Origin of the sequence: Streptomyces venezuelae, assembly GCF_008642375.1 — a bacterium.
Classification (GTDB): Bacteria; Actinomycetota; Actinomycetes; order Streptomycetales; family Streptomycetaceae; genus Streptomyces; species Streptomyces venezuelae_G.
Genome location: NZ_CP029194.1, coordinates 5,273,163 through 5,322,500, shown reverse-complemented (window position 1 = coordinate 5,322,500; position 49,338 = coordinate 5,273,163). Strand labels below are relative to the sequence as shown.

39 protein-coding genes (2 of these 39 running past the window's edge) are annotated in these 49,338 nt (G+C 71.8%); 15 read left to right on the top strand and 24 right to left on the bottom strand.

Annotated elements, in window-relative coordinates; translation table 11 throughout:
- On the bottom strand, positions 1 to 962 hold the 5' portion of the coding sequence (locus DEJ46_RS24515) for a stage II sporulation protein M (protein WP_150269687.1). 46 nt of this gene lie to the left of the window's left edge; the window shows 962 of its 1,008 coding nt (coding positions 1-962); its start codon is at positions 960 to 962; its stop codon lies beyond the left edge, outside the window.
- Positions 963 to 1,071: 109 nt separating this feature from the next.
- Between DEJ46_RS24515 and DEJ46_RS24510 the strand changes: the two genes are divergently transcribed.
- The gene (locus tag DEJ46_RS24510) at positions 1,072 to 1,962 is read left to right on the top strand and encodes an RDD family protein (protein WP_190622868.1); all 891 of its coding nucleotides are present in this window, start codon (positions 1,072 to 1,074) and stop codon (positions 1,960 to 1,962) included.
- A 3-nt stretch (positions 1,963 to 1,965) separates the two neighbouring features.
- Here DEJ46_RS24510 and DEJ46_RS24505 read toward each other — a convergent pair whose 3' ends face one another.
- The 8 genes from DEJ46_RS24505 to DEJ46_RS24470 all read right to left on the bottom strand — a co-directional run bounded on the left by DEJ46_RS24505 (position 1,966) and on the right by DEJ46_RS24470 (position 11,266).
- Positions 1,966 to 2,580 carry a hypothetical protein gene (locus DEJ46_RS24505; RefSeq protein ID WP_150269686.1) on the bottom strand — a complete coding sequence of 205 codons (615 nt, stop codon included), beginning with the start codon at positions 2,578 to 2,580 and terminating at the stop codon, positions 1,966 to 1,968.
- Positions 2,581 to 2,737: 157 nt separating this feature from the next.
- Complete coding sequence (ahcY, locus tag DEJ46_RS24500; RefSeq protein WP_150269684.1) at positions 2,738 to 4,192, bottom strand: adenosylhomocysteinase; 1,455 nt, start codon at positions 4,190 to 4,192, stop codon at positions 2,738 to 2,740.
- Between the two features lie 362 nt (positions 4,193 to 4,554).
- Positions 4,555 to 5,520, bottom strand: a complete 966-nt coding sequence (locus tag DEJ46_RS24495) for a cation diffusion facilitator family transporter (RefSeq protein WP_150269682.1) — start codon at positions 5,518 to 5,520, stop codon at positions 4,555 to 4,557.
- A 66-nt stretch (positions 5,521 to 5,586) separates the two neighbouring features.
- Positions 5,587 to 6,738 (bottom strand): mannose-6-phosphate isomerase, class I, encoded by a 1,152-nt coding sequence (gene manA / locus DEJ46_RS24490; RefSeq protein ID WP_150269680.1) that lies wholly within the window; start codon positions 6,736 to 6,738, stop codon positions 5,587 to 5,589.
- A 206-nt stretch (positions 6,739 to 6,944) separates the two neighbouring features.
- The gene (locus tag DEJ46_RS24485) at positions 6,945 to 8,099 is read right to left on the bottom strand and encodes an SIS domain-containing protein (RefSeq protein WP_150269679.1); all 1,155 of its coding nucleotides are present in this window, start codon (positions 8,097 to 8,099) and stop codon (positions 6,945 to 6,947) included.
- Positions 8,100 to 9,059: 960 nt separating this feature from the next.
- Positions 9,060 to 9,242, bottom strand: coding sequence for a Trm112 family protein (locus DEJ46_RS24480; protein ID WP_030221689.1), 183 nt, complete (start codon positions 9,240 to 9,242; stop codon positions 9,060 to 9,062).
- A 118-nt stretch (positions 9,243 to 9,360) separates the two neighbouring features.
- Positions 9,361 to 10,728 (bottom strand): phosphomannomutase/phosphoglucomutase, encoded by a 1,368-nt coding sequence (locus tag DEJ46_RS24475; RefSeq protein WP_150269677.1) that lies wholly within the window; start codon positions 10,726 to 10,728, stop codon positions 9,361 to 9,363.
- A gap of 103 nt (positions 10,729 to 10,831) precedes the next feature.
- Entirely contained in the window at positions 10,832 to 11,266 is a 435-nt protein-coding gene (locus tag DEJ46_RS24470) for a DUF3499 domain-containing protein (protein ID WP_079037939.1), read from the bottom strand.
- A 288-nt stretch (positions 11,267 to 11,554) separates the two neighbouring features.
- Here DEJ46_RS24470 and DEJ46_RS24465 point away from each other — a divergent pair, with 288 nt between their 5' ends.
- Positions 11,555 to 12,010: a metallopeptidase family protein gene (locus DEJ46_RS24465; RefSeq protein WP_150269675.1), complete on the top strand. Its 456-nt coding sequence runs from the start codon at positions 11,555 to 11,557 to the stop codon at positions 12,008 to 12,010.
- A gap of 75 nt (positions 12,011 to 12,085) precedes the next feature.
- Here the strand turns inward: DEJ46_RS24465 and DEJ46_RS24460 are convergent, their stop codons facing one another.
- The 3 genes from DEJ46_RS24460 to DEJ46_RS24450 all read right to left on the bottom strand — a co-directional run bounded on the left by DEJ46_RS24460 (position 12,086) and on the right by DEJ46_RS24450 (position 17,876).
- On the bottom strand, positions 12,086 to 13,618 hold the full coding sequence (locus tag DEJ46_RS24460) for a DUF5719 family protein (RefSeq protein ID WP_150269673.1): 1,533 nt from the start codon (positions 13,616 to 13,618) through the stop codon (positions 12,086 to 12,088).
- Positions 13,615 to 17,355: a glycosyltransferase family 2 protein gene (locus DEJ46_RS24455; protein ID WP_150269671.1), complete on the bottom strand. Its 3,741-nt coding sequence runs from the start codon at positions 17,353 to 17,355 to the stop codon at positions 13,615 to 13,617. The genes DEJ46_RS24460 and DEJ46_RS24455 overlap by 4 nt, the downstream gene beginning before the upstream one ends.
- A 257-nt stretch (positions 17,356 to 17,612) precedes the next feature.
- Entirely contained in the window at positions 17,613 to 17,876 is a 264-nt protein-coding gene (locus DEJ46_RS24450; RefSeq protein ID WP_015033978.1) for a WhiB family transcriptional regulator, read from the bottom strand.
- 701 nt (positions 17,877 to 18,577) lie between these two features.
- Between DEJ46_RS24450 and DEJ46_RS24440 the strand changes: the two genes are divergently transcribed.
- The 3 genes from DEJ46_RS24440 to DEJ46_RS24430 are packed head-to-tail and all read left to right on the top strand — an operon-like array spanning position 18,578 to position 21,400.
- Entirely contained in the window at positions 18,578 to 19,087 is a 510-nt protein-coding gene (locus tag DEJ46_RS24440) for a cysteine dioxygenase (protein ID WP_150269669.1), read from the top strand.
- A 13-nt stretch (positions 19,088 to 19,100) separates the two neighbouring features.
- Positions 19,101 to 20,063: a 2-phospho-L-lactate transferase gene (cofD, locus tag DEJ46_RS24435; RefSeq protein ID WP_150269668.1), complete on the top strand. Its 963-nt coding sequence runs from the start codon at positions 19,101 to 19,103 to the stop codon at positions 20,061 to 20,063.
- The gene (locus DEJ46_RS24430) at positions 20,060 to 21,400 is read left to right on the top strand and encodes a coenzyme F420-0:L-glutamate ligase (RefSeq protein WP_150269666.1); all 1,341 of its coding nucleotides are present in this window, start codon (positions 20,060 to 20,062) and stop codon (positions 21,398 to 21,400) included. The genes cofD and DEJ46_RS24430 overlap by 4 nt, the downstream gene beginning before the upstream one ends.
- A gap of 50 nt (positions 21,401 to 21,450) precedes the next feature.
- Here DEJ46_RS24430 and DEJ46_RS24425 read toward each other — a convergent pair whose 3' ends face one another.
- The 3 genes from DEJ46_RS24425 to DEJ46_RS24415 all read right to left on the bottom strand — a co-directional run bounded on the left by DEJ46_RS24425 (position 21,451) and on the right by DEJ46_RS24415 (position 25,378).
- Positions 21,451 to 22,422 (bottom strand): DNA-3-methyladenine glycosylase family protein, encoded by a 972-nt coding sequence (locus DEJ46_RS24425; protein ID WP_150269664.1) that lies wholly within the window; start codon positions 22,420 to 22,422, stop codon positions 21,451 to 21,453.
- 380 nt (positions 22,423 to 22,802) lie between these two features.
- Complete coding sequence (locus DEJ46_RS24420) at positions 22,803 to 23,885, bottom strand: sugar phosphate nucleotidyltransferase (RefSeq protein ID WP_150269662.1); 1,083 nt, start codon at positions 23,883 to 23,885, stop codon at positions 22,803 to 22,805.
- A 104-nt stretch (positions 23,886 to 23,989) separates the two neighbouring features.
- Entirely contained in the window at positions 23,990 to 25,378 is a 1,389-nt protein-coding gene (locus DEJ46_RS24415; RefSeq protein WP_150269660.1) for a peptidoglycan recognition protein, read from the bottom strand.
- Positions 25,379 to 25,514: 136 nt separating this feature from the next.
- On the opposite strand from DEJ46_RS24415, the gene DEJ46_RS24410 reads away from it, so the two are divergent.
- From DEJ46_RS24410 to DEJ46_RS24395, 4 genes are all read left to right on the top strand, one after another.
- Complete coding sequence (locus DEJ46_RS24410; protein WP_150269659.1) at positions 25,515 to 26,267, top strand: TIGR03089 family protein; 753 nt, start codon at positions 25,515 to 25,517, stop codon at positions 26,265 to 26,267.
- A gap of 326 nt (positions 26,268 to 26,593) precedes the next feature.
- Entirely contained in the window at positions 26,594 to 27,838 is a 1,245-nt protein-coding gene (locus tag DEJ46_RS24405; RefSeq protein ID WP_150269657.1) for an LCP family protein, read from the top strand.
- A 254-nt stretch (positions 27,839 to 28,092) separates the two neighbouring features.
- The gene (locus DEJ46_RS24400; protein ID WP_150269655.1) at positions 28,093 to 29,856 is read left to right on the top strand and encodes an LCP family protein; all 1,764 of its coding nucleotides are present in this window, start codon (positions 28,093 to 28,095) and stop codon (positions 29,854 to 29,856) included.
- Between the two features lie 50 nt (positions 29,857 to 29,906).
- Positions 29,907 to 31,718, top strand: coding sequence for an LCP family protein (locus DEJ46_RS24395; protein ID WP_223835054.1), 1,812 nt, complete (start codon positions 29,907 to 29,909; stop codon positions 31,716 to 31,718).
- A gap of 79 nt (positions 31,719 to 31,797) precedes the next feature.
- Here DEJ46_RS24395 and DEJ46_RS24390 read toward each other — a convergent pair whose 3' ends face one another.
- Positions 31,798 to 32,823 (bottom strand): glycosyltransferase family 2 protein, encoded by a 1,026-nt coding sequence (locus DEJ46_RS24390; protein WP_150269654.1) that lies wholly within the window; start codon positions 32,821 to 32,823, stop codon positions 31,798 to 31,800.
- A 219-nt stretch (positions 32,824 to 33,042) separates the two neighbouring features.
- Here DEJ46_RS24390 and DEJ46_RS24385 point away from each other — a divergent pair, with 219 nt between their 5' ends.
- Positions 33,043 to 34,434, top strand: a complete 1,392-nt coding sequence (locus DEJ46_RS24385) for an LCP family protein (protein ID WP_150269652.1) — start codon at positions 33,043 to 33,045, stop codon at positions 34,432 to 34,434.
- An 85-nt stretch (positions 34,435 to 34,519) separates the two neighbouring features.
- Here the strand turns inward: DEJ46_RS24385 and DEJ46_RS24380 are convergent, their stop codons facing one another.
- The gene (locus tag DEJ46_RS24380; protein ID WP_055643142.1) at positions 34,520 to 35,053 is read right to left on the bottom strand and encodes an acyl-CoA thioesterase; all 534 of its coding nucleotides are present in this window, start codon (positions 35,051 to 35,053) and stop codon (positions 34,520 to 34,522) included.
- 119 nt (positions 35,054 to 35,172) lie between these two features.
- Here DEJ46_RS24380 and DEJ46_RS24375 point away from each other — a divergent pair, with 119 nt between their 5' ends.
- Positions 35,173 to 36,465: an LCP family protein gene (locus DEJ46_RS24375; protein WP_190622866.1), complete on the top strand. Its 1,293-nt coding sequence runs from the start codon at positions 35,173 to 35,175 to the stop codon at positions 36,463 to 36,465.
- A gap of 225 nt (positions 36,466 to 36,690) precedes the next feature.
- Positions 36,691 to 38,295, top strand: a complete 1,605-nt coding sequence (locus tag DEJ46_RS24370; RefSeq protein ID WP_150269650.1) for a collagen binding domain-containing protein — start codon at positions 36,691 to 36,693, stop codon at positions 38,293 to 38,295.
- Between the two features lie 64 nt (positions 38,296 to 38,359).
- Here the strand turns inward: DEJ46_RS24370 and DEJ46_RS24365 are convergent, their stop codons facing one another.
- On the bottom strand, positions 38,360 to 39,535 hold the full coding sequence (locus DEJ46_RS24365; protein ID WP_150269648.1) for an acyl-CoA dehydrogenase family protein: 1,176 nt from the start codon (positions 39,533 to 39,535) through the stop codon (positions 38,360 to 38,362).
- A 126-nt stretch (positions 39,536 to 39,661) separates the two neighbouring features.
- Here DEJ46_RS24365 and DEJ46_RS24360 point away from each other — a divergent pair, with 126 nt between their 5' ends.
- Positions 39,662 to 40,987, top strand: a complete 1,326-nt coding sequence (locus DEJ46_RS24360) for a UDP-glucose dehydrogenase family protein (RefSeq protein ID WP_150269646.1) — start codon at positions 39,662 to 39,664, stop codon at positions 40,985 to 40,987.
- 68 nt (positions 40,988 to 41,055) lie between these two features.
- On the opposite strand, the gene DEJ46_RS24355 is transcribed toward DEJ46_RS24360, so the two are convergent.
- The 4 genes from DEJ46_RS24355 to DEJ46_RS24340 form a co-directional block, all read right to left on the bottom strand.
- Complete coding sequence (locus DEJ46_RS24355) at positions 41,056 to 41,976, bottom strand: membrane dipeptidase (RefSeq protein WP_150269644.1); 921 nt, start codon at positions 41,974 to 41,976, stop codon at positions 41,056 to 41,058.
- Between the two features lie 123 nt (positions 41,977 to 42,099).
- Entirely contained in the window at positions 42,100 to 43,317 is a 1,218-nt protein-coding gene (locus tag DEJ46_RS24350) for a dipeptidase (protein ID WP_150269641.1), read from the bottom strand.
- On the bottom strand, positions 43,314 to 43,841 hold the full coding sequence (purE, locus tag DEJ46_RS24345; RefSeq protein WP_150269639.1) for a 5-(carboxyamino)imidazole ribonucleotide mutase: 528 nt from the start codon (positions 43,839 to 43,841) through the stop codon (positions 43,314 to 43,316). The genes DEJ46_RS24350 and purE overlap by 4 nt, the downstream gene beginning before the upstream one ends.
- A 5-nt stretch (positions 43,842 to 43,846) precedes the next feature.
- Complete coding sequence (locus DEJ46_RS24340) at positions 43,847 to 44,986, bottom strand: 5-(carboxyamino)imidazole ribonucleotide synthase (RefSeq protein ID WP_150269637.1); 1,140 nt, start codon at positions 44,984 to 44,986, stop codon at positions 43,847 to 43,849.
- A 188-nt stretch (positions 44,987 to 45,174) separates the two neighbouring features.
- On the opposite strand from DEJ46_RS24340, the gene DEJ46_RS24335 reads away from it, so the two are divergent.
- Positions 45,175 to 45,690, top strand: coding sequence for a GtrA family protein (locus DEJ46_RS24335; RefSeq protein WP_150269635.1), 516 nt, complete (start codon positions 45,175 to 45,177; stop codon positions 45,688 to 45,690).
- A 28-nt stretch (positions 45,691 to 45,718) separates the two neighbouring features.
- Here the strand turns inward: DEJ46_RS24335 and DEJ46_RS24330 are convergent, their stop codons facing one another.
- Positions 45,719 to 46,990 (bottom strand): ATP-binding protein, encoded by a 1,272-nt coding sequence (locus tag DEJ46_RS24330; protein ID WP_150269633.1) that lies wholly within the window; start codon positions 46,988 to 46,990, stop codon positions 45,719 to 45,721.
- 9 nt (positions 46,991 to 46,999) lie between these two features.
- Positions 47,000 to 47,677 carry a response regulator transcription factor gene (locus DEJ46_RS24325; RefSeq protein WP_055643128.1) on the bottom strand — a complete coding sequence of 226 codons (678 nt, stop codon included), beginning with the start codon at positions 47,675 to 47,677 and terminating at the stop codon, positions 47,000 to 47,002.
- Between the two features lie 423 nt (positions 47,678 to 48,100).
- Here DEJ46_RS24325 and DEJ46_RS24320 point away from each other — a divergent pair, with 423 nt between their 5' ends.
- On the top strand, positions 48,101 to 49,338 hold the 5' portion of the coding sequence (locus tag DEJ46_RS24320; protein ID WP_150269631.1) for a peptide MFS transporter. It continues 283 nt past the right edge of the window; 1,238 of the gene's 1,521 nt are visible here — the first part of the coding sequence; its start codon is at positions 48,101 to 48,103; its stop codon lies beyond the right edge, outside the window.

The following is a 49,338-nucleotide window of genomic DNA, read 5'->3' as shown; positions in this document are numbered from 1 at the left end:
TCGCCGGTGGCGCCGGCTCGGGCGGCGCGGCCGCCCAGGATGTAGACGTAGGCGAGAAAGGCCAGCTCAGCGCCGATGCCGATGGCGATCCGGGCCCAGGTCGGCAGGCCCGAGGGGGTGACGAAGCCTTCGATCAGGCCCGAGACGAAGAGGACGAGGGCCAGGCCGATGGCCATTCCGACAGCCGCGCGTCCTTGCTCCGCCAGAGCGACGCGGCGGGTGGTGGGGCCCGGGTCGATGAGGGTCCAGCCGAGGCGGAGGCCCGTGCCGGCGGCGACGAAGACCGCCGTCAGTTCGAGCAGGCCGTGGGGAAGGATCAGGCCCAGGAAGACGTCGAGGCGGCCCGCGGAGGACATCAGGCCGATGCCGACGCCGAGGTTCACCATGTTGAGGAAGAGGATCCCCAGCACCGGGATGCCTAGGAACGCTCCCAGGACCAGGCACATGGCCGCGGCCTGGGCGTTGTTCGTCCAGACCTGGGCCGCGAAGGACGCCGCCGGGTGGCTGGAGTAGTACGTCTCGTACTGGCCGCCGGGGCGGGTCATCTCGCGGAGTTCCGTGGGGGCGCCTATAGAGGCCTGGACCTCCGGGTGCGTACCGATCCACCAGCCGATGAGGACGGCGAGGAGGGTCGAGAGGACCGCGGTGGGGATCCACCAGTGGCGGGAGCGGTACACGGCCGCGGGGAAGCCGGCGGTGAGGAAGCGGGCCGCGTCGCGCCAGGAGGAGCGGCGGGTGCCGGTGACGGTCGCGCGGGCTCGGGCGACGAGCTGGGTCAGGCGGGCGGTGAGCTGGGGGTCCGGGGCCGTGGACTGGACGATGGAGAGGTGCGTGGCCGTGCGCTGGTAGAGGGAGACGAGTTCGTCCGCTTCGGCGCCGGTCAGCCTGCGGCCCCTGCGCAGGAGGTGGTCGAGGCGTTCCCACTCGGCGCGGTGGGCTGTGACGTAGACGTCGAGGTCCATGATCGGCTGCTGCTCCCGGCACTTGCTGCGGTCAGGTCCGTACTACTGCGGCGCGCTGCGGGTCAGCTTGGCAGACTGGCGTTCGGAGAGTCGTGGAGAGGTGGGCGCCGTGAGTGGGGTGGTGACGGGGGATGCCGTCGTCCTGGGGTTGCAGCCGGCACGGCTGCCGAGCCGGGCTTTGGCGGTGCTCATCGATCTCGCCGTCGTGTGGGCCGTCTATCTGCTGGTCGTGATCGGGCTCGCCCTGGCGACGGCGTCCTTGGACGAGGCCGCCACGACGGCCGTGTCGATCGCCAGTTTTCTGCTGGTGCTCGTGGGGGCGCCGATCGCGGTGGAGACGCTGTCGCACGGGCGGTCGCTGGGGAAGCTGGCCTGTGGGCTGCGGGTCGTGCGGGACGACGGGGGGCCGATCCGGTTCCGGCACGCGCTGGTGCGGGGGGCCATGGGGGTCGTGGAGATCCTGATGACCTTCGGGGTCGTCGCCTGTATCGCCTCGCTCGTGTCCGAGCGGGGGCGGCGGCTCGGCGACGTGTTCGCCGGGACCCTCGTCGTGCGGGAGCGCATACCCGCGGCGCGGGCCCTTGCTGTGCCCCCGCCGCCGCCGTGGCTCGTCGGTCGGTTCGCCGGGCTCGATCTGTCCGCTGTGCCGGAGAGGCTGTGGCTGGAGATACGTCAGTACCTGACGCGAGCGCGTGAGCTGGACCCCTTCGTCGGGCGGCGGCTCGCCGAGCGGCTCGCCGATGAGCTCGTGGCGCTGACCGGGGCGCCTCCGCCGCCGGGGGTGCCTGCCGACGCCTATCTCGCGGGGGTCGTCGCCGAGCGGCGGGCGCGGGACTCCCGGCGGGCTTTCGCCCCGTCGGGGGAGGGTGTGTCTGTTCCTCCCACCAATCCTGCCGTTCCTGTTGTTCCTGCTGTCGGCTCTCCGGTCGTCGTGCCGCCGGTTGGTCCGGTGGGTGGGGAGAGCGGGCCTCGGGCCACCGGGTTCGCGCCGCCCGCCTGACGGTCAGGGGAAGACCGAGGGTGGTGTCTCCAGGGCCTCGAGCTCGATGCCGGGGGCCGCGAGGACCACGTCGCCGGCGATGTGGACGGTGTGCCGCTCCCCCGTGTCCAGGGCGCTGACCTGGTACTCGTCGACGACCAGGGGGCCGTTGTCAGTGGCGTGCGCTTCACTCTTCAGCAGGGCCCAGGACTGGTCGACCGTGAGGGGGGCGAGCACCGGATCCGTGAAGGCGACGAGCCTGAGGCGGGTCTCGGGGGAATCGGGGGTGAGACGCAGGAGTCGCGTGATCGCGACGAGGAACGCCGGGGACGTGCCGGTGAAGGCGTGGGCGCGCACATTGCCTTCGGTGGCGTGGGTTCCGGTGGGGTCCGTGCGGACCCAGGTGACGCCGTCGAGGGCCGCGCCGCGGACCTGCCAGCTCGCGGCGTTCACTTCGAGGCGGATGGGGCGGCCCAGTTCGTCGATGGCCAGGTCGACGGAGCCGAGGTGGTCGCCCGAGGGGGTGACGGTCTGGGAGACGTAGCGCCAGCCGGAGGGGCCGGGGGCGCAGTGGAAGTGCTCTTCACCGAGGGGGGTGTGGTCGTGCGGGTCATGGAGCGAATATCGGCCGCGGGGCATGGGTCGGTCCTCGGGAGGCGGTGCTTCCAGGTGCGGTAGCGGGGGCGGAGTCGGAACGGGGCAGGCCCCCGGCACGGGGGTGCGGGGGCCTGCCTTAATCCTCTACGGGTGTCCGGGACGGTGTCGCGTCAGTGCGCGGGTGCCGTCGGCCGGGGCATCAGTAGCGGTAGTGGTCCGGCTTGAAGGGACCGTCGACCTCGACGCCGATGTAGGCGGCCTGCTCGGGGCGGAGGGTCGTCAGCTTGACGCCGAGGGCGTCGAGGTGGAGGCGGGCGACCTTCTCGTCCAGGTGCTTCGGCAGCGTGTAGACGTCGGTCGGGTACTCCTCCGGCTTCGTGAAGAGCTCGATCTGGGCCAGCGTCTGGTCCGCGAAGGAGTTCGACATGACGAAGGAGGGGTGACCGGTCGCGTTGCCGAGGTTCAGCAGGCGGCCCTCGGAGAGGACGATCAGGACCTTGCCGTCGGGGTAGGTCCAGGTGTGGACCTGCGGCTTGACCTCGTCCTTGACGACGCCCGCGGTGTTGGCGAGGCCGGCCATGTCGATCTCGTTGTCGAAGTGGCCGATGTTGCCGACGATGGCCTGGTGCTTCATCTTGGCCATGTCGGCGGCCATGATGATGTCCTTGTTGCCGGTCGTGGTGATGAAGATGTCGGCGGTCTCGACGACCTCGTCCAGGGTCGTGACCTGGTAGCCGTCCATGGCCGCCTGGAGCGCGCAGATCGGGTCGATCTCGGTGACGATGACGCGCGCGCCCTGGCCGCGGAGCGACTCGGCGCAGCCCTTGCCGACGTCGCCGTAGCCGCAGACGACGGCGGTCTTGCCGCCGATGAGGACGTCGGTGGCGCGGTTGATGCCGTCGATGAGGGAGTGGCGGCAGCCGTACTTGTTGTCGAACTTCGACTTCGTCACGGCGTCGTTCACGTTGATCGCCGGGAAGAGCAGCGCGCCCTCGCGGTGCATCTCGTACAGGCGGTGGACGCCCGTCGTCGTCTCCTCGGTCACGCCGCGGATCTCGGACGCCAGCTGGGTCCACTTCTGCGGGTTCTCGGTGAGGGTGCGGTTGAGGAGACGGAGGATGTGGCCGTACTCCTCGCTGTCCGCGGTGGACGGGTCCGGGGCGGAGCCGACCTTCTCGAACTCGACGCCCTTGTGGACGAGGAGGGTGGCGTCACCGCCGTCGTCGAGGATCATGTTCGGGCCGCCGGTGGGCGTGTTCGGCCAGGTGAGGGCCTGCTCGGTGCACCACCAGTACTCCTCCAGGGTCTCGCCCTTCCAGGCGAAGACCGGGACGCCCTGGGGGTTCTCCGGGGTGCCGTTCGGGCCGACGGCGATGGCCGCGGCGGCGTGGTCCTGGGTGGAGAAGATGTTGCAGGAGGCCCAGCGGACCTCGGCGCCGAGCGCGACGAGCGTCTCGATGAGGACCGCGGTCTGCACGGTCATGTGCAGGGAGCCGGTGACGCGGGCGCCGGCGAGGGGCTGCTGCTCCGCGTATTCGCGGCGGATCGACATCAGGCCGGGCATCTCGTGCTCGGCGAGGGTGATCTCCTTGCGGCCGAAGGCGGCCAGGGAGAGGTCGGCGACCTTGAAGTCCTGCTGGGCGGCAGTCGTCATGACTGTGCTGCTCCTCGAGTGATTCGGGTGCGAGGGTCGATTGAAGGCGCAGGGCACCACGGCAGGGCCCTGGACACACGAATGCCCGGGGGTTTCCACGGTGCCGTCGTCGGAGGCCCTCTCTCCCTCGGCCGGTCCGCTGGACCGCCCGACCGCCATCAGCAGCGACGTCTGGCTGATCTCGAATCTACACCGGACGGTGCTGCGGCCACAGTCCGCATCGGAGGTAGGCCGGGTGGGATCCGGTCAGTACCGGCCGGTTCTGGCTTGATCACCTCGGTACGCACGAGGCCCCCGGGACCTGGGGTCACGGGGGCCTCGTGGCTGGGGGCGGCGGGCGTCGGTGGCCTCGCCGCGGTGGGTCAGTGGGCGGAGCCGCCCGGTGCCTTGGCCGGGTTCTCGCCCGCCGAGGCCGCGGACTCGCTGTAGATGTCCGGCTCCAGGTAGATCACCCGGGCGATCGGGACGGCCGCGCGGATGCGCTCCTCCGCGGCGTTGATCGCGTTGGCCACCTCGGTCGCCGTGTCGTCGTGGCTGACCGCGATCTTGGCCGCGACGAGCAGCTCCTCGGGGCCCAGGTGGAGGGTGCGCATGTGGATGAGGCGGGTGACGGTGTCGCCGTCGACGACCGCCGCCTCGATCTTCTTGACCTCGTCGACGCCGGCGGACTCACCGAGGAGCAGCGACTTGGTCTCGGCCGCGAGCACGATCGCGATCAGGATCAGCAGGACGCCGATGCAGAGGGTGCCGATGCCGTCCCAGACGCCGTCGCCGGTGGCGAGGGCGAGGCCGACGCCGCCGAGGGCGAGCACGAGGCCGACGAGGGCGCCGAGGTCCTCCAGCAGGACGACGGGGAGCTCGGGAGCCTTCGCGCGGCGGACGAACTCCGTCCAGGAGAGGCCGCCGCGGACCTCGTTCGACTCCTTGATGGCCGTACGGAAGGAGAAGGACTCGGCGATGATCGCGAAGACGAGGACGCCGACCGGCCAGTACCAGGCCTCGATCTCGTGCGGGTCCTTGATCTTCTCGTAGCCCTCGTAGATGGCGAACATGCCACCGACGGAGAAGAGCACGATCGAGACGAGGAAGGCGTAGATGTAGCGCTCGCGGCCGTAGCCGAACGGGTGCTGCGGGGTCGCCTCGCGCTGGGCCTTCTTGCCGCCGAGGAGCAGCAGGCCCTGGTTGCCGGAGTCGGCGAGCGAGTGCACGCTCTCCGCGAGCATCGAGGACGACCCACTGAAGAGGTACGCGACGAACTTGGCTACGGCGATCGCGAGGTTGGCGGCGAGTGCCGCCACGATCGCCTTGGTTCCGCCTGACGCGCTCATGGGTGTACGAGGTCCCTTCGTCGATGCTCCGGCTCTTTCGCCGCGGTTCGGCCGGTCATTCTCGCATCAGGCCACGACGGTGGCGCGAAAGACCGTACCCGCACCGGACAGTTCGGTCTTCTCGCCCGCCGGAACGAAGACGGACTCGCCCGGAGCGAGGGTGACCTCGCCCGCCTTCGGGCGGCCCGCGACGGAGAGCAAGATCTGTGGAGTCGGGGCGGTGACGTCGGTCGGCGCGGCCCCCTCGGCCCGTACGAAACGGGAGAGACGGAACTCGTCGATCGGGGTGTCGTAGACCTCCTCCCCGGAGGGGGAGGCCTCGGGGCGCAGGACGGCGGGGTCGTTCGACTCGAAGCGGACGACCCGCAGGAGTTCGGGGACGTCGACGTGCTTGGGGGTGAGGCCGCAGCGCAGCACGTTGTCGGAGTTGGCCATGATCTCGACGCCCATGCCGTCGAAGTAGGCGTGCGGCACGCCCGCGCCCAGGTAGAGCGCCTCGCCCGGCTGGAGCCGGACGTGGTTGAGGAGCATGGCGGCGATGACTCCGGGGTCGCCCGGGAAGTGGTGGGCGAGGTTCGCGAAGGGGGCGTGGTCGCCGCCCAGGCGTTCCGCAGCGGCCGCGGCTTCGGTGACCGTGTGCGCCATCTCGTCGGGGTCGGCCGTCAGCAGGGCCGTCAGGACCTCGCGGAGCGCCGCCTCTTCGGGGTGGGCGTGGAGGAGGTCCACGTACGGCTTGAGCGAGTCGACGCCCAGCTCCGCGATGAGGTCGGCGGCCGCGGCGGGGGCACGGAATCCGCACAGCCCCTCGAAGGGGGTGAGGGCGCAGATCAGTTCGGGCTTGTGGTTGGCGTCCTTGTAGGTGCGGTGCGGGGCGTCGATGGGGATGCCCGCGGCCTCCTCGGCGGCGAAGCCCGCGCGGGCCCGGTCGAGGTCGGGGTGGACCTGGAGGGAGAGCGGGGCGCCCGCGGCGAGCACCTTGAGCAGGAAGGGGAGGCGCGCACCGAACTTCTCGACGGCGGGCTTCCCCAGCTCGCGTACGGGATCGGCGGCGACGACCTCGTTGAGCGGGCCGCGCTCGGTGCGGGAGGGGGCGCCGGGGTGGGCGCCCATCCACATCTCGGCCTGCGGTTCGCCGGTGGGGGCGACGCCGAGGAGTTCGGGGATGGCCGTCGGGGATCCCCAGGCGTAGGGGCGGACGGTGTTGACGAGGCGGTCCATGGTGCCTGCCAGCTCCTCGGAGTCGTGACGGGTGGTGAGGGGTGTCGGATGACAGGTGACAGGGGGCGGGTGACGGGTGGGTGACGGGGCGGGGGGTCTGGTGGTGACGGGGTGATGGACGCGGTGGGTGTGGGAGGGGTTGCGAGTGGGTCGTGTGATGTGGGTGGGAGGTCGAGTGGGTGGGTGCGGGGGGAATGGGTGGGTGGTCAGTGGGTGCTGTGGTCCGGGCGGCCCGGGGTCGCCAGGGCCAGGTAGACGGCGGCGAAGTCGGTCACCGCGAGCAGTTCGGCCAGGGTTTCAAGGTCGCCGCCCTCCTCCGGTTCGAGTTCGCTGATGGCCGTCTCGTGACCGAGGGCCAGCTCCCTGGCCGCCGGGGCCGCGGTCAGGCCGCCCGGCCTGTCGCGCAGCAGGACGACCCTGGCCCGCAGCGCCTGCGGCTCCTCCACCCGGTCCCGGAAGAAGTCGTCGGGGTCCGCGCCCGCCGCGTAGTCGCCCGCGAGGAGCACTCCGTGCGCCGGCAGGGCCTCCGGGAGTTCCGCCGCGAGCGCAGGCAGGCCCGCGAGCTCGGCCAGGACGCTCGCGAAGCGACGTCCTGCGGGGCCCGCCGCGTAGCCCTCGGTCCAGATCAGCGGGAGCGAGTCGGCCAGTTCGGCCGCGAGCGTCTTGGCCGGGTTGCTGTACGTGGCGATGGCCGGGCCGCAGCGTTCGGCCGTCCGGTCGAGACGGTCGGCGACCTTCTCCAGGGCCTCCGGTGGCGCGTCGACCAGACCGACCCTGTCGAGGAGGGCGAGCAGTGGGGTGAACAGGGCCCACAGGGCGCCCGGGCTCGCCGCGAGGCTTTCCGCGTACTCGTCGGGCGACTCGTTCGGCGCGGTGGCCATCGGGACGAACAGGCCGTGCGAGCCGCCGACCGCCTCGGCGAGCGGGGAGGCCTTGGGAGCGACGGCGACGACCGTGATGCCGCGGCGGTACGCCTGCTCGGCGAGGAGGGCGAGGCCGGGTTCCGAGCCGTCCGTGGTGGGCAGCAGGAGCAGGTCGACCGAGCCCGCCCAGCCGGGCAGGGCCCAGCGCAGGGCGCCCGCCGCGGGGGCGACGCCGGTCGGCTGGAGCCGTACGACGGGGGCCGAGGCTCCCGCGAGGGCGCCGATCAGGTCCGCGACGCCCGCGGCCGCGGTGCCGGGGCCCGCCACCAGGACCGCGCGGGGGCGGCCCTCGGGGTGCAGATCGGCGATGCCGGCCTCGCTCGCGTGGCGGGCGGCCGTCCGTACCCGGGCTCCTGCTTCGGCGGCGCCGCGCAGGAGACCGCGGCGGTCGGCCAGGGCGAGGGCGTCCGGTGCGTCGAGGAGCGTCTCGTCGAGCATGTGGCGGTGCCTCCCGGGTGGGTGCGGGGTGTCTGTGGGCGGGTTCCTGGTGGTGCGGAGCCGGTGCCGGGGGTGTTGTTCGTGATGGTGTGCCGCCCTGCCTTCGGCAGGGCTTCTTGTGTTCCCGTACGCACGGGTGGTGCGGGTGGGGAGGGAGATGTGCGGGCCTTCCCGGGGGTGGTGTTCGCCGTCGGCGGCGGGCCCTCCGGGGGTGTCGGGTGGGGTGCCTGCCCGTGGGCCGGTGTGGGGCCTGTGGGTCCGACTGCCCGACGCCGAAGCCGCCGTCGACGTCGGCTTCGGTCGCGGCGCGGCGCGGCGAGGGGGCTTGGCAGCCGTCGCCGGCTGCGGCGCATCGCGCCGCCAGGCGGTCGCGGGGCGGTCCGGGGCGGTGGCCCGGCGGGGGCGGCTGCGTGGGGGTGCCGGACGGCTCGACAGGCCGGTGTCGTGGTGCGGCGCTCGCCCGGTGAGAGCGCGCCGTGCCTCGCCCTCGGCGGGAATGACCGTGTGGTTGCCCGTGCCGACCGTGCCGACCGGGTCGGCCTGGGGGTCCGGGTCAGCCAAGGGATCCAGACCTACGCAGAGGCCCCGGCCGGCCCGACGGTCGAGATCAGCCCGAGGGCCCACGCCAGCCCAGGGGTCCAGGTCCGACCGGGGATCCAGGTCATCCCGAAGGCCCACGCCAGCCCAAGGGTCCGGGTCAACCCGAAGCCCCACGCCGGCCCGGCGGCCCGGATCAGCCCGGGGATTCACGCCCGCGAGGCGATCCAGGCCTGCCCTGTGACCCACGCCCGCCCGGCGGTCCACGTCCGGCCGAGGAGGCAGGTCGGGCGGTGTGGGGTGGGGCGCAGTTGGGCCGGGGCTTCCCGTGGGCGTGGTTCTGTGACCCGGGCCCTGGGGTGCGGGTGTGCGGTCTGTACCGGGGCCGGGTGTCAGGGGGCTCGGGGCGGGGCGCACCGTGGGTCAGGCCGGGCGGCGGGCCTCGTCGGTGAGGAGGACCGGGATGCCGTCGCGGACCGGGTACGCGAGGCCGCAGTCCGTGCCGGTGCAGACCAGTTCGGGGGTCTCGTCCGCCGTGCGGTCGTTCAGCGGAGCGTGGCACGCGGGGCAGGCCAGGATCTCCAGGAGGCCGGCTTCGAGCGGCATGGGGTGTCCCTTCGAACAAACGGTGGTGGTGCTGCCCTTCGGGCCAGGTCAGCCTACCGCCGGGGAACGGGGGACGCGGCTCGGTGGCCGGGCCCCTCCGTCCTCCGGTGGGGTGATGTCAGCCGGCCTGCCGGACCAGGGCCAGGACCTCGTCGCGGATCTTGGTCATGGTGGCCTCGTCGCGGGCCTCGACGTTGAGGCGGAGCAGCGGCTCGGTGTTCGAGGCGCGGAGGTTGAACCACCAGTCGGCGGAGGTGACCGTGAGGCCGTCGAGGTCGTCGAAGGTGACCCCGTCCACGGCGGCGTACGTCGCCTTGACCTTCGCCGTGCTGGCCGTCTGGTCGGCGACCGTGGAGTTGATCTCGCCCGAGGAGGCGTAGCGGTCGTAGACGGAGACCAGGTCGGACAGGGTGCCCTCCTGCCCGCCCAGGGCCGCCAGGACGTGGAGCGCGGCGAGCATGCCCGTGTCCGCGTTCCAGAAGTCCTTGAAGTAGTAGTGCGCCGAGTGCTCACCGCCGAAGATGGCGCCGGTCTTCGCCATCTCCTCCTTGATGAAGGAGTGGCCGACGCGGGTGCGGACGGGGGCGCCGCCGTTCTCGCGGACGACCTCGGGCACGGACCAGGAGGTGATCAGGTTGTGGATGATCGTTCCGCCGGGGTTCTTGGCGAGTTCGCGGGCGGCGACGAGGGCCGTGATCGCGGACGGGGAGACCGGCTCGCCGCGCTCGTCGACGACGAAGCAGCGGTCGGCGTCGCCGTCGAAGGCGAGGCCGAGGTCGGCGCCCTCGGCGAGGACGCGGGCCTGGAGGTCGACGATGTTCTTCGGGTCGAGGGGGTTGGCCTCGTGGTTCGGGAAGGTGCCGTCGAGCTCGAAGTACATGGGGACGGTGTCGAGCGGGAGGCCGTCGAAGACCGTGGGGACGGTGTGGCCGCCCATGCCGTTGCCCGCGTCGACGACGACCTTCAGCGGACGGATGGCGGTGAGGTCGACCAGGCCCTTGAGGTGGGCGGCGTAGTCGTCGAGGGTCTCGCGCTCGGTGATCGTGCCGGGGGTCGCGGCGGCTTCCGGGGCGCCGGTCTCCGTCCACTCCTCGGCGAGGGCGCGGATGTCGGCGAGGCCGGTGTCCTGGCCCACGGGAGCGGCGCCGGCGCGGCACATCTTGATGCCGTTGTACTGGGCCGGGTTGTGGGAGGCCGTGAACATCGCGCCCGGCAGGCCGAGGCTGCCCGAGGCGAAGTACAGCTGGTCGGTGGAGCAGAGCCCGATGAGGGTGACGTCGGCACCGAGGCGGGCCGCGCCACGCGCGAAGGCGGCCGAGAGACCGGGCGACGAGGGGCGCATGTCGTGGCCGACGACGATCGCGTCCGCGTCCGTCACCCGTACGAAGGCGGCGCCGAAGAGCTCGGCGAGCTTCTCGTCCCACTGGTCCGGTACCACTCCGCGGACGTCGTACGCCTTCACGATCTGCGACAGATCGACAGTCACGGATCCACCCTCCTGAGTTTCTCGGCACGCGTGTGCGGCGCGCGTAGGAACGCCAAAGCTACCCGGAGCGGATCAGGGGTACGCGGACAGTGGCCGGTTGGTGTCAGTTGTCGGGCGAACGGAGCACCCTGAGGTGCCCGCGGCGGCCGACCTCCATCGGGTCTCCGCCTCGGCCTCCGCCGCCCTTGCCGCCGGCCTCGGCCGCGCGCTCGTGGGGGCGGGCCGCTTCCCGTACCGCGTTGGCCAGGGCTTCGAGGTCGTCGCCGCTGGGGCGGGCGGGGGCGGAACCGTCGGTGAGCCGCACCACCTCCCAGCCGCGTGGCGCGGTGAGGCGCTCGCTGTGCTCGGCGCACAGGTCGTAGCAGTGGGGCTCGGCGTAGGTGGCGAGCGGGCCGAGGACCGCAGTCGAGTCGGCATAGACGTACGTCAGTGTCGCGACGGCAGGGCGGCCGCACGCGGTGCGCGAACAGCGACGTACAGGGCTCACGACGTTGGACGGTACCGCACTCTTGACCGGGCCGCGACGACTCTCCCTCAGGTCACTCCCCCGTGTCGCGCTGTGACCTCTGCCACCCCCATTCGCGCCATGGCTGCACTGACCTGCACGGGAGGGGGCGTACGGCCTTGGGGGCAGGAGGCGATCCGGACAGTCGGGGATACAAATCCGGTCAACCACGGCCAGATGGCCGATCGCGACACGCTGTCGATTCAGGCGCGTGAACGGTCGGAATGTTCAGGTTTCGACAGCCGGGGCCGTCGCGCCGGAAAACCTGGCGAGGATCCGCCACGGTGCGGAAACACCGAGGAGGGTTACGCTGCGTCAGTGATGGACAGTCCTGTGCCGCCGAACTCCTCGCACCCCTCCACGGAGCCCCCGGCGGAGCCTCGGGTCCGCCGCCGCGACCGTCACGGGCGCGGGATGCGGGGGCCCGTCGCCCCGCCCCAGGTGCCGCTCTCGACGAGCCGGGCCGACACCTTCCGCGATCTGGTGCTGGACTCGGTCGAGCGCCTCGAACGGCACTGGCCGCAGCTGGCCGACATCGAGTTCCTCGTGATGGAGGTGCCGCCTTCCGTCTCGGAGGAGACGGTGCCGCTCGGCGGTTCGGCGCCCGCCGAGAAGGGCGAGCCCGCCCGGGTCGTCGTCTACCGGCGGCCTGTCGAGATCCGCTCGAAGAGCCGCGACGAGCGCGCGCTGCTCGTCCACGAGGTGGTCGTGGAGCAGGTCGCCGAGCTCCTCGGGCTCTCGCCCGAGTCGGTCGACCCCCGGTACGGGCAGGACTGAGCCCCCGCACGGGCAGGGGCTCGATTTCCTCCCTCAAGGGTGGTTCTTCACCCTTGAGGGTCTCCCCCGCCCGGTTCAGTCTCCGAGGACCTTGAGGTCCTGGCGCGCCGACGGGACCTCGACCGTGCCCCGGTCGTCGGCGAGCGGCTGGACCGTGAACATCTGGACGCCGTCCTCCGGCAGCGCGAGCATCCGTGACGCGTACACCTTGCCGCCCGAGACCGGTTCCACGGTCAGCGCGTAGCCGCCCTTGACGCCACCGGGGACCAGGTCGGTCAGGGCCGTCGTCGTGCCCGCCTTGACGGTGACCGTCTTCGACGCCGGCGTCCCGCCCTGCGAGCCCGCCGAGGCCGTGACCTTGACCTGGGCGTCGGAGCCGGTCGCCGTGAGGGCGATCGTCGAGGCCTTGGCCCGGTTGTCGGCGACCGTCGCGCGGGCGGAGATCGCCGCGGTCGCCGGGACGAACGCGATCTCGGTGCTCTCGCCCTTGCCGCGGACCACCTGGAGGGCGGCCACCACCGGGGTCGGCTTCTTCGGGTCGCTCGGGGTGAGCAGCAGGGAGCCCGCCTGGCCCCGGGTGAGGCCCGGCAGGTCGAGGGCGGCCGTCATCCCGGACTTCACGTGCAGGGTGCCGCTGCCCGCGCCCGCGGGGACGATCGTGCCCGTCGGGGTGGCCAGCTGGATCTTGAGGTCGGCGTCGTCGTCGCCCGGGACGAAGGCCACGAGCCGTACGGAGGTCGCGTCGGCCGGGATGCCGGGCAGCACCGCGCTGCTCGCCGGGTCCGCCGCGGCGGCGAGCCAGTCGCTGCCGAGCTTGTCGTCGGCCGCGCCGATCGCCGCGCCGACGCGTCCGCTGCGGGTGGTGACGTGGACGGTGACGTCCCGCTGGGCGGCCTCGCCGGTGAGGGTGGAGAGCAGGACCGGGACCGTGGAGCGGGGCGGCACCGGGATGCCCTCGGTGAACTGGGACTTGAGGACGCCCTCGGGGCCGTACAGCTCGATGTCGGCGACGGCGGCCGTGTCGTCCGGGTTGGTGAGGTGGACGTAGTCCTGGCGCTCCTTGGCGGTGGAGGCCGCCGGGAACCAGAAGTCCGTGTCGGGGGCGCCGCAGGTGAGGCCGAGGAGGCCGCGGGCGCCGCCCGCCGTGACGACGGTGGTCTGCTGGACGGTCCAGCCGGGGGCCAGGGTGCCGGTCGCCGAGCCGGTGAGGGCGGGTACCGCGGCGCCGTTCGCCTCGGCCGTCACGGGCTTGCCGGGGGCGGTGACGGTCGCGGGGGCCTTCGGGGCCTTGGACTTCTTTCCGCCGCCCGAGCCGCCGCCGGGGGTCGCCCCGCTCGCCGCCGGCAGCAGCCGGGCCGTGGGCTGCTCCGCCTTGGTGGCGCCGCCGGCCGAGGCCGTGCCCGCCGGGGTGTACGAGGTGTAGACGGTCTCGGCCACCTCGGAGGTGCTCGGGACCGGGCAGACCAGGCCCGCGCGCTCCACCGGCAGGCGGGTGGGGGCCTTGGCCACGGGGGCCGCCGGGGCGTCCTGGGTGGTCAGGGTGGCGAAGCCGGTGACCGCCGCGAGGGCCGTCGCGACCGCGATCAGGGAGAGGGTCGTGCGCTTCACTGGTTGCTGCTCCCGTCGGGACGCTGCTCGGTCTCGTGACCCTGGGGGTACTCGTACCCGTAGGCGTACGGGTCGTACTGCTGCTGCGGCTGCTGCTGCTCGTACGGGGCCTGCGGGTCGTACTGCTGCTCGTAGCCCTGCTCCGCGTACTGCTGGGGCTGCTGCTGCTCATAGCCCTGCTGGGGGTACGCGTACTGCTGGGGCTGCTGCTGGTACGGGTCCGCCGCGTACTCCTGGTAGTAGCCCTGGTCCGCGTACGGCTGGGCGTGCGTGGCGTCCTGCTGCCCGCCCTGGTCCTGCGTCCGGTCGGCGTGGGCGTAGGCCGGGTCGTACCCGGAGCCGTCCCAGGCCTGTTCCTGGGCCTGTTCCTGGGCCTGTTCGTGCGCCTGGTCCTGGGGGTCGTACGTCTGCTGTTCCGGGATCGGGACGGGGGCCGGTGCGTAGTCCTGGTCGTCCGCACCGGTCTCGGTGGCCTCCGCCTCCGCCGCGGCGCGCAGCCGGCGCGCGCGTCGGCCGTCGCCGTCGGTCGCCTGCGCGGGGATCGCCGGCTCCTCCTCGGGCAGGTCGTCGTCGATCTCGCGGCGGCGGCCCGGCAGGGCGAGGATGAGCAGGACGACGGCGAGGCCGACCTGCGTCCAGGTCCACGCGGAGTGGGTGAGCGGCTGGTTGTACGTGAGGTCGAGGCGGCCGCCCTGGGCGGGGAGCTCGAAGCCCTGGGCCCAGTCGTCGACGGTGGTCCTCGTCAGCTCCTTGCCGTCGAGGGTCGCGGTCCAGCCCTCGTCCGCCCGGTCGGCGATCCGCAGGACGCGGCCCGAGGGGCCGGCGGGAATCTCGGTGTGCGCCTCGACGGGGCCCGCCGCGACGGCGACCGGCTCGGCCGCCGCCTCCTCCTTCGCCGTGTCCCCGTTCTTCGCGGCCGGCGGGACGATCATGATCCGGGCGATCTCGCGGTCCACGCGCCAGAGCGCACTGCCGTCGAGCTGGCTGAGGCGGCTGAGGCCGGGGGTCGCGTCGAGGACGCGGCTCATCTGGCGCGGCGCCCCGTCCCGTACGAGGACGTAGCGGATCGCGTAGCCGCGCAGTTCCCGGGTCTGGTCGGCGCCGGAGCCGGCGACGAGGTGGGCGACGACCTCGTCGAGGCGGGGGGCGGTCTCGGCCGCCGCCGACAGTTCGGCGTCGCCGAGCCGGGCGCCGGAGCCGCGGACCAGGGTGTACGTGACCTCGCCGGGCGAGGTGCTGCCGAGGACGAGGGTGCGGGGCTGGTCGCGGGTGCCGCTCTCCTCGGCGACGAAGGCCGGGACCTGGACCGGGTCGCGCCGGGTCAGCGGGGTGTCCGCGCCGCCGATCATCCAGCCGGCGGCGGCGACGGCCGGGCCGACCGCGCAGGCGAGGGCGATGAGGGCGGCGACGGGCTGGCGCCAGCCGAAGCCGTGGGCCGCGACGCGGGTGCGTCCGCCCTCGGCGCCGATCATGCCCGCCGCGATGAGGGCCGCGCCGTAGACGAGCGTGGCCGGGCCGGCCCAGCCGGTGCCGTCCGCGCCGTTGGAGAGGACCGCGAAGAGCAGTCCCGCGAGGGCTGCCGCCCAGGCGGCGAGGACAGCGAACCTGCGCTCCTCGCGCAGGAGGCCGGCCAGCGCCGCGAGGACGAGGCCGATCAGGAGGAGGCCGCCTGTCGTGCCGGGTCCGCCGGGGCTCGTCGCGAGCAGGTCGAGCGCCGAGGCCGTGCCCGTACGGACGTCGAGGCCTGCCTCGCGCAGGAAGGCCGCGGGGTCGGTGAGCAGGGAGAGCGACCAGGGCGCGAGGGCGAGGATCGGGGTGCCGACGGCCGCGAGGAAGCGGAGCCCGTACGCGGTGATGTCGGAGCGGTGGACGACGAGGACGCCGAGGCCGAGGAGGACCGCGAGCGGCCACACGACCGGGGTGAACGCCGTCGCGAACGTCAGCAGGAAGGCATAGGCCCAGGTCGCGCGCCAGCTGCCGCGGTCGGGCCGGTCGAAGCCGTGGGCCGAGACCGCCGCACGGGCGATCAGCGGGAGCAGGATCGCCAGGACCGCTGTGCCGAGCCGGCCTGTCGCGAGGGCGCCGGTCGCCGCGGGCAGGAACGCGTACGCGACGGCGCCCCAGGCGAGCAGGAGCCTGGACTCGACGATCGGCCGGGCCGCGAAGTACGCGGTGAAGCCGGCCAGCGGGACCGAGCAGACGAGCAGCACCGTCAGCGCCGTCGAGGTGGAGCCGAGGAACAGCGCGGAGAGCGCGGCCAGGACGCCGAGGTACGGCGGTGCCGTCTGGGTGCCGCCCGTACCGATCGCGTGCCAGGCGTCGGCGTACCGCGACCAGAGGTCGGAGACCGTGTCGGGGGTCGGCAGCAGGGCGCCGCCCGCCAGCGAGCCGCCCGCGAAGAGGTTGCGGCAGGCGACGAGGGAGATGAGGAGCAGGAGGCCGAAGAGGACCGGGCCGGGCTTGCGGGCGATCTTCTTGAGCCGGGCGAACTGCTCGATCTCCAGGTAGTCGGCGTCGTCACCGCCCGGTCCCGACTCGACGACGCCGTGGCGGGAGCCGCCCGCGTCCGCCTCCGCGCCGCCGATGTTCGCCGCGAGCTGTTCGACGGCCGCGCGGACCGTCGCGCCCGGCGGCGGGAAGAGCGGGCGGAGTTCGCTCGGCGCGACCGCCGCGTTCTTGCGCCGCTTGCGGGCGGCGAGGATCTTCTCGGGCCGCAGGAGGGTCGCGAGGAGGCCGGTGACCTCGTCGACCGCCTGGCCGGGCACCTTGCCGACGATCGAGGCGAGCGTCCGGATCAGGGTGCTCAGGACGAGTCGCAGGAGGACGTACGGGAGGGCGCGTCCGCGGGTGTTGGCCAGGAGCGCATAGACGGCGCCGGCCTTGTCGACGCGGTGCGGGCTCGCTGCCGTCCGTCCCGCGCAGTCGACCGTGCGGCGCTCGCGGGCGGACGCCTCGGCGTGCCGGAGGACCGCGTCGGGGGCGACGAGGACGCGGTGGCCGGCGGAGTGGGCCCGCCAGCAGAGGTCGACGTCGTCGCGCATGAGGGGCAGGCGGCGGTCGAAGCCGCCGAGCTCCTCGAAGACGTCGCGGCGGACGAGCATGCCGGCGGTGGAGACGGAGAGGACGGGGCGGACCTGGTCGTGCTGGCCCTGGTCCTGCTCGCGTCGGTCGAGACCGGTCCAGCGGCGGCCGGTGTGGGCGATGGAGACGCCGACCTCGAGGAGCTGCTTCCGGTCGTACCAGCCACGCAGCTTGGGGCCGACGACGGCGGCGTACTCGTCGGAGTCGGCGACGCGCAGGAGTTCGGCGAGGGCGCCGGGCTCGGGCGCGCAGTCGTCGTGGAGGAGCCAGAGCCACTGGACCGGTTCGCCGTGCGGGAGTTCGGGGAGGTCGTAGGCGTCGTCGTTCCACGTCCGGCTGACGGGGTCCCAGCCGGAGGGGCGCTTCAGGTACGGCAGGTCCTCGGGTCCCAGGGTGGGGGCCGTGCGGGCGGCCTCCTCGACGGCGGTGCCGAAGCCGGTGCGGCGCGCGAGGTGCAGGACGCGGTCGGCGCCGATGGCCTCGGCGACGAGGCGTGCCGAGTCGTCGGCGCTGCCGGTGTCGGCTGCGACCACGTTCTGCACGGGGCGCTCCTGGGCGAGCAGCCCGGCGAGGGCGTCCGGCAGCCAGCGGGCACCGTCGTGGGTGACGAGCACGGCGGTGACGACGTGTCGCGGAAACTCAGGAGTTGAGGACATCGAGCTACGGGCCCTCCGGCCGGGGTCGCCCGCGGGGGGCGTGGGGTGCGTCTCGGACGGAGGCCCACACTAACGGCTGTGCGCGAGACGGTCCGCCCCTGTGGACAGAGGCCTGTGGACGACGGCCGTGGACAGAACACGCAGAACGGTCCGCCGCCTGTGACGGAGCACAGGGGGCGGACCGTTCGTCATGTCCTGGTGTGCGCGCTTCGGCGCGCGGGGCCCGGAAGGCTTCGGGAGCCGTTCCGTGACCGGGCTCAGACCGCGGCCTTCTTCAGGCGGCGGCGCTCGCGCTCGGAGAGGCCGCCCCAGATGCCGAACCGCTCGTCGTTCTGCAGGGCGTATTCAAGGCACTCGGAGCGGACTTCACAGGCGAGGCAGACCTTCTTGGCCTCGCGGGTCGAGCCGCCCTTCTCGGGGAAGAAGGACTCGGGGTCGGTCTGGGCGCACAGCGCGCGCTCCTGCCAGCCGAGTTCCTCGTCCGCGTCCTCGACCAGCAGTTCCTGGAACAACTCGGTCATGTGCGCCCCTCGTCTGTTCTGTGCGTCCCCGTGATGTGGCCGTTGCCGAACCCGGCCGAACGACACGAGTGAAATTACAAGTTCGTGCTCTGTGCGAGTCAAGCCGAGATCTGCTATTGGGCCTCGTATTCACTCTGCGGAACCAAGCCTATGCGGAAAGTGTTCAAATCACCAAAAACGTGACACATGCCGCCGGCCTGGCCGTACCGCACAGGCCCCTCGCAAGAAAGGACGTCCGAGACTTGGATCTTGTTGCGATCCAGCCATGGAAGCGATCCGGATCACAGTCCGATCACGGAGAGTGGCGATCGAGCCGGGGGCTCGCCGTCTGACGCCGCCATGTTTACGGGCACGGTTGAAGCGCCATCTCTCCTGGTCCGCACCTGAACAAACCTTTCTCCGGGCACTGTAACCGGATGAGGTGAAACATTACCGCCAAATCGGGCATTGGGTTGACAGTCGGGTGCCCTTCCCGCCACCTTTGGTGGCATGCCAGCGACCACTGCGACCGCCGCGACCCACGCCCGTGGGTTCCGCCGCGCTGTCCAGGTCGACTGTTGCTGTTGTTGTTCCAGCTGTTGATGCCGTAGAGCTCCAGCTTCTTCCCCCCAGCGTCACCCAGCGTCACCTTCGTGTCACTTGTGTCACCCCCTCTTCGTGACCCCCACCGCTTCTGTTTCTGCTGAGGAACCTCCCCACCCATGAACATGGACAGCGACCTTCAGATCGCCGGCGACATCCTCGAGGTCCCGCACCTCCTCCAGCCCGAGCGCGCCCACCCCGTCACGGTGGCCGAGTTCGCCGGGCTCGCGCGCTCCATCGCCGACGACCGCTCCCAGTGGGCCCCGTACGTCGAGTACGACGCCACGACCCGCTGGTACCACCGGCTCCGCACCGGCCCCGGCTACGAGGTCTGGCTCCTCTCCTGGGTGCCCGGGCAGGGCAGCGGGCTGCACGACCACGGCGTCTCCTCCGGCGTCCTGACCGTCCTGGACGGCGAGTTGACGGAGCGTACGGACAGGGGCACGCGGACGCTCGCGCCGGGCTCGCAGCGGGTCTTCGCACCGGGGTACGTCCACGAGGTCGTCAACGACTCCCTCGAACCGGCCGTCAGCCTCCACGTCTACTTCCCCGGCCTGACCGAGATGCCGATGCACGAGTCGCTGCAGGCCCAGTGCGCCCCGGCCGCCCCCGAGGTCGTCGTCGCCTGACAGACTGCTGTCCATGCGCATTGTGGTTCTGGCCGGTGGCATCGGTGGTGCCCGCTTCCTTCGCGGCCTCAAGCAGGCCGCTCCCGACGCGGAGATCACGGTCGTCGGCAACACCGGTGACGACATCCATCTCTTCGGGCTGAAGGTCTGCCCCGACCTGGACACGGTGATGTACACCCTCGGCGGTGGCATCAACGAGGAACAGGGCTGGGGCCGCCTCGACGAGTCCTTCACGGTCAAGGAGGAGCTCGCGGCGTACGGCGTCGGACCCGAGTGGTTCGGCCTCGGCGACCGGGACTTCGCGACCCACATCGTCCGCACGCAGATGCTCGGCGCGGGCTTCCCGCTGAGCGCCGTCACCGAGGCGCTGTGCGCCCGCTGGCAGCCGGGCGTGCGGCTGCTCCCGATGTCCGACGACCGCGTCGAGACGCACGTCGCGATCGAGGTCGACGGCGAGCAGAAGGCCGTGCACTTCCAGGAGTACTGGGTGAAGCTGCGCGCCTCCGTGGACGCGAAGGCCGTCGTGCCGGTCGGCGCGGAGGCGGCGAAGCCCGCGCCGGGCGTCCTCGACGCGATCGCCGAGGCGGACGTCGTCCTCTTCCCGCCGTCCAACCCCGTGGTGAGCGTCGGGACGATCCTGGCCGTGCCCGGGATCCGCGAGGCGATCGTCGCCGCCGCGGCCTCCGGGACGCCGGTCGTGGGCCTCTCCCCCATCGTCGGCGACGCGCCCGTGCGGGGCATGGCCGACAAGGTGCTCGCGGCGGTGGGCGTGGAGTCCACGGCGACGGCGGTCGCCCTGCACTACGGCTCCGAACTCGTCGGCGGCTGGCTCGTGGACACCGTGGACGCTGGCGCCGTGGCGGACGTCGAGGCGGCGGGCATCCGCTGCCGGGCGGTGCCGCTGATGATGACGGACGTGGAGGCGACGGCCGCGATGGCGCGTGAGGCGCTGGCGCTCGCCGAGGAGCTGCGGTGACGACTGCCGCCGGGGCGGCTCGGGAGGCGGGGGCTCCCGAGGCTCCTTCGTACCGGGTCTGGGCATTGGGCGGGCTGCCCGAGGTGGCCGCCGGGGACGATCTGGCCAAGCTGATCGCCTCCGTCTCGCCCGGCCTCGTCGACGGGGACGTCCTCCTCGTCACCTCCAAGATCGTGAGCAAGGCCGAGGGGCGCGTGGTCGCCGCCGACGACCGCGAGGAGGCCATAGACGCCGAGACGGTACGGGTGGTGGCGCGGCGCGGCACCCTGCGGATCGTCGAGAACCGGCAGGGCCTCGTCATGGCCGCTGCCGGGGTGGACGCCTCCAACACCCCTCCCGGGACGGTGCTGTTGCTGCCGGAGGACCCCGACGCCTCGGCGCGGCACATCCGTTCGGGGCTGCGGGAGGCGCTCGGCGTCGACGTCGGGGTCGTCGTCACGGACACCTTCGGGCGGCCCTGGCGTACCGGCCTCACCGACGTCGCGATCGGCGCGGCGGGGGTGCGGGTCCTCGACGACCTCCGCGGCGGGACCGACGCGCAGGGCAATCCGCTGAGCGCGACCGTGGTCGCCACCGCCGACGAACTCGCCGCCGCGGGCGACCTGGTGAAAGGCAAGGCCGAAGGGCTGCCGGTCGCCGTCGTCCGCGGTCTGCGGCACGTCGTCGCCGGGGACGAGGAGCCGGGGGCGCGGGCGCTCGTGCGCGTCGCCGCCGACGACATGTTCCGGCTCGGGACGTCGGAGGCGGTACGGGAGGCGGTGACGCTGCGGCGGACCGTACGGGAGTTCACCGACGAGCCCGTCGACCCGGGCGCGGTCCGGCGAGCGGTCGCCGCGGCCGTGACGGCGCCGGCCCCGCACCACACCACCCCCTGGCGGTTCGTGCTGCTCGAGTCGCCGGAGTCGCGGACGCGGCTGCTCGACGCGATGCGGGACGCGTGGGTCGAGGACCTGCGGCGGGACGGGAAGTCCGAGGAGTCGGTGGCCAAGCGGGTGCGGCGCGGGGACGTCCTGCGCAACGCCCCGTATCTGGCGGTGCCGTGCCTCGTCATGGACGGCGCCCACCACTACGGCGACCCGCGCCGGGACGCCGCCGAGCGCGAGATGTTCGTGGTCGCGGCGGGCGCGGGGGTCCAGAACTTCCTGGTGGCGCTCGCGGGTGAGCGGCTGGGCTCGGCGTGGGTGTCGTCGACGATGTTCTGCCGGGACGTCGTACGGGACGTCCTCGGGCTGCCGGAGGGCTGGGACCCGATGGGCGCGGTGGCGATCGGGCATGCGGCGGGGCCGCCGAAGGAGCGGCCGGGGCGGATCGCGGCGGAGTTCGTCGAGGTGCGCTGAGGCGGTGCGGGGGCGGGGCTGAGGCGGGGCCGGGGCGGGGCTGAGCCTCGTCAGAGGCGCGTGATGTTGCCCGGCGTCATGCGGGGTGCCCTGCGGGGCGGGACTCGGCCGCTGAGGAGGACCAGGCGGGCCGCCCGGTGGCGCTGGCCCTCGTACGGGGCCAGGAGCTCCAGCATCGCCTCGTCGTCGGTCGTGCGGTCGCCCGCGAGGGCCCAGCCGACGATGCCCGGGAGGTGGAGGTCGCCGGTGGTGACCTCGTCCGGCGCACCGTTGCTGCGCTGGACCGTCTCGGCGCTCGTCCAGGGGCCGATGCCGGGGATCAGCTCCAGGCGCTCGCGGGCCGCCGGCGGGGTCATGTGCGCGGCCTCCTCCAGGCGGGCCGCGACCCGCGCCGCGCGGACGATCGTCGCCGCGCGCTTGCCGTCGACGTTCGCCCGGTGCCACTCCCAGGACGGGATCTGGGTCCATGTCCGGGCGTCGGGCATCGCGTACATGCCGTCGGGGGCGGGGCCGGGGGCGGGCTCGCCGAACTTCCGTACGAGCAGGCGCCAGGCGCCGTACGCCTCCGTCGTCGTGACCTTCTGCTCCAGGACCGTCGGGATCAGCGACTCCAGGACCAGGCCCGTGCGCGTCAGGCGGAGGCCGGGGCGGCGGCGGTGGGTCGCCAGGAGGAGCTTGTGGCGGGGGACGAATGCCGACGGGTCGTCCTCGGCGCCGAGGAGGGCCGGGAGGCGGTCCAGGAGCCAGGTCGCGCCCGCGCCCCAGGCCTCGGCCTCGGCCTTGCCGTCGCGGACGGCCACGCGGAGGGTGCCGGGGCCGTCGGGGGTGCGGCTGGCCCGCCAGACCGAGCCGTCGGGGGTCACGCGGAAGGTGGGGTCGGCGGGGCCGCGGCGGAGGGGGCCGAGGGTGAGGCCTAGGTCTACGGGGGCGTCGGGGGTCTCGGGGGGTGTTGGTACGGGGACGTGGCCGCCGCGCACGGTGGTGCGGGTGGGGTGGGTGGGGGGTGGGAAGCGGCCGGCCATGGTTACGAGCGTAGCCGGGGCGCGGGCGGGGGTTTGGGGGTTGGCCTGTGCGGGTCCGCGTGCGGGGCTTGGCGCGAGGCCCGCGCGGGTCCGGCGTGGTGCTGTGCGGGTCCTGGGGGTGGACGAGCAGGGGGCGGGCATCGCCCTGGGGGCGTTGTGCCCACCCGTTCCGCCCCGGCGGAACGCATGCCCACAACGGGGGGCGGCAGGCCCGGCGCGGGGCGCGGAAGCGCGGGGCGCGGAAGCGCGGGGCGCGGAAGCGCGGGGCGCGGAAGCGCGGGGCGCGGAAGCGCGGGGCGCGGAAGCGCGGGGCGCGGAAGCGCGGGGCGCGGAAGCGCGGGGCGCGGAAGCCGGGCCCCATTTGGGGCCCGGCCTTTGGATTACTGGTCCGAGGAGAAGCGGACCGCGTTGGCGGGAAGGGTGGTGTCGCACCAGATTCTGATGCCGTCCCGGAGTTCGTTGTCCGGGCCCACCTGGGCGCCGTCGCCGATCACCGCGCCCGTGAGGACCGTACGGGCTCCGATGCGGGCGCCCGCGCCGACGAGGGAGTCGGTGATCACCGCGCCCGGTTCGACGACCGCGCCCGCCAGGATGGTGGAGCCCGTGATGCGCGCGCCCTCGCCGACCACCGCGTCCGCGCCGATGACCGTGCCGCCGGTCAGCTTGGTGTCCGGGGCCACCCGGGCCGACGGGAGGACCAGGCGGTCGCCGCAGCGGCCCGGGACCGCCGGGGAGGGGGCGCGGCCGAGGACCAGGTCGGCGGAGCCTCGGACGAAGGCCTGCGGGGTACCGAGGTCCAGCCAGTACGTGGAGTCGACCATGCCCTGGAGGTGGGCTCCGGAGGAGAGGAGTTCCGGGAAGGTTTCGCGCTCGACCGAGACCGGGCGGCCGGTGGGGATCGTGTCGATGACCGAGCGGCGGAAGACGTACGCGCCCGCGTTGATCTGGTCGGTGACGATTTCCTCGGGCGTCTGCGGCTTCTCCAGGAAGGCTGTGACGCGGCCTGTGGCGTCGGTGGGGACCAGGCCGAAGGCGCGCGGGTCCTCGACGCGGGTGAGGTGGAGCGAGACGTCCGCGCCGGAGGAGGCGTGGGTGTCGACGAGCGCCCGGATGTCGAGGCCCGTGAGGATGTCGCCGTTGAAGATCAGGACCGGCTCGTCCGGGCCCGAGTGGAGGCGCGACGCGACGTTGCGTATCGCGCCGCCGGTGCCGAGCGGCTCCTCCTCCGTGACGTACTCGATGCTCAGGCCGAGGTCGGAGCCGTCGCCGAAGTGCGGCTCGAAGACCTCGGCCAGATAGGAGGTGGCGAGCACGATGTGCTCGACGCCGGCCGCGCGGGCGCGGGCCAGCTGGTGCGTCAGGAAGGGGACGCCCGCCGCCGGGACCATGGGTTTCGGCGTGTTGACCGTGAGGGGCCGCAGCCTCGTGCCCTTGCCACCGACCAGGAGGATCGCTTCAGTCACCTTGTCGTCTCTGCTTCCTGTTCGGGGCCGGTCCGCCCGCCCGTCTCGGTCGTCCGTGCTATGTGACCGGTCAGTTTATGCGGATGGTTGCCCGGCTGACCCCATCAGCGCCTCCCCTGATACTTCGCCGAGGTCGTCCTGGCCGTGCCGAGCTTGCCGTACAGGCGTGCGCCGGGGCATGCAGTGGCGAATCCGTCACGGTGTCCGGCGATGGTGCGCAGCTTGACCTTCGTGCCCTTCTTGTACAGGTTTCCGCCTCCCGAGGTCAGGTACGTCGTGCTGTTCGGGTTCACCCCGTGCAGCCCCAGTTTCCAGGCCGTCAGCCGGGCGACTGCGGTGAGCACGGCGGCCGGCGGAGTGCTCTTGTCGTAGCTGCCGAGGACGGCGACGCCCATGCTGTTGGTGTTGAAGCCGAGGGTGTGCGCGCCGAGGACGGGTTTGGCCACGCCCCCCGCACGGCCTTCGTAGATGGTGCCGCACTTGTCGATGGCGAAGTTGTAGCCGAAGTCCCGCCATCCACTGCTCTGGACGTGGTAGCGGTAGATACTGCGCAGGACGGAGGGTGCCTGGCGGCACGTGTAGTTGTTGCCCGTCGCGCTGTGGTGGACGAAGGCCGCCTTGATGCTCTTCGTGTAGACGAAGCCCTTCTCGCGGAGCTTCTCGTCCGCTCCCCAGCCCTTGCGCGTGATGATCTTGGGGCGGGGGCCGATGTACGGCTTCGCGGGGGCCGCCGCGACGGGGGTGACCTTCGCCGGTTCCGCCGGCCTTGCCGGGGCGAAGATCTCCGGGAAGTGGCGGAACGTCACTTCCGTCGCCTCCTTCGACAGCGCCGGGATCCAGGCCGCGCCGTACGGCGCCAGCTGCGAGTTGACCGCGCTGGCCGCCGCCTCCGCCGCCGTCGGGCCGTCCGGGGCGGCCGCCGTACGGACCTGGGGGACCGCGTCGCCCGGGTCGGTGCCCGGGTGGACCAGTTCGAGGCGGAGGCCCTCCGGGAGCTGCTCCTCGCCCCGTACGCGGATCTCGACGCCGTCCGAGTCGCCCACCCACAGCGGTGCCGTGGAGCCCTTGAGCGCCCGGCCGGCGCCCTCCGTGGTCTCCGGGTCGGCGCCGTGCTCGTCGTTGTGGGTCTCCACGTCCTGCCACGGCGACCAGGCCCCGCCGCCCGTGGCCCGGGTGCGGACCTGCACCGTGCCGTGCAGCGCGGCCACCGGGTCGTCCCAGACGACGCCGAGGAGGGAGAACGGTCTGACGTCGCGTCGGGCCAGGCCCCGCTCCGCCGGATCGGAGCCGGCTCTGCCGCCGAATCCGCGTACGGACCCGTGCAGGGGCTCGAGCGGCAGCGACTGGGTGGAGCCGGGCAGCCGCTCGGGCCCCGGTGGCAGCGCGACGGCCTCCGGTGGCGCCGTGGCCGCCGCGGGTGCGGCGAGGGAGACCGGCAGGGCGAGCACCGCCGCGCAGGTGACGGCGATCGAGGTGGCGAGTGAGGCACGCATGGGCCGATCGTGCGTATCCCCGGCGCGTTCCGCGCGCCGGGAATCCGCGCGGAAATTGACGGACCGTCGGGCCGACCGGTGGACGGCGTCACCGGTACGGAGGACCGCGCGCGCCCGCCCGCGTACGCTGTCCGGCGTGAACGCCAGCGACCGCACCCCCGCCGACCTGCTGCGATCCGCGCTCGCCGCGGACCCCGCCCGCCCCTTGGTCACTTTCTACGACGACGCCACCGGTGAGCGCGTGGAATTGTCCGTCGCCACCTTCGCCAATTGGGTGGCCAAGACGGCGAACCTCCTCCAGGGCGAGCTGTCCGCCGCGCCGGGCGACCGGCTCGCGCTGCTGCTGCCCGCGCACTGGCAGACGGCCGTCTGGCTGCTCGCCTGCTCCTCCGTCGGGGTGGTCGTCGAGGCCGGCGGCGATCCCGCCGACGCCGATGTCGTGGTCGCGGGGCCGGAGACGCTGGAGGCGGGTCTCGCCTGCTCCGGCGAGCGGATCGCGCTCTCGCTGGCGCCGCTGGGCCGCCGCTTCCCCGCCCCGCCCGCCGGGTACGCGGACTACGCGGTCGAGGTGCCGAGCCAGGGCGACCGGTTCGCGCCGTTCGTACCGGTGGACCCGGAGGCTCCGGCCCTCGTCGTCGACGGTACGGAACGCAGCGGCGAGCAGCTCGTCGAGCAGGCCCGCGTGGACGCGGCGGCCCTCGGCCTCACCCCCGGCTCCCGGCTGCTCTCCGGTCTCGGCTACGACGGCTGGGAGGGACTCTCGACCGGGCTGTACGCGCCCCTCGCGGCCGGCGCCTCGGTGGTCCTGTGCCGGAACCTGGACCGGCTCACGCCCGAGGCCCTGGAGAAGCGCGTGGAGAGCGAGCGGGTGACCCACACCGCGCTCTGACGGCTGCCGGCGAGTGACAGCGGCCACCCGCCCGCCCTCAGGAAGGCCACCCACCCCAGCCCCGACGCCCGTCGATCCGCTCCTGGCGTGCGCCCCCACCGACCTGGGCGCCGCCCGACACGCAGGACCCCGGGCCCCGCCCGACTCGCAGGACCCCATTCGGCGTAGTCGCGCGCCGAGTCCCCGCGTCCCCGCGCCGACTCCGGTACATGATCGGCCGAGGGGGAATCGCCTCCTTCCGCACAACCATGCGTCGGGTTCGGCCGTCTCCTTCCATGACCGGTGGCCGCCGGGCGCGCCGCCGACGCCTCGAAGGACGGACTGACGTGACGGACCGTGCTGGCACGCCCGCCGAACCGGACCCCCCGGCGGAGGAAGACGCGGCGCCCGGTGCTCCGGAGGAGCCGCGCAAGCGCCACTGGCTGCGGTGGACGGCCCTCGGGCTCTCGGCCGTGGTGCTGATCGCGGCCGGGGTCGGCTGGTGGTTCTACCGGAAGCTCGACGGCAACATCACCACGGACACGACGGCCGCCGCCGAGCTGCGGAAGTACGAGAAGGAGCGGCCGACGGCGGGCGCCACCGCCGCCAGGAACATCCTGCTCATCGGCTCGGACACCCGGACCGGCGAGGGGAACCGCAAGTACGGCAAGGACAAGGGCACCGAGCGCTCCGACACGACGATCCTGCTGCACCTCTCGGCGGAGAAGTCGAGCGCGACGGCCGTCTCCCTCCCCCGCGACCTGATGGTGACGATCCCGAGCTGCACCAAGGCCGACGGGACCCGCACCCGCGAGCAGTTCGCGCAGTTCAACTTCGCCTTCGAGTTCGGTGGTACGGCGTGCACGATCCGTACCGTCGAGAAGCTGACCGGGATCCGCGTCGACAACCACATGGTGATCGACTTCCGGGGCTTCAAGAAGATGGTCGACGCCGTGGACGGGGTGGAGGTCTGCCTCAAGGAGCCCGTCGACGACGCCGACGCCAAGCTGAAGCTGCCCGCGGGGCGCCAGACGCTCCGCGGCGAGCAGGCGCTCGGCTTTGTACGGGCCAGGAAGTCCATCGGCAACGGCAGCGACACGGAACGCATGGACCGGCAGCAGCAGTTCCTCGGCGCGCTCGTCAACAAGGTGCAGAGCGACGGGGTGCTGCTGAACCCGACCAAGCTCTACCCGGTCCTGGACGCGGCCACGAAGGCGATCACGACCGACCCGGGGCTCGACTCGCTGCGGGACCTGTACGACCTGGCGCGTGCGATGCGGTCGGTCCCGACGGAGAAGGTGCAGTTCCTCACGGTGCCGCGCCGCCCGTACACGTATGACGCGAATCGGGACGAACTGGTACAGCCGGCGGCGAGTCAACTCTTCCGCCAGCTAAGGGAGGACAAGCCCGTCCTCGTCACTCCGCACTCCGAGGAGGAGAACGGCGGGAGCGGTGACGGGAGCGGCGGGACAGGCGGTGTGACCGGCGGCGGAGCAGGCGGCGACGGGAAGCCCGACGACGCCGACACCCCGACGCCGTCCACGACTCCGACCTTCACCGGCCGGAACGCGGCGGAGGGCGTGTGCACCTAGGAGCGTCACGGACGCGATGAGTAAAGGGCGTCCCAAGGGGAGGGCAGGGTCGGATGAGGTTTGAGCAAATTGCCCGGTTGTAAGGGGCGTGGAATTTGTCACTGACGTCGCCCCACGTTGAACTGGGCGGATAGTGTGACGCGATCCGGTGCACCCCGACCGTGTGGTCGTCGCACTCACCAAGGATCGAACGACCGAGAATGCGGCGCCGGGGGAGGCGCCTCGCGTGGCACCGACGGAGGACTCGAGTAACCGTGGACGCGCACAGCCGTGGACGGGCGGACGAGATCGACCCCGCCGACCAGTGGGTACTCAACCCGCAGACGGGCAACTACGAACTGCGACTGGACCACTCCGCTGGGCAGCCGCAGGCACCGTCCCGACCCCGGAGATCGAGCACGGCCACCGAGGCCGAAGCGCCCCGCACCGGCCGCGGTGCCGGTGGCGGTGCCGGCACCGCCACCGAGGCACCCGTCCCCGGTCAGCGCCGCCGCCGTGTCTCCGAGCAGGGCGGCGGCAGTCAGCCGCCGGCCAGCCGCCGCAAGCCCAAGCAGGGCGCGTCCCGCAAGAAGAAGGTCCTCCTCTGGACCGGCGGCACCATGGCCTTCGTACTCGTGGGCGGCGCCACCGGCGCGTACCTGCTGTACAAGAAGCTCGACGGCAACATCGGCACGGTCGACGTCGGCACGGCGGCCGTCCAGACGCCCGGGATGGACGGGCCGCTCAACATCCTGATCATCGGCAACGACGTCCGTACCGGTGAGGGCAACGAGAGCTACGGCAACAAGACCAACGTCACCGGCCACGCCGACACGACGTTCCTCATCCACGTCGCCGAGGACCGCACCAACGCCACGGCCGTGAGCATCCCCCGCGACCTCAAGATCAAGATCCCGGACTGCCCCACGAAGCAGCCCGACGGCTCCACCAAGGTGATCCCCGGCTCGGTCGGGACGACCAAGTTCAACGAGTCGTTCGGGGTCAACGGCCGCGACCCCGGCTGCACCATGCGCACCATCACCGAGATGAGCGGCATCGGCATCAACCACTTCATGATGGTCGACTTCAACGCGGTCAAGACGCTGTCGACCGCCGTCGGCGGCGTGAAGGTCTGCCTGAACAAGCCCATCCGCGACACCAAGTACTCCAAGCTCAACCTCGACGCGGGCGAGCACAAGATCCAGGGCGAGGACGCGCTCGCCTTCCTCCGCAACCGCCACGGTCTCGGCAACGAGAGCGACCTGGACCGCATCAAGATGCAGCAGCAGTTCCTCGCGTCGATGATGCGCCAGCTGAAGGAAGACACGCTGGACAGCCCGACGCAGCTGCTCGACGTCGCGAACGCGGCGACCGACGCGCTGACGGTGGACAAGGGCATAGGAAGTGCCCTGAAGCTGACCAGCCTTGCCAAGGAGATCGGCAAGGTCGACCTCAAGAACATCAGCTTCATGACCGTGCCGGTCGTCGACAACCCCGACGAGCCGCCGAACAAGCGGGCGACCGTGGTCCTCGACCAGACCAAGGCCCCGCAGGTGTTCGACATGATCCAGAACGACGTCTCCTTCACCGAGGTGAAGAAGAAGGAGAAGGACGCCAAGAACGCCAAGGCGCAGGCCCAGGCGAAGCTCCTCCAGGGCACGCGCGCCGAGGCCGCCGACGTACGCGTCGACGTCTACAACGGCAGCGGCATCACCGGGGCCGCGCAGTCCACGATCCTCTGGCTGCAGAACGACATGGGTGTGAGCCGCTCCTCCAACAAGAGCAACGCCCCCGAGAAGGCGGCGAAGACCACACTCACCTACGCACCGAACCAGGCCGATCAGGCCCGCAAGCTCGCGGACATGATGGGGCTGCCCGCCACGGCTCTCAAGCCGGGCACGCAGGACGCCGGGGAACGCGAGCCCATGACGCTCATCCTCGGTGCCGACTTCAAGGGCGCGGGGGCGCCCGTCAAGGGTCCGACGAAGGCGCCGGACGTCGACAAGGTAGAAGCCGACAAGAAGGTGTGTGCCGAATGACCTGGAAACACCGGGCCGCGGCGCACGGCTGAATCACGAGGGGACCTGGGGTGGGACAGAACGTGCGTGGGGAGGGAACGCGGGGACGCGTTCCGCGCGCCCGTGAACTGGGCTGGGACGACGACCTCTACGGAGCGGGGGAGGCGACCGGCGCCGGGAGCGGGACCGGAGAGGCGACCGGCGCCGGGAACGGGGCCGCGGCCGACGACGCCGGATCCGGCGGTACGTCCGCGCCGGCGTCGACCCGGGCCGAGCGGCGTCGCAGCGGTACCGCCGGCGGAGGGGCGGAGACCGGTGGCGACGCGCGGACGAGCCACCGCCGCGGCGGCTCGCGCCGCCGGGCCAAGAAGGCCGGCAAGCACAAGGTGCTGCGCTGGGCGGCGATCACCCTCGCCGTGCTGATACTCGGCACGGCCGGCGCCGGATACCTGTACTACGAGCACCTCAACGGCAACATCCGCAGCGGTGACCGCACCGGCGGCAACAGTGGCGCGAAGAAGGCCGCGCCGAACGCGCTCGGCGACACCCCGCTCAACATCCTCCTCATAGGCTCCGACAGCCGGGCCGACGAGAAGAACATCGCCCTCGGCGGCGGCCGCAACGACAAGGACCGCAAGCCGCTCGCCGACGTGCAGATGCTGCTCCACGTCTCGGCGGACCGCGAGAACGCCTCGCTCATCTCCATCCCGCGCGACACGGTCGTCAAGATCCCGGAGTGCAAGGACAAGGACGGCACGCCCTACGCCGCCACCGACAACCGGCCCATCAACGAGTCGCTCCAGCGCGGCGGTCCCGGCTGCACCCTCACCACCTGGGAGAGCCTCACCGGGGTCTACATCGACCACTGGCTGATGGTCGACTTCGCCGGTGTGGTGGCCATGGCCGACGAGGTCGGCGGCGTCCCCGTCTGCGTCAAGACCGGTGTGCACGACAAGTCGACCGCACGGGTGAAGGGCGGCTCCGGGCTGAAGCTGCCGGAGGGCACCACCGAGGTCAAGGGCGTGCAGGCGCTCCAGTGGCTGCGTACCCGGCACGCCTTCGGCAGCGACCAGAACCGCGCCAAGGCCCAGCACATGTACATGAACGGCATGATGAAGAGGCTCCAGGAGCAGAACGCCTGGACCGACACGGGGCGCCTGACGGGCCTGGCCGAGACCGCCACCAAGTCCCTTCAGGTGTCGCAGGACCTCGACACCGTGAAGAAGCTCTTCGATCTGGCGATGCAGCTCAAGAACGTGAAGGTCGACCGTCTGACGACGGCGACCGTCCCCACGGACGCGTACCCGCCGCGGCCGAACGAGTGGCTGCAGCTGCGGCCCTCCGCCGCCGACAAGATGTGGTCGATGCTCCGGGACGACGTCGCCCTCGACAAGAACGGTGACAAGTCCGGCGCGAAGGCGAAGCCAAAGCCCACCGCCTCCCCCAAGCCCACGACGCCGGCCGAGGCTCCCGGCTCCTTCGCCGTGACCGTCGTCAACGGCACCGACGGCAACGGCGAGCCGGCCGTCGAGGGCCGGGCCCGCGACATGGCCGAGGCGCTCCAGGGCAAGGGCTTCACCCAGGCCGACTCCTCCCGGGAGGGCGGCGCCCGCAAGGACACCGTCGTCACCTACCCCAAGGCGGACGCCGACCAGGGCAAGGCGAACGCGCTCTCCGTGGCGAAGGCGCTCGGTCTGCCCGCCTCGGCCGTACGGACCGACGCCGAGGCGAAGGGCATCACCCTGGTCGTCGGCGCGGACTGGCGCGAGGGCACCACGTACAAGAAGCCGAAGCCGGTGGCCGGCGACCTGCCGGACGGCGCCGACGACAAGGCGGAGTGCATGGACATCTACTCGGTCTACCGGTGGGACGGGAAGAGCTGAGCACGGTGAGCCGCGCATGACCGACGGCCGGGCCCCTTTCCGGGGCCCGGCCGTCGGTCATGCTCCGGGGAACGGGGAATCAGACCGTCTCGGACTCGCCGGCCTTCACCGCCGGGCGGCGGCTCGCGATGACCTTCCGGGCCAGCGAGCGCGGGCTCGTCAGGAAGCCGAACCCCCACGACATGTGCATCGTCGCGAGCGCCACCGGGATCTGCAGACGGGCCTTCAGCGACAGGCCCTTGCCCGCCGGGAGCGAGCCCGCCGTGATCGCGGCGAGGTAGCCCGCCGGGACCACGAAGCCGAGCGGGGTGAGCGTGGCGCCCACCACGAGGCCCGCGGCGATGGCGCAGACGGCCGTGGGCGGGGCCAGGTAGCGGAGGTTGATGGAGCCCTGGTGGTAGCGGGCCACCACGTGGCGCCAGCGGCCGTAGTCCTTGTACTGCTTCGCGAGGGCCTTCACCGAGGGCCTCGGGCGGTACTGGACGCGCAGCTCCGGCGAGAACCAGATGAGGCCGCCCGCCTCGCGGATGCGGAAGTTCAGCTCCCAGTCCTGGGCGCGGATGAACTCGACGTTGTACCCGCCCTGCTGCTCCAGGGCCTCGCGCCGGAAGACGCCCAGGTACACGGTCTCCGCCGGGCCGGCCTCGCCGCCCGTGTGGAAGGCCGCGTTGCCCACGCCGATCTTCGAGGTCATCGCGGCGGCGACCGCGTCCTCCCAGGCGTTCTCGCCCTCGGCGTGCATGATGCCGCCGACGTTCTGCGCGCCCGTCTCCTCCAGGAGCCGGACGGCGGTCGCGATGTAGTTCGGCGAGAGCATGCCGTGGCCGTCGACACGCACCACGATCGGATGACGGGAGGCCTGGATCGCCGCGTTGAGAGCGGCGGGGGTGCGGCCCGTGGGGTTCGGCACGGTGTGGACGCGGGGGTCTTCGCGGACGAGTTCGGCGGCGATCTCGTCGGTACGGTCCTTGGACGGACCGAGCGCGATCACCACCTCCATCTCGCCGTCGTACTCCTGCTCCAGGATGTGACGAACCGAGGTGCGCAGATGCCGTTCCTCATTCAGGACCGGCATGATCACGGAGACGGGGGGCATGGCGTTCATTGCCCGCCACGTTACCGCGAACGGGGGACACCGGTGCGCGCCGCATGGGTGGTGCACCCTTGCGCTGATCGTATGGGCCTACCGTGCTCACGGTTCCCCTTGTCACACCCGCGGAGGTGTCCGTCCGTGCCCACACCGCCCCGCACGCCCCCTCGCAGGCCCGCCCCCCGGCCGCCCGCACCGGTCCGCCGGCGGCGACGGAGGCGGCCCCGGTGGGGGATGCGGATGGCGACCGCGCTGTCCGTGGTGGTCCTCGCGGCAGGCGGGATCGGGCACGCGGTGGTGACCGGCCTGGACACCGGGATCACCCGGGTCGACCCCTTCAAGGACATGAAGAACCGGCCGCAGGCGGGGCACGGGATGAACGTCCTCGTCGTCGGCACCGACGGCCGCGACCGGATCACCCCGGAGGAGAAGGAGAAGTACCGGCTCGGCGGCGCGCCCTGCCACTGCACGGACACCGTGATGCTCGTGCACATCTCGGAGGACCGGGAGCGGGCGAGCGTCGTGAGCCTGCCCCGGGACTCGTACGCCGAGATGCCCGAGCACACCGACCTGACCAGCGGCAAGAGGCACAACTCGCACCCCGTGAAGCTGAACGCCGCCTATGCGGAGGGCGGGCCCGGGCTGACCGTGCGGACCGTCGAGTCGATGACCGGCGTCAAGATCGACCACTACCTGGAGGTCGACTTCACCAGCTTCATGCGGACCGTGGACGCGATCGGCGGGGTGCAGATCTGCACGACCCGGGCGGTCAAGGACTCCTACACCGGGCTCGACCTCGCGGCCGGCACCCATGAGCTCGACGGCGGGCAGGCCCTCCAGTACGTCCGCTCGCGGCACATCGACGGGGCCGCCGACATCGGGCGCATGCAGCGCCAGCAGAAGTTCCTGGCGGCGCTCATCGACCGGGCGACGAGCGGCGGGGTGCTCCTGAACCCGGTGCGGTTCCGGGAGATGGCCACGACGATGCTGAGCTCGGTCCGGGCGGACGAGGACTTCGGTACGGATCAGATGCTGGCGCTCGCCAAGGCGATGCGGGGCTTCACGCCGGCGTCCTCGGAGTTCGTGTCGGTGCCGATCGGCGACATGAGCTTCCCGGTCAAGGGGATCGGGTCGACGGTGAAGTGGGACGCGGCGAAGGCGCAGAAGCTGTTCCAGGCGCTGCGGGAGGACCGTCCGCTCGCGCCGGCCCCGCCGAAGGAGGCGTCCGCCGGGAAGGGCGCCGCCCCGAGGACGGCCGTGGTGGACGTGGCTCCGCGCACCATCCGGGTGCAGGTCTACAACGGGACCCGGACGGACGGGCTCGGCCGGAAGGTGGACGACGCGCTGCGCGCCACCGGCTTCGACACGACCAGGACGCCTCTGACCGGGTCCGGCCAGGAGCGGGCGCGGACGCTCGTGGAGTACGACCCGCGCTGGGACCGCTCGGCGAAGTCCCTCGCGGCGGCGCTGCCGGGGTCGGAGCTGCGGGCGGTGGCGGGGCGGGGCGGGACGCTGCGGGTCACGGTGGGGGCGGACTACCGGGGTGTCACGGGAGTCCGGGCGGAGGAACCGGGGCGGGGCGGCCCGTTCGAGGCGGTGACCGGGGACCAGGTGGTCTGCCCGTGAGGGCCATGAGGGCCATGAGGGGCTTAAGCGCCGTGAGGAGTACGCCTCCGGGGGCGGGGGCCGCTCGCCGGCGGCCCCCTGGGCGTCAGTCCTCGTAGCCCTCTGCGGCCCGGCGTTCGCGGAGGTCCTTGATCGCCTGGCGGCGGGCCAGACGGTGGGTGCGGCGGATCTGGGCCTCCTGGTTGCGGCGCTTGTCCTGCTCCGTCTCCGGGACGACCTGCGGGACGCGCCGCGGCTTGCCGTCCGCGTCGACGGCCGCGAAGACCAGATAGGCCGAGCCGACCTGGGTGGCGGGCGTGGACTCGTTCCAGCGCTCGGCCATGACCCGTACGCCGACTTCCATGGACGACCGGCCGGTCCAGTTGACCTGGGCCTTCACGTGCAGCAGGTCGCCGACCCTGACCGGCTCCAGGAAGGCCATCTCGTCCATCGAGGCGGTGACCGCCGGGCCGCCCGAGTGCCGGCCCGCGACGGCGCCGGCCGCGTCGTCCACCAGTTTCATGATCACGCCACCGTGCACCGTACCGAGGAGGTTGGTGTCGTGGCTCGTCATGATGTGGCTGAGTGTGGTGCGGGAGGCCGAGGTGGGCTTGCCGGGGATATCGCCCTGTTCTGTCATGCCCTCCACCTTATGCCGGGTCGCACCCCTGTCCGGTTTGCATCAGCTTGGCAACAGCACCGGTCCGATTTTCCACCCGGCCTGTCCAGGGGATTCCCCCGCCCGGCACACTGGTCCGCATGAATGACTGGCCCGAAGACGGCGGACACGGCCGCAACGCGAACTCCCAGCCCGAGGGTGCTCGCAGGATGCGCCATGTGCAGCGCCCGCAGGCTCCGCAGCAGCCGCAGCACGGTTACGACCAGGGCTACGGCCAGGACCAGGGCTACAACCCGAACTTCACCCAGGCCCAAGGCTCGGGCTACGACTCCGGTTACAGCTCGGGCCAGGTCTACGGCGGCTCGCAGGGCGGCCGGCAGGGTGGTGGCGCCCAGGGCGGCGGCCCGGGCAGCGTCCCGCCGTACTCCCCGCAGGGCCCCGGGCGCCCCGCCCCGGACTGGCGCAAGCGCGCCAAGATCGGTTCGATCGTCCTGGCCGTCGGCGTCCTCGCCTGGGGCATCGGCACGTACGCCTGGGCCAGCTCCCAGATGCGCAACGAGGTCGACCTCTCCAAGGTCATCGAGCGGCCGTCGGAGGGCGACTGCACGACGTACCTGATCGTCGGCTCGGACAGCCGTGAGGGCATGTCCGCCGAGGAGAAGAAGAAGCTGCACACCGGCTCCGCCGAGGGCAAGCGGACCGACTCGATGATGATCCTCGCGGCCTGCTCCAGCGGGAACACGATGGTCTCGCTCCCCCGTGACTCGTGGGTGACGATCCCGTCCTTCGTCGGCTCCGAGTCGGGCAAGCAGTACCCGGCCCGCGGCGGCTCCAAGCTGAACGCGGCGTACGCGATGGACGGCCCCGAGCTGCTCGTGCGGACCGTCGAGTTCAACACCGGTCTGCGCATCGACCACTACGCGGAGATCGGCTTCGCCGGCTTCGCGAACATCGTGGACGCGCTCGGCGGCGTGGAGCTCAACATCGAGAAGGGCTTCAAGGACAAGAAGTCCGGTGCCGACTTCCAGGCGGGCGAGCAGACTCTCAACGGCGAGCAGGCCCTGGCCTTCGTCCGGACCCGGTACGCCTTCGCCGAGTCGGACTTCGCGCGGACGAAGAACCAGCAGAAGTTCCTCTCCGCCCTGGCGAACCAGGCGGCGACGCCGGGCACGATCCTCAACCCGTTCGCGCTGTACCCGACGCTCGGCGCCGGCCTGGAGACGCTGATCGTGGACAAGGACATGTCGCTGTACGACCTCGGGAAGATGTTCTTCGCGATGAAGGGCATCAGCGGCGGCGACGGCAAGTCCATGAACATGCCGCTCGCCGGCAGCGCCCCGCAGAACTCCTACAAGTGGGACATGCCGAAGGTGAAGCAGCTCGTCGAGCAGATCCGGAACGACGAGAAGGTGACGGTCACCTCGGACCGCTGACATCTCGTCCTACGATTCGCACTGTTCACGCGAATGGGGCCCTGCCGGCACTCCGCCGGCGGGGCCCTTTCTCTTTTCAGCAGGTAATTATCCGCGTCACACAATTACCGCGATCGGTGACGTCATTCTTTTCCGTGCGAACGCGTCGCGTGAATTCGATCACCTCCCCGTGCTAATTCTGACCCACCGTCAGCAGCCTTCGTTTCGCACGAGGAGAACCCTGCAGTGACCCCATCCGCGCAGCCTCGCAGGAGATCCACCACCCTGCGGGTGGCCGCAACAGCCGCTCTGCTCGTCGCCGGTTTCCTGCCGGCCACCCTCGCGACGGCCGACGCTCCGCCGCCCAGCCTCACCGGCAGTGACTTCGAGATCGACACCGACGCCAATCTGCGCGTCGACGTCAACGGCGATCTCGACTGGAACAACGTCACGGAGATCCGCACCGGGGACACCACGGCCCCTGACACCTCCTTCGTGGAGGGAACGAAGGAAAACACGGCCGTCCCCACGATCGAGAGCGGCGGCATTCCGCCGAACAAGAGCGACCTGAAGTTCTTCGGCCTCCACCAAGAAGGCGGCACCAGCGACGGCTTCCTGCACCTGTACTGGACCCGTGTACAGGACCCCAGCGGCTCCACGAACATGGACTTCGAGCTCAACCAGAGCCGGACCAAGAGCGCCAACGGCGTCACCCCGATCCGTACGGTCGGCGACCTGCTGATCACCTACGACCTCAGGCAGGGCGGCACCCGGCCGGAGCTCGCCCTGCGTCGGTGGACGAGCGCCGGCGTCTGGAGCGCCGAGGAGGACCTGGACGCGGCGGGCGACGCGACCGGCTCGATCAACAGGCTCAACACGATCACCGCCACCGAAGGCGGCGTGCTCGGGGCGCTCGACAGGAACACCTTCGGTGAGGCCTCGGTCCGGCTGAGCGCGATCTTCCCCGAAAACAACGGCTCGTGCCGGTCGCTCGGCGCGGCCTACCTCAAGAGCCGCGCGTCGGGTGGCTCGTTCAACGCGGTGCTGAAGGACTTCATCCCGCCGGCGAACATCGACATCTCCAACTGCGGCAGCGTCAAGATCCTCAAGACCGACGACCGGGACGTGGAGCTGGAAGGCGCCGAGTTCACGCTGTACCAGAACTTCGCGCCGCTGACCCCGCCGCTGGGCGCGGAGGACATCGAGACGACACTGAAGTGCACGACCGACTCCACCGGTGAGTGCACCATCCCCAACGTTCCGACCGGGAACTACATCGTCCACGAGACCGTCGTCCCGGCGGGTCACGACCGGGCGCCCGACCAGGCCATCGTCGTGGACGCCGACGAGGAGGAGACGGTCTCCTTCGTCGATCCCCGGCAGCGCGGCGCGATCCTGATCACCAAGCTGCGCAAGCACGCCGAGGCGGGTGCGGGCAACACCGCCCACGCGGGTGTGCGGTTCTCGGTCGACAACGGCGAGACCAAGGAGACCGGCGCCGACGGCACGGTCTGCTTCGACAACCTGGAGTTCGGCTCGCACACCGTCAGCGAGGTGACGCCCGCCGGTTACAAGCCCCAGGAGGACCAGACGGTCACCGTGGACAACAAGGCGAGCTGCGGCGACGAGCCGTACGTCGGTGAGACGGCGGAGTTCATCAACGTCCCTCTCTCGAACATCACGGTCTCGTTCGCCTCTCAGGTGCAGGGCGGAACCAAGTCCAAGATCAGCTGCACCGGCCTGGCGGCGACCCCGCCGGACGGCAGCCCCAACGCCTTCGACGACACCTCGGAGACGTTCGAGGACCTGGAGCCCGGTACGTACACCTGCACGGTGGTCGTCGACCCGTGACGGTGAGATGACATGAGGCACGGCGCCACCCCCGACGGGGGTGGCGCCGTGCTCGTTCGTGCCGTTACGGGAGGTTGCGGGCCATGACGATGCGCTGGACCTGGTTGGTGCCTTCGTAGATCTGGGTGATCTTGGCGTCGCGCATCATGCGCTCGACGGGGTAGTCGCGGGTGTAGCCGTAGCCGCCGAGGAGCTGGACGGCGTCGACGGTGACCTCCATGGCGACGTCGGAGGCGAAGCACTTGGCGGCGGCGCCGAAGAAGGTGAGGTCGGCGTCGGTGCGCGAGGCCCTGTAAACCCGTTCAGAGCGCGCGGCGGCGGCGTAGGTGAGCTGGCGGGCGGCCTCGAGCTTCATGGCCATGTCGGCGAGCATGAACTGGACGCCCTGGAAGTCGGCGATGGGCTTGCCGAACTGCTTGCGTTCCTTGACGTAGCCCTTGGCGTAGTCGAGGGCGCCCTGGGCGATGCCGATGGCCTGGGCGGCGATGGTGACGCGGGTGTGGTCGAGGGTCTTCATCGCGGTGGCGAAGCCGGTGCCCTCGGCGCCGATCATGCGGTCGGCGGGGATGCGGACGTTGTCGAGGTAGACCTCGCGGGTCGGGGAGCCCTTGATGCCGAGCTTCTTCTCCGGGGCGCCGAAGGAGACGCCCTCGTCGGACTTCTCCACGACGAAGGCGCTGATGCCCTTGGAGCGCTTGTCGGGGTCGGTGACGGCCATCACCGTGTAGTACTCCGAGACGCCGGCGTTGGTGATCCACCGCTTGACGCCGTTGAGGACCCAGAAGTCCCCGTCGCGCACCGCGCGGGTCTTCATGCCGGCCGCGTCGGAGCCCGCGTCGGGCTCGGACAGGGCGTAGGAGAACATCGCGTCGCCCTTGGCCAGCGGGCCCAGGTACTTCGCCTTCAGCTCCTCCGAGCCGGACAGGACCACCGGCAGCGAGCCCAGCTTGTTCACCGCCGGGATCAGCGAGGACGAGCCGCACACCCGCGCGACCTCCTCGATCACGATCACCGTCGCCAGCGCGTCCGCGCCCGCGCCGCCGTACGCCTCCGGCACGTGCACCGCGTGCAGGTCGTTGGCGACCAGCGCGTCCAGCGCCTCCTGCGGGAACCGGTGCTCCTCGTCCACCGCCGCCGCGAACGGAGCGATCTTCGCCTCCGCCAGCGCGCGCACCGACTCACGGAGCATGTCGTGCTCCTCGGAGGGCCGATACAGGTCGAAATCAGACGAACCCGCCACGTTCACTCACTCCCGTGTTCGTTAACTACCGTTAAGTAACTCGAAGGGTACGGGCGCGCCCCGGCCTCGGGCCAGGGCACGACTATGCTCGGGCAGGCATTCCGCCCGACGTCACTGGAGTACCGCATGGCCCTCAAGATCACCGTGATCGGCACCGGCTACCTCGGCGCCACCCATGCCGCGGCGATGGCGGAGCTGGGCTTCGAGGTGCTCGGCCTGGACGTCGTCCCCGAGAAGATCGAGCTGCTGTCCTCCGGGCGCGTCCCGATGTACGAGCCGGGTCTCGAGGAGCTCCTCGCGAAGCACGTGGCCGGCATCGAGGGATCGACCGGCCGGCTGCGCTTCACCACCTCCTGGGAGGAGGTCGGCGCCTTCGGCGACGTGCACTTCGTCTGTGTGAACACCCCGCAGAAGCACGGCGAGTACGCCTGCGACATGAGCTACGTCGACGCCGCCTTCGCCTCCCTCGCCGCGGTCGTCCGCGAAGGGGCCCTCGTCGTCGGCAAGTCGACCGTGCCGGTCGGCTCGGCGGAGCGGCTCGCGGAGCTGCTGCCCGAGGGCGTCGAGCTCGCCTGGAACCCGGAGTTCCTCCGGGAGGGCTTCGCCGTCCAGGACACCCTGCGCCCGGACCGCATCGTGGTCGGCGTGCAGGGCGAGCGCGCCGAGAAGACGCTGCGCGAGGTGTACGCGGTCCCCGTCGGCCAGGGCTCGCCGTTCGTGGTGACCGACTTCCCGACGGCCGAGCTGGTCAAGACGTCCGCGAACTCCTTCCTCGCCACGAAGATCTCCTTCATCAACGCGATGGCCGAGCTCTGCGAGGCCACCGGCGGCGACGTCGCCAAGCTGGCGGAGGCCATCGGCCACGACGACCGGATCGGCGCCAAGTTCCTGCGGGCCGGCATCGGCTTCGGCGGCGGCTGCCTGCCCAAGGACATCCGGGCCTTCATGGCCCGGGCGGGCGAGCTGGGCGCCGACCAGGCGCTGACCTTCCTGCGCGAGATCGACTCGATCAACATGCGGCGGCGCGGCCAGATGGTGGAGATGGCGCGCGAGGCCCTCGGCGGGTCCACCTTCCTGGGCCGCCGGGTCGCCGTGCTCGGCGCGACCTTCAAGCCGGACTCGGACGACGTCCGCGACTCCCCCGCGCTGAACGTGGCGGGCCAGATACACCTCCAGGGCGGCCAGGTCACCGTCTACGACCCGAAGGGCATGGAGAACGCGCGCCGCGTCTTCCCGACCCTGGGGTACGCCGAGACGGCCCTGGACGCGGTGCGTGGGGCGGACGTGGTGCTGCACCTGACCGAGTGGCGGGAGTTCCGCGAGCTCGACCCGGCGGAGCTCGCCGCGGTCGCCTCCTCGCGGGTGATCCTCGACGGCCGCAACGCCCTCGACGGCGAGCGGTGGCGGGCGGCGGGCTGGACCTACCGGGCGATGGGCCGCCCGCGGGCCTGAGACGACGAGCAGGAGGGGCGCACCGCCGTGGCGGTGCGCCCCTCCTCCGTGTGCCCCTGTACGTACCGTCAGGCCGCGGCCGGGCGGATGCGGTTCGTCCGCGCCAGGAACTCGGTCTCCCGCAGCGCCCTGGTGGTGTTGGCGTGGGCGAGCCCGACCAGGTCCTGGGCGGGCCAGCCCCGGCGGAGCAGCTCCGCGAAGAGCGGGACGTAGCCGCGGGCCGGGGCGGTGGTGTGGGAGATGCCCGTGGCGCGCGGCCCCGCCTCCGTACGCACCCGGTCGAGGACGTCGGCGTCCGCGGTCGGGTCGTCCGTGACCGTGACCATGCAGACGGCGCCGTTCTCGCCGAGGAGCCCCAGCACGTCGTCCGGGAGGACTTCCGGTGCCGCCCTGGTCAGCAGGGCCGGGGCCCGGGTGACCGCGAGGGCGCGGCGGACGGTGTCCTGGTCGGCGCCGGAGAGGTCCACGGCCAGGCCGAGCCGGTTCATCTCCCGTACGGCCTCGCGGGCGAAGCGGTCGAAACGGGTGAGGTTCACGGCCCGTACGCCCAGGGCGTGGTAGGCCCGCAGGGTGGCGGCCGAGCCGCCGAGCGCGGGCCAGCCGACCGGGCCGAGCAGGGCGGCGACCCGGCCGCAGTTCCCGGCGTGGGCCATCTCGGACGTGCTGTGCACGAGCCGCAGGTCCTCGGGACAGGCGGCGACGAGCGCGCGGATCGCGTCGATCCGCCGCAGCGTGCCGATGACGCCCTCGTCGGCGTCCACGTGCAGGGACCAGAACTGCGCTCCCACCTCCGCCGCGCGAGCGGGCGGAAGGTCCTCGGGGTCGAGGGACGGGGGCAGTTCCGTATGGCCCTCGACCACGGGCTGGGCGGCCAGGATGGCGCGGGCCCGGGCCGTCTCGTCGAGCGGGGGTGGGGACTCGGCGGTATCCAGCGCGCCGACGGCGGCGGGGGCGGCAGAGATGGGGGAATGGTCGTCGAGATCTGCCATGGTGCTACTCCGAACTCGGTGATGCAGTACCGCCCCGCCGAGAGCGGCGGGGCAGTACCGTCCACCGTGCCACCGGCCGGAGGCCGGGGCGCGGCGGAGTAGACCGTCCGGGTGACGGATCCGTTACGGAGCGTCCTGTCCGACCGGTGCGTCCAGGACGTCGATCGTCGCGTTCGACGGGGACGTGCGGGAGCGGAGGTCGCGGGAGACCGCTTCCGCGTCGCGGAGGGCGCGGACCGCGTTGGACCAGGTCAGCTTGGCGAGGTCCGGGTGCGACCAGCCGCGGTGGAGGAGCTCCGCGATCAGGTTCGGGTAGCCGGCGACGTCGTCGAGGCCGGCCGGGGTGAAGGCCGTCCCGTCGTAGTCGCCGCCGATGCCGATGTGGTCGATGCCGGCGGCCTCGCGCATGTGGTCGAGGTGGTCGGCGACCGTGGCGACGGTGGCGATCGGGCGCGGGTTCTCCGCCTCGAAGGCGCGGTGCAGCTTCATCGCCGCGGCGGTGGTGTCGAGGTGGTCGAAGCCGTGCGCCCGGAGGTTGTCGTCCGCCCGCGCGGTCCACTCGACGGCCGCGGGGAGGATGAACTTCGGTACGAACGTGGCCATCGCGACGCCACCGTTGGCGGGCAGCCGCTCCAGGACGTCGTCCGGGATGTTCCTCGGGTGGTCGCAGACCGCCCGGGACGAGGAGTGCGAGAAGATCACCGGCGCGGTCGAGGTGTCGAGCGCGTCCCGCATGGTCGTCGCGGCGACGTGGGAGAGGTCGACGAGCATGCCGGAGCGGTTCATCTCTCCGACGACGGCCCGGCCGAAGGCGGAGAGCCCGCCGACACCCGGCTCGTCGGTCGCCGAGTCCGCCCAGTCGTTGTTGTCGTTGTGCGTGAGCGTCATGTAGCGGACGCCCAGGGCGTGCAGCGCGCGCAGGGTGGCGAGGGAGTTGTTGATCGAGTGGCCGCCCTCGGCGCCCTTGAGCGAGGCGATACGGCCCTGCTCGCGGGCCGCCTCCATGTCGTCCGCCGTCAGGGCGGGGGCGAGGTCGGCGGCGTACCGCTCCAGGAGCTGGTCGACGATGTCGATCTGCTCCAGGGTCGCGCTGACCGCGTCGTCGCCGGCGAGCCGGCAGGGGACGTAGACCGACCAGAACTGGGCGCCGACGCCGCCGGCCCGCATCCGGACGAGGTCGGTGTGGAGGGCGCCGGTCTGGTCCGCGCCGATGTCCATCCGGTCCAGGTCGTAGCGGACGTGCTCGCGCAGCGCCCACGGGAGGTCGTTGTGGCCGTCGACGACGGGGTGGCCCGCGAGCAGCTCGCGGGCCTCCGCCAGACGGTCCGCCGCCGCGCTCACTTGGCGAAGCCGAAGGACTCCGCGCCCTCGACCTTGGCCCGCAGGCGCTTGCCCTTCTCCGTGGCCTGGTCGTTGAGCTCCTGGAGGAACTCGTTCATCCGGGCGAGCAGTTCGGGGTCGTGCGCGGCGAGCATCCGGGCCGCGAGCAGGCCCGCGTTGCGCGCGCCGGCGACGGAGACCGTGGCGACGGGGACGCCGGCCGGCATCTGCACGATGGAGAGCAGCGAGTCCATGCCGTCGAGGTACTTCAGCGGCACGGGCACGCCGATGACCGGGAGCGGGGTGACGGAGGCGAGCATGCCGGGCAGGTGGGCGGCGCCGCCCGCGCCCGCGATGATCGCCTTCAGGCCGCGGCCCGCGGCCTCCTCGCCGTACGCGATCATCTCGCGGGGCATCCGGTGCGCGGAGAGGACGTTGACCTCGTACGCGATCTCGAACTCGTCCAGGGCCTGTGCGGCGGCCTCCATGACGGACCAGTCGGAGTCGGATCCCATGGCGATGCCGACGACGGGGGCGGTGCTCATGCTGCTCACTCGGTGATCGTTCCTCGCAGGTAGCCGGCGGCGTGACGCGCGCGCTCCAGCACGTCGTCCAGGTCGTCGCCGTAGGTGTTGACGTGCCCCACCTTGCGGCCGGGCTTCACGTCCTTGCCATACATGTGGATCTTGAGCTGCGGGTCCCTGGCCATGCAGTGCAGGTACGCGGAGTACATGTCCGGGTAGTCGCCGCCCAGGACATTGCACATCACGGTCCACCGGGCGCGCGGCCGCGGATCGCCGAGAGGGAGGTCGAGGACCGCCCGGACGTGGTTCGCGAACTGCGAGGTGACCGCGCCGTCCTGGGTCCAGTGCCCGGAGTTGTGCGGGCGCATCGCCAGTTCGTTGACGAGGATGCGGCCGTCCGTGGTCTCGAAGAGCTCGACGGCGAGGTGGCCGACGACCCCCAGCTCCTTGGCGATGCGGAGCGCGAGCTCCTGCGCCTGCCCGGCGAGTTCGTCGTCGAGGCCGGGCGCGGGCGCGATGACCGTGTCGCAGACGCCGTCGACCTGACGGGACTCGACGACCGGGTAGGCCACGGCCTGGCCGTGCGGGGAGCGGACGATGTTCGCCGCGAGCTCGCGCGTGAAGTCGACCTTCTCCTCGGCGAGGACCGGGACGCCCGCGAGGAACGGGTCGCGGGCCTCCGTCTCCGTACGCACGAACCAGACGCCCTTGCCGTCGTAGCCGCCGCGCACGGTCTTGAGGATGATCGGGAAGCCGCCGACCTCGGCCGCGAAGGCCACGGCGTCCGCCGGGTCCGCGACGATGCGGTGGCGGGGGCTCGGCGCGCCGATCTCGTCGAGCTTGGCGCGCATCACCCCCTTGTCCTGGGCGTGCACCAGCGCGTCGGGCCCCGGCCGGACGGGGATGCCGTCCGCCTCCAGGGCTCGCAGGTGCTCCGTGGGGACGTGCTCGTGGTCGAAGGTGATCACGTCACATCCGCGCGCGAAGTCACGCAGCGTGTCCAGGTCGCGGTAGTCGCCGATGACGACCTCGCTCACCACCTGGGCCGCGGAGTCCTGCGGGGTGTCGCTGAGGAGCTTGAACTTGATGCCGAGGGGGATGCCCGCCTCGTGGGTCATACGGGCGAGCTGCCCGCCGCCGACCATGCCTACTACGGGGAACGTCACCCTCTTAGGGTATCCGCACCATCAGGGAACACTCGTCCGCCTGTGGTTTGCGACAAGGACAGCGCAGGTGAGAACCGGCTTTCCCCGTGGTTTGCGAGGTACCCGGGCGGGTGACAGGGGGTCTGGTTAGCATGGTTGGGTTGACGTCGCCCGGACGTCACCCGGACGAACGGGACAGGCCCATCACCATGAGTGAACCCGGCGCGCTGCGCATGCGACTCAACGGGCTCTTCCGTGAGGTCGCCAAGTTCGGGGCAGTGGGGGCTGTCGGTGTTCTGGTCGACCTCGGGGTGTTCAACCTCGTACGGCACTTCACGGACCTGCCGGTCGTGCGCGCGAGCATCATCGCCACGCTGGTCGCGATCGCCTTCAACTACGTGGGGTTCCGTTACTTCACGTACCGCGACCGGGACAAGAGCAGCCGCACCAAGGAGATGTCGCTCTTCCTCCTCTTCAGCCTGATCGGTCTGGTGATCCAGAACGGTCTGCTGTACGCGGCGACGTACGGCTTCGGCTGGGACGGTCCGCTCGCGAGCAACTTCTTCAAGTTCTTCGGCATCGGCGTCGCGACGCTGTTCCGCTTCTGGTCGTACCGCACGTGGGTGTTCCGCGCGCTGCCCGCGAAGGAAGCCGTGCAGGCCGCCGAATCGTTCCTTGAGCAGCCGCCGCGCCAGCCGGCCCGCCGCCAGCCCGACCGCGTCTGACTCCCGCCGCCGGCCCGACCGCGTCCGATCACCTGACGGGGCGCTCCCGCGCGTCGTCCGAGACGCTCCTGACCTCTCGGCTCAGGAAGAGCGCGAAGACCGGCGGGTGCTCCTTGAGGAGCTCCAGGCGCCCGCCGTCCGCCTCCGCCAGGTCACGGGCGACGGCCAGGCCGATCCCTGTGGAGCTGCGGCCGCTCACGGCCCGCTCGAAGATCCGCGCGCCGAGGTCGGACGGGACGCCGGGGCCCTCGTCCGTGACCTCGATCACCGACTGGTTGCCGGTGACCCGGGTCCGTACGGCGACGGTGCCGCCGCCGTGCATGAGTGAGTTCTCGATCAGCGCCGCGAGGACCTGGGCGACCGCGCCCGGGGTGCCGACGGCCCGCATTCCCTGCTTCCCCGAGTGCACGATGGCCCGCCCGGCGCTGCGGTAGGCCGACCGCCACTCCTCCAGCTGCTGCTTGACGACCTCGTCGAGGTCGAAGGCGACGGCGGAGCCCGTACGGGGGTCGCGGGAGTTCGTCAGGAGCCGTTCGACGACGTCGGTGAGCCGCTCGACCTGCGTGAGCGCGATCGTCGCCTCCTCCTTGACCGTGTCCAGGTCGTCGGCGAGGGCCACCTCCTCCAGGCGCATGGAGAGGGCCGTGAGGGGCGTACGGAGCTGGTGCGAGGCGTCGGCGGCGAGCCGGCGCTCGGCGGTGAGCATCCGGGCGATGCGCTCGGCGGAGGCGTCGAGGACGTCCGCGACCCGGTCGAGCTCGGGAACCCCGTACCGCCGGTGCCGGGGCCGGGGGTCGCCCGATCCGAGGCGCTCGGCGGTCTCGGCGAGGTCGGTCAGCGGCGACGCCAGCTTGTCGGCCTGGCGTACGGCGAGGAGGACGGCGGCGATGACGGCGAGCAGCGCCACCGCGCCGATGATCAGGAGGGTGCGGCCGACCTCGGCGGTGACGGCCGAGCGGGGCTCCTCGACGATCACGGTCTCGCCGCGCTCCCCTTCCGCGAGGCCCCGCGTGACGTCGCCCTCGGGGCGGGTGCCGATCTCGATCGTGTCGCGGCCGGGGATACGGATCTGGGCGTACCGCTTGGCGCCGCTCTGCTCGGCCAGGATGTCCGGGTTGACCGGCTCGCCGCCGATGAGCCGGCTGTCGACGATGGAGACGATCCTCAGCGCCTCCGAGTCCACGCTCTCCTGCGCGCTGCTGGAGATCGTGCGGGTCTCGACGATGACGAGGGAGACGCCGAAGACGGCGATGACGACGAGCACCACGGCGAGCGTGGAACTGATCAGACGGCGGCGCAAGACGCTTCCCTAGCTCTTTTCGAAGCGGAAGCCGACTCCGCGCACGGTGGCGATGTAGCGCGGGTTGGCGGCGTCGTCGCCGAGCTTCTTGCGGAGCCAGGAGATGTGCATGTCGAGGGTCTTGGTGGAGGACCACCAGGTGGTGTCCCAGACCTCGCGCATCAGCTGGTCGCGGGTGACGACCCGGCCGGCGTCCCGGACGAGGACCCGGAGCAGGTCGAACTCCTTGGCCGTGAGCTGGAGCTCCTCGTCGCCCATCCAGGCGCGGTGCGACTCGACGTCGATCCGGACGCCGTGCGTCGAGGGGGCGGCGACGGGCTCGCTGGAGCCGCGCCGCAGCAGGGCCCGGACCCGGGCGAGGAGTTCGGCGAGGCGGAAGGGCTTGGTGACGTAGTCGTCGGCGCCCGCGTCGAGCCCGACGACGGTGTCGACCTCGTCCGCCCGCGCGGTGAGGACCAGGATCGGGACCGCGTGACCTTCGGCACGCAGCCGGCGGGCGACCTCCAGGCCGTCCATGCCGGGCAGCCCCAAGTCGAGTACGACCAGGTCCACTCCGCCCTGGAGTCCGGCGTCGAGAGCGGTCGGACCGTCCTCGCGGACCTCGACCTCGTACCCCTCTCTCCGCAGGGCGCGGGCCAGCGGTTCCGAGATGGATGCGTCGTCCTCGGCGAGCAGTACACGGGTCATGGGGTGATGGTAGTCCGCACGGCCACTGCGTCGTGGCGGGATCGGCCCGGCCCCGGTTGCCCCTGGGGATCCTGTGGGCATCCTGCTCATGACCTTCGAATGAGCCTGTGTGGTTGCATGAATGCCTGTGATCCATCTCTCAAGTCCTTCCATATCCGGCACTGTCGTGTCGTATGGTGGCGAGACGTCTGTAGCGGTAATCGGGGACCTTTGGCCAGCTTCGTGCGCCGAGGTCCTCTTTCTGCGTGAGGTCGGCCAGCCGATCTCGAAAGACGGTGAACGACCTGTGGGCCGGGTTCCGGGACGCGAAGACGCGCCCGGGGCGTGGATCCCGGTGGAGTCCAACGGCTCCGCCGGTGCCGGCCTCCCCCACCGGGCGCACCCCGCTCACAAGGCGAGCGTCCCGACAGAGCAAGGATCGACATGGCGTCCAGCCTGACGACGGCTTCGACCGGAGTTCCCCGGTACCAGAAGACGTTCCTCGGCCACCCCCGAGGCCTGACCACCCTCTTCTTCACCGAGATGTGGGAGCGTTTCTCCTACTACGGCATGAGGGCCCTGCTGGTGTACTACCTGGTCTCCGGCGGCGCCGACGCCGCCGTGGGAAGCCAGGGCGGCGGTCTCGCCATGAAGGCCGCCACCGCGACGGCCATCTACTCGGTCTACGTCTCCATGGTCTACCTCATGGCCATGCCCGGCGGCTGGTTCGGTGACCGCGTCTGGGGCGCCCGCAAGACCGTCACCATCGCCGGTTTCGTGATCATGGCGGGCCACATCTCGCTGGCGCTGCCCGGCTCCGCGATGTTCTTCGTCGGCCTCGCGCTGGTGGCCGTCGGTTCGGGTCTGCTGAAGGCCAACATCTCGACGATGGTCGGTCACCTCTACGACGGTCCCGAGGACCCGCGTCGCGACGGCGGCTTCACCCTCTTCTACGTCGGCATCAACCTCGGCGCCTTCGTCTCCCCGCTGCTGATCGGCACGATCGGCAAGGAATACAACTGGCACCTCGGCTTCGCGCTCGCCGCGGTCGGCATGGGTCTCGGTCTCGCCGTCTTCCTCGGGTTCGCCAAGAGCCTCAACCCGAAGAGCAGCGAGGTCCCGAACCCGCTCTCGGCCGACGAGCGCAAGGCGATCATCACCAAGGTCGCCCTCGTCACCGTCGTCGTGGCCGTCTTCTACGGCGTCGTCGTCGCCCTCGGCCTGTACACGCTGAACTGGGCCCTGGTCCCGCTCACGATCGCCGGTCTGCTCATCCCGATCGCCGTCCTGGCCCGCATCAGGCGCGACAAGGACCTCGACTCGTCCGAGAAGTCGAAGGTGAACGGCTACATCTGGTTCTTCGTGGCCGCCGCTATCTTCTGGATGATCTACGACCAGGGTGGCTCGACCCTGTCGCTGTTCGCGGACAGCAAGACCGCCGACACCGTCTTCGGCCTCGGCTTCTCCGCCACCTGGTACCAGTCCCTGAACCCGCTCTTCGTCATGGCGCTCGCCCCGGTCTTCGCCTGGCTGTGGCTGTGGCTGGCGCGGAAGAACCAGGAGCCGAACACCATCGTGAAGTTCGCGATGGGTCTGGTCCTCGTGGGCGCGTCCTTCTTCGTGTTCATCGTCCCGATGAACATGTCGGGCGACGGCACGATGGTCTCCCCGATGTGGCTCGT

What these genes read in the sequence shown, in the direction of transcription:
- DEJ46_RS24505 (WP_150269686.1), bottom strand. Translation starts at nt 2,580, where the DNA reads ATGCCCCGCGGCCGATATTCGCTCCATGACCCGCACGACCACACCCCC.
- ahcY (WP_150269684.1), bottom strand. Translation starts at nt 4,192, where the DNA reads ATGACGACTGCCGCCCAGCAGGACTTCAAGGTCGCCGACCTCTCCCTG.
- DEJ46_RS24495 (WP_150269682.1), bottom strand. Translation starts at nt 5,520, where the DNA reads ATGAGCGCGTCAGGCGGAACCAAGGCGATCGTGGCGGCACTCGCCGCC.
- manA (WP_150269680.1), bottom strand. Translation starts at nt 6,738, where the DNA reads ATGGACCGCCTCGTCAACACCGTCCGCCCCTACGCCTGGGGATCCCCG.
- DEJ46_RS24485 (WP_150269679.1), bottom strand. Translation starts at nt 8,099, where the DNA reads ATGCTCGACGAGACGCTCCTCGACGCACCGGACGCCCTCGCCCTGGCC.
- DEJ46_RS24480 (WP_030221689.1), bottom strand. Translation starts at nt 9,242, where the DNA reads ATGCCGCTCGAAGCCGGCCTCCTGGAGATCCTGGCCTGCCCCGCGTGC.
- DEJ46_RS24465 (WP_150269675.1), top strand. Translation starts at nt 11,555, where the DNA reads ATGGACAGTCCTGTGCCGCCGAACTCCTCGCACCCCTCCACGGAGCCC.
- DEJ46_RS24455 (WP_150269671.1), bottom strand. Translation starts at nt 17,355, where the DNA reads ATGTCCTCAACTCCTGAGTTTCCGCGACACGTCGTCACCGCCGTGCTC.
- DEJ46_RS24450 (WP_015033978.1), bottom strand. Translation starts at nt 17,876, where the DNA reads ATGACCGAGTTGTTCCAGGAACTGCTGGTCGAGGACGCGGACGAGGAA.
- DEJ46_RS24440 (WP_150269669.1), top strand. Translation starts at nt 18,578, where the DNA reads ATGAACATGGACAGCGACCTTCAGATCGCCGGCGACATCCTCGAGGTC.
- cofD (WP_150269668.1), top strand. Translation starts at nt 19,101, where the DNA reads ATGCGCATTGTGGTTCTGGCCGGTGGCATCGGTGGTGCCCGCTTCCTT.
- DEJ46_RS24425 (WP_150269664.1), bottom strand. Translation starts at nt 22,422, where the DNA reads ATGGCCGGCCGCTTCCCACCCCCCACCCACCCCACCCGCACCACCGTG.
- DEJ46_RS24415 (WP_150269660.1), bottom strand. Translation starts at nt 25,378, where the DNA reads ATGCGTGCCTCACTCGCCACCTCGATCGCCGTCACCTGCGCGGCGGTG.
- DEJ46_RS24390 (WP_150269654.1), bottom strand. Translation starts at nt 32,823, where the DNA reads ATGAACGCCATGCCCCCCGTCTCCGTGATCATGCCGGTCCTGAATGAG.
- DEJ46_RS24385 (WP_150269652.1), top strand. Translation starts at nt 33,043, where the DNA reads ATGCGGATGGCGACCGCGCTGTCCGTGGTGGTCCTCGCGGCAGGCGGG.
- DEJ46_RS24380 (WP_055643142.1), bottom strand. Translation starts at nt 35,053, where the DNA reads ATGACAGAACAGGGCGATATCCCCGGCAAGCCCACCTCGGCCTCCCGC.
- DEJ46_RS24375 (WP_190622866.1), top strand. Translation starts at nt 35,173, where the DNA reads ATGAATGACTGGCCCGAAGACGGCGGACACGGCCGCAACGCGAACTCC.
- DEJ46_RS24360 (WP_150269646.1), top strand. Translation starts at nt 39,662, where the DNA reads ATGGCCCTCAAGATCACCGTGATCGGCACCGGCTACCTCGGCGCCACC.
- DEJ46_RS24355 (WP_150269644.1), bottom strand. Translation starts at nt 41,976, where the DNA reads ATGGCAGATCTCGACGACCATTCCCCCATCTCTGCCGCCCCCGCCGCC.
- purE (WP_150269639.1), bottom strand. Translation starts at nt 43,841, where the DNA reads ATGAGCACCGCCCCCGTCGTCGGCATCGCCATGGGATCCGACTCCGAC.
- DEJ46_RS24335 (WP_150269635.1), top strand. Translation starts at nt 45,175, where the DNA reads ATGAGTGAACCCGGCGCGCTGCGCATGCGACTCAACGGGCTCTTCCGT.
- DEJ46_RS24325 (WP_055643128.1), bottom strand. Translation starts at nt 47,677, where the DNA reads ATGACCCGTGTACTGCTCGCCGAGGACGACGCATCCATCTCGGAACCG.